The sequence below is a fragment of the Vibrio owensii genome (genome assembly GCF_002021755.1).
Taxonomy (GTDB): Bacteria; Pseudomonadota; Gammaproteobacteria; order Enterobacterales; family Vibrionaceae; genus Vibrio; species Vibrio owensii.
The window spans coordinates 576716-634386 of record NZ_CP019960.1; the positions used below are offsets into that span (position 1 = coordinate 576716).

A 57671-nucleotide genomic window follows, 5' to 3' on the forward strand; every position below is an offset into this window, starting at 1 on the left:
GCGTATTGCTTCGCAAGCTCAATCAGTTTTTCTTTCTCTACACCAGAGATTTCAGATGCTTTCTCTACTGTGTATGGTGCAACTGACTTCTTGTACTCTTCGAAAGAGATAGAAGTTAGCTTGCCAGAGTTCGGGTTCTTCGCTGCTTTTTGTAGCGGATCATCGTCACGTAGACCGTAACCGATGTCAGTATCTGCTTGAGTGAAGTTCGTGTGCTTGTTCACGAAGTCCCAGTTTACTGCATCGTTTTCGATGATGTAGTTTGCGATGAAGTTAGCAATCGCAAGGTCAGACTGAGGATTGAAAATGTAGCCGTGGTCTGCCAACTCAAATGAACGGTGGTAGTAAGTAGAAAGCACGTTCACTTTAACGTGAGGGTGGCTTAGGCGACGGTCGGTAATACGAGTCCAAAGAACTGGGTGCATTTCTGCCATGTTTGAACCCCAAAGAACGAAGGCATCTGCGTTCTCGAAGTCATCGTAACAACCCATTGGTTCATCGATACCAAATGCACGCATGAAGCCTACTACTGCAGACGCCATACAGTGACGTGCGTTCGGGTCGATGTTGTTAGAACGGAAACCCGCTTTCATCATTTTAGCGGCAGCGTAACCTTCCATTACGGTCCATTGACCAGAACCAAACATACCGATGCTTGTTGGGCCTTTCTTCTCTAGAGAAGCTTTCCATTTTTCAGCCATGATGTCGAAAGCCGCATCCCAAGATACAGGAGTGAAGTCGCCATCTTTGTTGTATTTGCCATCTTTCATTCGAAGAAGAGGCTGAGTCAGACGGTCTTGACCGTACATGATCTTAGAAAGGAAGTAACCTTTGATACAGTTTAGGCCTTTGTTTACTGGTGCTTCAGGGTCACCCTGAGTTGCTACCACTTTGCCGTTTTGTGTACCAACAAGAACAGAACAGCCTGTACCACAGAAACGACAAGGCGCTTTGTCCCATGTGATTTTAGTTTGATCAGAGCTTGCAATCAGATTGGTTGCAGAAGCCGGTAGTGTAATACCTGCGACAGCAGCAGCTGATGCAGCCGCGTTTGCTTTCACAAACGCACGTCTTGTCATTTTCATACTTCACCCTCGATTTGGGAATGTTGTGTTCCAGTGTCTTTTTCTTCCGTTTCTTCAAGCCCAGTTTCGATTTGGTGATAAACCAGTACTGTGCTCAAGACATTCGGTAAATTATTAATCGCATCGATAGTGTCGGTGATGAAACCTTGGTTCTCAGTTTCTAGCACCACCACGATTTTGCCTTCTGGGCTGTCACCGTAGATTTCCGCGTTTTCGTACGCTTCAATCTGGGTTTTGACCTCAGCCAGATGTTCAGGCAGAACATGGACTACCAGACTCGAAATGTGCACTTCGTTTAGTGACATACATCTCTCTCGTTTTATCGCCTTTCGCGCCGACCACTAACGGCTAGGCTGTTATATTGCTCACATTGATGGATGAAGTAGGGCACACTGAAACACAGGCGCCGCAGCCGTTACACTCATCAAGGTCTAAATTTGGTTGTGCTACTTTGCCAAGTTCTAACTTGAACTGGATTGCCATCGGGTCGCACATGTCCCCACAGCTTCGGCATTCGACATTTTGTTTTGCTAAACAGCTTTCGTTGATGCTTGCTTTTGCGTGCCACGGTTGTTCAGCTTCTGCTAAGAATAGCGGCTCTGGACAAGCTTCAGCGCACTGGTAACAAAACGTGCATTCATCAATCGAAAAATCGACCGCAGGAAATCCGCCGTCGCTTTTAGTTATAATCTTAGTTTCACAAGCCTCGATGCATTTACCGCAGCGAGTGCAATCGTCTGTGAATTGAGTCGGCTTAGCTAACCAAGGAAGACGTACCGAATTATCTGGCTGCGCTTTACGTGCAAAAAGTCTTCTTCTAGAAAGGTCTACCACTTAGTCACCTCGGAAATTGAAACCCAAACTAAGCATAGTCCACAATTTCATTAATAAACTGTCATTTAAGTACACGAAATTGTAGTTTTTGACATATATCTATAAATACCTCTTAGGGGGTAATTAGGACGCAATATTGTTTTGGATCAATAAATTCCGTCGCAGGTGATCACATATTGATAAAGTTGAAAGATAATACGTGTTGTATAAAGACAAACATGGTTATCAAATGAGCGGAGTTCAGAGTTGTTTAAAAATGTGAAAAAGTCAGTAACGCGCACGATTGCGTCTGCCATGATGTTGATTTTGCTTCTTTCTGTCGCGACCACTGGCTTTGCTATTTTCACTCTTGCGTCGAGCTTAAATGATGCAGAGGCCGTCAACGTTTCTGGCTCTATGCGAATGCAGAGCTATCGCTTAGCTCATGATATTCAAAGTGAATCTGTCGATTATTCTTCACATATTGATTTATTTGAGCAGTCCATTTATTCCCACTCGATGCTCGCACTGCAACATTGGTCGGTCCCAGAAGATATTACAAAAGATTACTATCGATTGATTCTTCGCTGGCACGAGCTGAAAACCGTATTAAAGAGCCAAGACAGAGATCAGTATTTGGTGTTAGTGGCTGGTTTTGTTCAACAAATTGACGGTTTCGTGTTTAAGCTACAGAACTATTCTGAACAAAAACTGATTAACTTAGCGTGGATTGGTGGATTAGGGCTCGGCGGGATCTTGTGCGTGAGCATGTTTGTTGTGCACTTTGTGAGGCTAGAAGTCGTAAGGCCATTACGCGCACTAGTGTTTGCCAGTGAGCAGATCCAGAACCGTTCTTTTGACGTTTCGCTGAATGTGTCGAGTGACAATGAAATGGGCATTTTAACTCGAACTTTCAATCGGATGGCGACTGATTTAGGGAAGCTATATCGAGGGCTGGAGCTGGCGGTGGATGAGAAAACTCGCAAGCTTCAACATGCAAACCAAACACTCCAAGTACTGTATGATTCATCAAAAGAGTTGACCGCTTCTCGTATTCATCAAGAAAATTTCCAAGCGATTTTACAACATATTGCAAGTTTGGAAGGAATTCGTGCTGTTAAGCTCGAAATTGATCAAATTGGGGAACCAAATTGGATTCTTACGGAAGGGGAAGAGTGTCGTCATGAGTGTGACAGTGAATGCCACAGTAAGCCGCTTACTTTAGATGGCGAGCATCTTGGCTTCTTGCATTGGAAAGTAGGGCTACCTTGCCCAAATGAGTCCCTTATTGATAACTTTGTTCAAATCTTATCTCGTGCGGTATATTACAACCGAGCGCAACGACAAGCCGAGCAATTATTGCTGATGGAAGAGCGTGCCACCATTGCTCGCGAGCTTCATGATTCATTGGCTCAAGCCTTGTCTTATCTGAAGATTCAAGTGTCGCTGTTAAAACGCAGTGTGAAGAACATCCCTGATGAGAAAGCGATCGCGCAAACTAATCAAGTGATTGCTGAATTAGATACCGGGCTTTCAGCGGCCTACACCCAGTTACGTGAATTGCTGACTACATTCCGTCTCACGATAAAAGAGGGCAGTTTTGGTCAGGCACTTCAAGAGATGGTTTCGACGCTAGACGATCAAACGGCGGCTGAAATCTCTCTCAATAACAAGCTCTCTTCAACAGAATTAGATGCGCACCAACAGGTACATCTACTACAGTTGATCAGAGAAGCGACAATTAATGCGATCAAGCACGCTCAAGCTAAAAATATTGATATTCAATGTCTTGATTCTGAAGGGACAGTCACAGTGACGGTCACCGATGATGGTATAGGCTTTGAGCAACAAGATGAAAAATTAAATCATTACGGTATGAGCATCATGCAAGAGCGTGCGGCAAGGTTGCACGCCGACCTCAGAATAGAGGCAGCGAAGAATAATGGCTGTATCGTAAGACTAGAATTCCAACATAGTAAGGAAGTAAACATTGACAGTGTGTAAAGTAATGCTGGTGGATGATCACCCACTCATGAGACGTGGTATTCATCAGCTTCTCAGTTTCGAGCCAGAGTTTGAAGTGGTTGCAGAGGCGAGCAGCGGCGCAGATGCGGTTGCTAAAGCTCACGAACTAGAACTGGATTTGGTACTTCTTGATCTGAACATGAAGGGTATGTCGGGCTTAGATACATTGAAAGCGCTGCGCGCAGACGGTTGTGAAGCTCGTATCGTTATCCTAACGGTATCGGATAGCCCTGCGGACATCGAAGCGATCGTGCGAAGTGGTGCAGATGGTTACTTGTTGAAAGATACCGAGCCAGATGAGTTGGTTGAGTTGCTAAAACAAGCACACGAGGGTGACAAGGCATACAGCCAAGCCGTGGCTAAGTACCTGAACGAACGTGAAGGGCAAGAAGACGTGTTTGACACGCTTACTGACCGAGAAACGCAGATCTTGCAAGAGGTCGCACGTGGCTTCCGTAATAAGCAAATTGCAGATCGTTTGTTTATCTCTGAGTCAACGGTGAAAGTACACATGAAAAGCTTGTTGAAAAAGCTCAAAGTGCCTTCTCGCACCGCCGCGACTGTGCTTTACCTAGAGCGTTTTGGCGAAATCAAATAACCGCCTAAAGCTAAACGCATCTTAAGCATAAAAAAACCGCCAATCACTGGCGGTTTTTTCATTTGTCTGGGCGAATCGAATACAAATCACTGTTATGCTTGCCGCACTCCAAGTAGTAATGATGTGCCGCGTTTTTATCTTCCGCGACGACTCTCATACTGTGCATTTTCCCCTGTTCAAAGTAACGAATCTCGTACTCTACACTCGTATCAAGTTGCTCAGCAGCAGCCATGCTACGCCTCCATAAACTATCCTGATGTTATTGATGCAAATTATATGCCATATAAGGAACGCCGTTTCGTTCAAGTTTTGGTCGATAATTGCGCACTAACTCACTTTTTTGCGGATAGTTGTGATAAAAAAGTTAATTTCAAACTCTATATACTACATGAGTGGCAATGTCACTTTGCCGTACTGACGAAAGTTTGCCGCAATAATAAGTGATTAAGATTGAGTATAGAACTTAATCAATGGAAAAGGGAATATGGATCGGTGATGAAATTAAAAAGTTTATCTAATAACGCGGTTCGATACGGATGTATTTTGATATCTATTCTGGTACTCGCTGGCTGCGCGAAAAAGTTCTTATACAGCAATATTGATTGGGTCGTGATTGAATATTTGGATGACTACGTCTCATTAGATGGTGAGCAAGAAGCTCTGTTGGAAGAACGTATCTTATTATTGGCGGATTGGCATAAAAAAGAGGAATTACCCTTATATATCGATCACTTAAAACAATTAGAGTCACTGAACAAAGACAGTGTGACACTTGAGTCATTGCAAGCTAACCGAGATCAAATGCGAGACCATTACCAACGTCTTGTCTCGAAAGCCGCACCAGACCTGTTCTCGTTGAGTATGCAGTTAGACAGTAAGCAAGAATCGGAGTTCGTCGATAGCGTAAAAGAGCGTTACAAAGAACGAGATGAAAAATATGCAGGGAAAACGGAACAAGAGCTGAGAGAAATTGTCTTAGAGAATACAGAAGAGTGGATGGAAGAATGGTTGGGTAAATTATCTAACAAGCAAAAAGCACGTGCCAAACAGCTTTCTCAAGATGTGATAATTAATAGTCCATTATGGCGTGATTATCGTTCCTCTATAATTCAGGAATTAGAGTATCTTTTCGAAAATAAAAACAATAGTGTGGTTTACCAGCAGGTATTCATGAAGCTCCTGTTTGAACCGGAAAGTTATTATAGTGATCAACTGACCAAGAATATTGATCATAATATCGCTCTAACGGATCAATTCACCCTAGATATTTCTCAAACAATGAGTGATAAACAGTGGCGACATTTCCACGGAAAAATCCGCGAATGGCGTGAACTTGCTGAAGACTTATTGAATTAATTCTCGATAAAACAATCCCTTAATGTGAGTGCTGATGTGGCGTGTCAGCACTTTCTGATGAAAAACTGATTCAAAGCAAATTCTTATTGTGGCATGAGCGTAACATGGCTTATCGAACCATGTTGGATAGGATCCTCGCACACCTTACATCCCTGTGCGTGGCATCCTTCGCTCAAAACAATGAGAATAATTATGAAGCATTTAGTTGAAAGATTTCTTCGCTACGTCACGTTCGATACTCAATCTAATCCCCACGAATCAGCTTGCCCAAGCAGCGGCGGGCAACTTGTATTTGCTCAGCAGCTTAAAAAAGAAATGATTGAACTTGGTTTAAGCAACGTGACCTTGAGTGACAATGGCTATCTAATGGCTAAGCTGCCATCTAACGTTGATTATGATGTGCCAGCAATTGGTTTTATCGCGCACATGGACACGGCTCCTGATGCTTCAGGTAAAAACGTAAAACCACAATTTATTGAAGATTACCAAGGTGGCGATATCGCACTTGGTCTAGGTGATGAAGTGCTTTCTCCAGTGCAGTATCCAGATTTGCATGAGCTTCATGGCCACAACCTGATTACCACAGATGGCACAACGCTTCTTGGCGCTGACAACAAAGCGGGCATTGCAGCGATTCTTTCTGCGGTCGCGATGTTGATTGAAAACCCAGAAATCCCACATGGTGACATCTGTATTGGTTTTACTCCCGACGAAGAAATTGGCCGTGGTGCTGATTTGTTTGATGTTGAGAAATTTGGTGCTGAGTGGGCTTACACCATCGACGGTGGCCCACAAGGTGAGTTGGAATACGAAAACTTCAACGCAACCAGTGCAGACGTTATCTTCCATGGCGTGAGCGTTCACCCAGGCACAGCAAAAGGTAAATTGGTTAATGCAATGAACTTGGCGGCTAAATTCCAAGTGCAGATGCCAGAAGATCAAACGCCAGAAACGACAGAGGGCTATGAAGGCTTCTTCCACCTAAAATCTGGTGAACTTGGTGTCGCTCGCAGTGAGCTAGGTTACATCATCCGTGACTTCGACCGTGAAGGTCTGGAAAAGCGTAAAGCCTTTATGCAGAAGCTCGTTGATGACATGAACGCAGGCTTGAAACACGGTTCGGTTGAGTTGAAGTTAACTGACAGCTATTACAACATGCGTGAAATGGTTGAACCATACCCTCACATTATCGACTTAGCGAAGCAAGCGATGGAAGCGTGCGATGTTGAACCTCTGATTAAGCCAATTCGCGGTGGTACAGATGGTGCGCGTTTGTCGTTCATGGGCTTGCCTTGTCCAAACATTTTCACGGGGGGTTATAACTTCCACGGTATCCATGAATTTATCTCTGTGGAGATGATGGAGAAGTCGGTACAAGTGATAGTCAAGATTGCAGAACTAACGGCGAAGAAACACGGTTAATCTTACAGCTGGTTAACCTCACCATTTAGATAAACAAAAGCCCAGACGCGTGTCTGGGCTTTTTCATTTGTCTTTCGAGCTATGGTTGCCTGAGTGCTCAAACAAAAGCTCAGTGATAACTTAGCGAACGCTTTTCTCTTCGATTTCGCTGATTGGTAGCCAGTTTACTTCCACACCTGCTTGGTCGAACATGTCTTGGCTCACTTGGATCTTGTCGCCCCAGCGAGATAAGAAATCTTCAGATTGTTCAGGGCAACTTACGCGTGCAATACCTGTTTGAATGATTTTCGCAGCGCAGTTCGGGCAAGGGAAGTGGGTAACCCAAATATCACAACCGTCTAAATCGCGTTTAGAGAACAAAATCGCGTTCTCTTCTGCGTGCAACGTTTTTAGATACTTCAGTTCACGTTCATCTGTATCCACACTGTCGGAAACACCGTGTGGGTAGCCGTTAAAGCCAACAGAGACAATGCGGTTGTTTTTAGTGATTACCGCGCCAACTTGCGTTGATGGATCTTTACTCCAAGACGCCACAAGCTCAGCCATTTGGTAAAAACGTTTCTCCCATTTAGAAATCATAGTAATCCTCTCGGTCGAAAGCTTTGAATTACTTGCATGATAACGCATTTTGTTTAAAAAAATAGTCAAATCATACGCTGCGCTTACGAAGTTTTCGTTTTACTAGGTTATCGGCCTATCATTGTGCAAATAATCTCCGTTCTCTAACCCACAACATTTACACGACTTTCATTGCGATTCGAGTACAGGATCGCAACAAATATAGCCTGCTAATTACGATGTTTGCGAGTCGTTTCATTGGCTTACACTTTGATACACTTTCCCCGGTTTCCTTTAAAGTTTTCGGACAAAGCACCCTGTAAGGTTAGGGTATTGTCAAACGAATCCTGTTCTATAAAGACGGTATATACATGCAAAAGAAACCACTCGTCGCATTAATGGCGGCAACAGCTATCCTCGCAGGATGCGGAGAAGCAAACAATGCCCAGAAGGGGGGCCAAGCTCCTCTTGTTGTGACTCAAGATGTCACAATTATCGACTACCAGCCGAGCAAATCTTACATCGGCCGCATTGAAGCAGTAGAAGATACAAATATCACGGCACAAGTCTCTGGCTATCTTGAAGCTCGCCATTTTGATGAAGGTCAAATGGTCGAGAAAGGACAACTGCTTTACTCCATCGAGCCTTCTTCTTTTGAAGCGCAAGTGGCGAGTGCAAAAGCGGCCTTAGCTCAAGCTAAAGCTGCCTTGAAGAAAGCGGAACTTGACCACGAACGAGGTAAGAATTTGTTGCCACGCGGCAGTATTTCTCAATCTGAATTTGATGCGTTAACGGCCACTCTTCTTGGCGCGCGTGCCGAGTTAGAAGCGGCAAACGCTCAGCTTAAGCTTGCAGAAGTAAACCTTTCTTACACGCAAATTCGTGCGCCATTTAGCGGTCGCATCAGCGACAGTAAAGTAAGTACGGGTGACCTGCTTTCACCATCTTCTGGCATTCTGACAACGCTTGTTAGCTTAGACCCAGTGCATACTTCATTCAGCGTTAGTGAACGTGAGCGTTTAACGCTTGGTATGGACCGCATCAAGGGTGACGGCAGTGATGAGTCGAGTGGTGTAGAAGTTCAACTTGAACTGGAAAACGGTGAGTACTTTGAGCACCTAGGTCAGTTAGACTTCTTGGGCAACCGTATCAATACCCAAACCGGTACGATTGCGATGCGTGCTTTGGTACCAAACCCAGAACAACAACTGCTTCCTGGTCAGCACATTAAAGTGAATCTCCGTGATAAAAACGCGAAAGACGTTATCGTGATTCCTCGTCGTGCGGTGCAAACTGACCTAGAGGGCGATTTCGCAATGGTGATGACTGAAGGCAATGTTGCAGAACGTCGCAACGTGAAGCTTGGTCCTCAAGTAGAGCAGGGCATCATCATCAATGAAGGTTTAGAACAAGACGACACTGTGATTACACAGGGTCTGCAACGTGTACGTAACGGTGTAGAAGTGCGCATTCAATCTCCTGCTGAAGATAAGCAGTAGGAGGCGCAATGTTAAGTCGTTTCTTTATTCAAAGACCAAAATTCGCACTGGTTATTTCGATCATATTGACGTTGGCAGGTGCCATCTCTTTAGCGATCTTGCCAGTTGCTGAATATCCAAAAATCAGTCCGCCATCGGTAAGCGTGACCGCATTCTACACGGGTGCAAGTGCAGAGGTTGTGGAACAAGCAATAGCTGACCCGATAGAAACCTCCGTAAACGGTGTAGAAGACATGATCTACATGTCGTCTAAGAGCGCGAACGATGGTTCTTACAGCCTAAACGTTACCTTCGATGTGGGCACTGACCCAGACATGGCGCAGGTTAACGTGCAAAACCGTGTATCACAGATTGAGTCCAAACTGCCTCAAGAAGTGCGCATGGTCGGCGTAACGGTGAAAAAGCGTTCTCCTGACTTGCTGATGGTTCTGAACTTCTACTCACCAGACGGTAAGTACGACGATAAGTTCCTTATCAACTACATCAACTTGAACGTAAAAGACCAGTTGGCGCGTGTTAAAGGCATCAGTGAAGTTAACGTTATCGGTGGTGGTGAATACGCGATGCGTGTTTGGTTAGATCCAGAAAAAATGGCTAACCTGAACCTCACGACAACCGACGTATACTCAGCATTGGCAGAACAGAACGTACAGGTAGCGGCAGGTCGTATTGGTGCTGCGCCGTACAACAACCCTCAAGAAGTTCAGTTTAACTTGGTGACCAAAGGTCGTCTTGAGAGCGTGAGTGAGTTTGAGGATGTAGTACTTCGCGCAAACCCAGATGGTTCTACGGTATACCTTAAAGACGTGGCTCGTGTTGAGCTTGGTAAGAAGTTCTACGATGGTAACGGTAAGTTCCGTGGTCAAGACGCATCGATCGTTGCTCTGTCACTACAGTCAGACGCAAACGCACTGGAAAGTGGTCAAGCAGTTATGGACCTGCTTGAGCGCTTAAGCACTAACTTCCCTGAAGGCATGGCTTACGAGACCAGTTACGATACGACTGTATTCGTTGCTGAGTCGATCAAGGGCGTAGTGAAAACGCTGATTGAAGCTATCTTGCTGGTAATCGCAGTAACTTATCTGTTCCTTGGTAGTGCGCGTGCAACCTTGATTCCGGTTGTAGCGATTCCTGTATCCCTTATCGGTACATTCGCCATCATGCAGGCGACGGGCTTTACCATCAACACGGTAACCCTATTCGGTTTGATCCTCGCCATCGGTATCGTGGTAGATGACGCGATTCTGGTTATCGAAAACGTGGATACCACCATGGCGAAAGACCCAACTATTTCACCGCGTAAAGCAACTTTGTTGGCGATGAAAGAAGTAACGGGTCCAATCATTACCTCGACCTTGGTTCTATTGGCGGTATTCCTACCAGTAGCCATGCTTCCGGGTATTACTGGCATCATGTATCGTCAGTTCGCATTGACGATCTGTATCTCAGTAGTGATCTCGTCTATTAACGCACTAACGCTGTCTCCAGCACTATGTTCATTGGTATTGAAGCAGGGGGGCGGCAACACAGCAAACTGGTTCCAAGCGTTCAACCGTGGTCTAGAGCGTGTAACAGCGCGTTACGGTCAAATTGCTGGCTTCTTGGTTAAGAAGTCTATGTTGCTGATTGCTTTCTTCTTCGTGGCGGTTGCGGCAGTAACGTTCTTCGCGAAAACAACGTCAACGGCGTTTGTTCCTCAAGAAGACAAAGGCATCTTGTTGGTGAACGTTCAGCTTCCGGATTCGGCATCGCTTTCTCGTACCGAGGAAGTAACCAATGAACTGATGAAGATGGTTGAACAAGAGCCGGGTGTAGATGGCGTAACCGTTGCGAATGGTTACTCATTCATGACGGGTGCAGCAGCATCAAACGGTGCGTCTCTGTTCATCAAATTGCATGATTGGGACACGCGAAACTCGCTTGACGGTGAACACGCTGCTAACGCAATTGCAAACCGCATCAACGGTCGTGCTGCGATGGAACTCCCTCAAGCCGTGGTATTCGCGATGGGGCCTCCTGCAGTACCGGGTATGGGCGCAGCGTCTGGCTTCGAGTTTGTGCTGGAAGACACCCTAGGTCGTAGCCGTACTGATTTGTCGATGGTAATGGGTGAGATGATTCAGGCGGCTAACCAAGCACCAGAAATCGCTTATACCTTTAGTACTTTTCGTGCAAACGTACCGCATTACTATGTGGATATTGACCGTGAAAAAGCACAGCAGTTGGGTATTCCACTGTCGTCAATTTTCCAAACACTGCAAGGTAACCTTGGTTCGTTGTACGTGAACGACTTCACCATGTTTGGTAAGAACTTCCGTGTAACCATGCAAGCAGACAGTGAGCACCGCAGCAGCATGGACGATCTGGAGCGTTTCCACGTTCGTTCTTCAAGTGGCGATATGGTGCCGCTGAGCACGTTAGTAAGCTATGAGCAAGTGTTTGAACCAGATGTGGCATGGCGTTACAACATGTACCGCAGTGCGATCATTCAAGGCCAGCCAGCTCCGGGTTATTCAAGTGGTGATGCGATCGCCGCGATGGAGCGTGTCGCAGCCGAAGTGCTGCCGCAGGGTTACACTTATGAATGGACGGGTATGGCTTACCAAGAAGTATTGGCAGGCAACCAAGCAATCTACGCGTTTGCGTTGGCATTGATCTTTATCTACTTGTTCATGGTGGCTCAGTACGAGAGTTGGAGTATTCCGCTAGCGATCATCCTTGTGGTACCAGTGGCAACATTAGGTTCGTTCCTTGCATTGAACTTAACCGGAACGCCACTCAACTTGTACGCTCAGATAGGTCTCGTCTTGCTCATAGCGCTCGCGGCGAAGAACGCAATCCTGATTGTGGAATTCGCCAAACAAGAGCGTGAAGAGAAAGATGTGGATATTGATAATGCGGCAGTAGAAGGTGGTAAGCTTCGTTTCCGTGCGGTGAACATGACTTCTTGGTCGTTCATCTTGGGTATCTTCCCGTTGATCTTTGCAGCAGGTGCGGGTCACGTGAGTCAGAACTCGTTGGGTATTTCCCTAATCGGTGGTCTGTTGTGTGTACTTCTAGCGGGTACCTTCCTGATCCCAGGCTTCTACGCTCTGGTACAGAGAAAGCGTGAGAAGATCCACGGTGGTAGCACCAAGCTTGTTCCTCTTGATGACGAATAAGCACTGAGTTTCCTCAGATAGAGAAAGCCCGAAGCATGAGAGTGCTTCGGGCTTTTTATTTGTTTAATCAATAATGACTATGAGGGAAAGGTGGTTACACGCTGCGTGTTTTGAATTCAGCGACAGCATCATCCATTTCATGGGCTTGAGCCGAAACAGAGTTCACCTCATGCAAACATTCTTGCGCTGATTGCATGTTGTTCTCTGAAATCACGTTTAGCTCAGTAATCGAATCGCTCACCTGATTCATCACGATGCCTTGCTCTTCAATGGCTGATGCAATGCGCTCGGAGTTGCCCTGAATTGCGTGCATGTCTGCGATGATTTGTTGAAGGCTTGAATCTAGCTTCTCCGATGCTTGTAGGGTTTGCTGACCCTGATCATTACACTGGTCGATATCAGATACCACCATCGACATCTGAGATTGAATATCAGACACCACGCGGGTGATTTCTTCTGTCGATTGATGAGTGCGACTTGCCAGTGCACGTACTTCATCGGCCACAACAGCAAAACCGCGACCTTGCTCGCCGGCACGTGCAGCTTCAATCGCTGCGTTAAGTGCGAGTAGGTTAGTTTGCTCAGCGATATCTTGGATGATATTTACTGCGCCGCCAATCTTCGCCACGTGCTCGTTGAGAGAACCAATGGACTGCTGACTGTTTGAAAGAATACCGGTCAACTGGCCGACATTCGAAACTGTCGTCTCGACAACGGTGCGGCCTTGTTCTGCATTGTTTGCTGCTTGGTGAACGCCTTCCACTGCCACAGAGGTGCTTTCAGAGATTTCACCAATGGTTGCGACCATTTGCTGAACGGCTGTTGCCATCGACGAAGTATGATCGGCTTGAGCATGGAATTGTTCCATTACGCCTTCTAGCTCACGGTGCATGTTGTCTGTACTTGCCGATAGCTGTGCTGACTTCTCTTGTGTCCCGTGGATAAGGTGCTCAAGTTTGTCTAATAGATCGTTTAAGTGATGGCTGATGTCCGCCAGTTCATCTTTCCCCGCAAGTTCAGAGCGTAGGCCCATGTTATTGCTTTCACTAATGTTTTTAATAGTGGTAAGCAAGCTGCTAACGCGAGTATTGATCGAACGTGAGATTTGGAAGATCAAGGCAAAGATGATGACGAGCACCACCGCTGTGATGACTTGTTTCACCAAGTTGTTTTGGCTATCACGAGCTTGTGCTGCGTCGCTCAGGGCAGATGAAAAGGTTTTAAACTGTTGCTCTACCGCATGTGATAAAGCACGAGTATCACCCAATAAACCCTTATTGTAAGCCACGCCGATAGTTTGCTTTTGTGCAGCAAGCTGACGCGCACTTTCAATCAAAGTAGGTACGTATAGACCTTGTAGAAGGCTTTCGTCCAGTTCACCGGCTTTAACAAGTTCTGAGAATTTAGTCAGAGCCATGATTTGTTGATGATCAGCATTTTGCTCTGCAGCAGAAAGCTCTCGCTCAAAACTTGCCCATAAACCGCTTTCCGCATCTAGCCCGTAACGTCCATAAGCAGAAACTAAAGTCTGGAAACCTTTTTGATAGGCCAATAAGTCTTGCTTGAATTGGTGGCTAGAAGGGAGGTCATAACGGTTAAGGATGCCAGCCAATTCTTGTTCAATCACCAAGAACTTATCGACGTTACCATCGAACTTATCAAGGTACTTGATGTTACTACGCAGCAAGAAGTCTTTTTCATTACGGCGTAAGTTAAGGAGACGAATCTCTAAATCACCAACGAGCTTAACAGCATGACCGAGCTCTTGGCTTTGGTTAGCGAAGTGTGACGAGGTACCCAGCAGGGTCATAATGCCCAGAATGGCGATCACTCCTAAGGAGTAGAGCTTGTGCCTAATAGTCATAAAGTTTGTCCTGAATAGTTGACTAAAGTAAGGAGCCCAAAAAGGTTCCCAATGGCTAGCTCTGACGTTTATTAGTACAGCACTCTTTGGCGTTGCTGTTTTTTTGTCGCTTGCTTGTTTTTGCTATCAAGTCTACGACGTTGTGAAGCGCGAGTTGGTTTGGTTTTAATACGCTTCTTTTCTTGTCGGCTTGCAGATTGTATCAACGCTTGTAATCGATTTAGTGCGTCTTCTTTGTTCTGCTCTTGTGTCCGAAACTGTTGTGCTTTGATGATGATTACGCCATCTTTGGATATCCGGCTGTCAGAAAGGACAAGTAATCGCTCTTTATAGAATTCCGGCAGCGTGGAATGACGTACGTCAAAGCGCAAATGTATCGCGGACGATACCTTATTAACGTTTTGCCCACCACTTCCTTGAGCCCTGATGGGAGATAATTGGATTTCCCAATCTTGAATTGTGACGGAGTTCGAAATTTTGAGCATGTTTACTAAATGCCAATAAGGAATGTTGTAATGGCTGATAAATTACCATCAGAGATGTACAAATAGAAGAATTGACATGAATACGATAGATTTAAGCCCCTATAAAGGGTTGATTTTCGATATGGACGGCACCTTAATCGACACTATGCCAGCGCATCTAGCAGCGTGGCAAGCGACGGCAGACCGTTTCGATTTCCCTTTCAACCAAGATTGGTTGCACAGTTTAGGTGGCATGCCAAGCTTCAAAATCGTTGGCGAAGTGAACCGTCAACACGGTTTGTCTCTCGACCCTAAAACCGTATCTCGTTTCAAAATGGACACGTTTGCAGAGATGGAACAACACGGGGAAATCATCTCGTGTACCAACATCGTATTGGATGAACATCTAGGTAATAAGAAAATCGCAGTTGGAACCGGTAGCCAACGAGACAGTGCACTGCGTCTATTAGCAAAAGCAGGCATCTTGAAGAAGCTTAATGCTGTGGTAACAGCGACGGACGTCGAGAACCACAAACCTTTCCCAGATACATTCCTTATGGCCGCAGAACAACTTGGTTTAAACGCACAAGACTGTGTGGTGTTTGAAGATACCGAGTTAGGCAAGAAAGCCGCTCACGCAGCAGGTATGGATTGTGTAATGGTGGAAGGGGATAAGTTAGTCTTTTATCCAAAAGCTTAATTCGCCTTTGCTCAGAAGAGCTCATTCAATAAAAAACGCCGCAATTGATACGGCGTTTTTTGTTCTAGCTGAGGATTATTGGATGTCCAATAGTTCCACATCAAAGATCAGTACGCTTGCTGGTGGGATAGGGCCCGTACCGTTTTTACCGTAACCAAGTGTGCTTGGTACGAACAGGCGGATTTTCTCACCCACAACCATGTATTGCAGACCTTCTTGCCAGCCTTTAATCACTTGGTTTAGGCCGAATGTGATTGGCTCGCCGCGCTCTACAGAGCTATCGAAAACCGTGCCGTCGATCAGTGTGCCGTGGTAGTGCACTTTCACTTTGCTAGTCGCTGTTGGGTGAACGTCACCAGTACCTTTTTCAAGTACTAGGTATTGCAGGCCACTCTCTGTGGTAATTACACCTTCTTTCTTGCTGTTCTCAAGCAGGAATTCTTGGCCTTTGGCAAAGTTCTCGTCAGCCACTTTGTGGTTGGTCCAAGTGCGGTAGATAAAAAATGCCGCTAGGACGAAAATAATAAGAGGAAACAGAAATTTAGACACAGTAGCTCCTTGTCTTATTTTGGTTGTTTTAGCAGATAGTTGATGGTGTCAGCCATAGCTTCAACGGTTTCGTGACCACCAGTGATCACTTGGTATTTACCGTTTACGATAAACGCTGGAACTGAGTTAATTTGACCACGAGTTGTGATCTCTTCTGCTTTAGTGATGTATTCAAACAGTTTTGCTTGTTGCGCGTCGTCTAGTTGGTATGGGCTTACTAGGTTGCGAGACTCAAAAGCTTTCTCAACAGCTGCTTGGCGCTCATCCGCTGTTGCATCTGCACCCATTTGAACTGCCGCAAACAGCTCTTCCATAAATGCTTTGTCTGGTGTGCCGTTAACTTGCATTGCTGCTGTGTAGAAGATGATCGCGCTGATCTGTGCACTCTCGTTAAAGGTAACGTGCATCTTCTCAACTTTTTGTTCTGTCAACGATTCGATCTGAGGAACAAACTGTTCCATCGTACGACAGTGGCCGCAAGTTAGAGAGAAAACTTCAGTAACTGGCGCTAGGTTGTATTCAGCAAGAGAAACAGGCAGCTCTTCGTACTGCTTGCCTTGTTGTGGCTGACTATTGCCGTTATCACAAGCTGTAAGGGCAAATACTGCCGCAAAAAGTGCAGCGCCTTTAGAAATAGTTTTAAACATGGGTCAGGCTCTAAATAGTAAAATTGTTGCTAGTTTATCGGTTAACGGTATCGACGAAAACCATTAATACGGCTTGTTACACTAAAGTGAGACAATCGGAGAAAGTTTAGACAAAACATGGCTATGACGAGTCAATTAAAGGTTTCAATGCTTGAAAAATCGAAGATTTCGACCGTTACAAAGATCGCTCTTGATAAGTGCAACATTGGTATTCTGCTCATCATCATTGATGAGGTTAGACAAATGAGAAGTGAAGTCAGAACTTTGGCACGATAGGTGCTTGGTAAATGGGATGAAATGGTAAAAAGCACTAAAGTTTGGACGATTTGAGCCGACACAGTGAACAGGAATTCATTCTACGTTGGTAACGGTATGAAGCATTGGTTTTTAGTTGCATGCGGCCTTTTAGCTGGATGTGGCAGCATTAATTCAGATATGGTTCCGGGCGGTAATATGTTGGATACCGCTCCTCGAACTAACTCAGAACTTAGACACCCTGAGTGGGGTTATGCGAAGTCTTACGCATCAACACCTCGCTATGTGGCTCAAGCACCGAGCACAATGGGAAAAAAGTCACAGGGCGTGACGTCACTGGAGATGTTTTTAAATAGGCATCAAATCGCCCACGAAACCATCAGTGGCGACCACCTTATGGTGCGTTTGAAAGAACAGGTACACTTCCAAACTGGATCTGCGAGATTATCATCACAGTCAGAAGATTGGCTACGTAATCTTGGGCATTACCTTGCCGGACGAACAGACGTTGATGTGGTCATTGATGGCCATGCTGACAGCACAGGTGCAGCAACCTTTAACGATTCTCTATCAGAAAAACGTGCTCGCGAAGTTGAAAAGCAATTGTTAGCCACAAGCTTACCGCGCCAACGAGTCTTCTCACGTGGTTTTGGTGAGTATGTACCCCAGTGCAGCAATGCAACGGCAAGTGGTAAGGCGTGTAACCGCCGCGTGGAATTGATGTTGATTGTCGATCAGTAAACTCCCCATCTATTGAATTGAAACAAAAGAAAAGAGGCACCGTATGGTGCCTCTTTTGCATCCGCCAATGTTCTTAGGGGGAACTAGGCAAATTCTTTTTCAATGTAAGCGACAATGTCTGAAGATTCGTAAAGCCATTGCGTTTCGCCATCTTTTTCAATGCGAAGACAAGGTACTTTCACACGACCGCCACCTTGCTCAAGTGCTTCACGATGTACTGGGTCGTTTTTCGCATCACGTAATTCAATGTTTACGGATTGACGCTTCATGGCACGGCGAACTTTTACGCAGAAAGGACAAGCTTCAAATTGGTATAGCGCGTAGTTCTTCGCTTTGTCATCAACGCTTTTTTGTGCCTCTGCTGAGCGTTTAACGCCGCGAGGAGAGAATACAGCGTTGAGAAGTAAGATGATTTTTCCCAAAATCCAACGGATAAACTTCATAATGATCCCTTGATGTTCAGTGGATGAGTGTCCTTGAATGTCATGCAACGAGCTATAAATTACAGGCCATATGTAACAGCCAAAGCAAGCCGTTGCATGAAAGGAGGTAGTCTATCAGGTGTTTGGTTTTGACAAAACCACGTTTTTTATGAGGAAAATAGGCGCTTTATCCAGCTAATTAGCCCACTGGCTTTTGCTGGGTTTGCTTCTTTACCGAGGTAAAAACTCTGCATTAAGTCGGTACGGAAAGCATCGAGATCCATACGCTTGATCACTAACTCGTGTTGCAGAATGTTTTGCGTTTGCTCAGCATGGTCGTGCGCAAGACTAAAATCCATGTTGAGATAGCCTTGAGTATACAACCACAAATGTGTCACCAGAACGAGGTCTTCAGCGGACTGATTAGTGAACTTCTCTGCGTGCTCTTCACCTAGCGTGTCACTCAAGACTTGCTGCATGTGATGAGTCGACGTGGCGTGCTGCTCATAGAGTGCACTGGCTTCGATGTGAGATTTGGTTAAAAGCCCAAGTAGATGCAGCGCAGGGGCTGTCTCAGGCTTATTTTCACATACTCTAATGAACAATGGAGCTTGTTCCTTTGTCCAACGTCGCCTTGCTGCTTTGTGCTCGTTAACGAAGGGAATGTTTGTGAACCCCATTTGTTGGATCAGTTCATTAAGAGGCGTCATTACTTTGCAATTCCTTCACCGTCACTTCGACGTGTTGTTCGTTAATATCAACGAAAATAGAGGTGCCGGTAATCATAACAGATAGACTAGTGCCGCGGTCAAGGTGCTGTGAAATCAAGTCGATAGCGTCGTAATCTAGACTTGCCACATCCACTGGAAGCATGCCAAATTTGCCTGCCATTTTATCCCACCAAACCGATGCTTTCGTATTGTACGTGTACACCTTCACATGCTTAGCAAGGCGTGATGCTTTCTTGATGCGGTCTGGTTCTGGCTCACCGATTTCAATCCAATGTGTTATGGATTGGTCATCTTCAACGCGCCACAGGTCCGGTTCCTCTGTCGTAGAAAGACCCTTAGTAAACTCAAGTTCTTTTTGGGCATTCAAACAGTAAGCCAAAATACGCGCTAACATGCGCTGTGGTTTTTCTGAAGGGTGTAGGGCAATGGTCAGGTTTTTTGAATCGTAGTAATCGTTGTTCATATCGGAGATCGCGATACGAAACTTGTATATCGTCGGTTTAAGAGCCATAAGAGTGATCAATAATTTGAGGGCAAAAAAATAGCCAGCTAAAAAGCTGGCTACCATATCAAAATCTTAAAAGGATTAAACTAGAGTGATTTTCTCAGCTTGTGGACCTTTTTGACCTTGAGTGATTTCGAATTCTACTTTCTGGCCTTCAACAAGAGTACGGAAGCCGTCACCTTGGATTGCAGAGAAGTGTGCGAAAACGTCAGGACCGTTTTCTTGTTGGATGAAGCCGAAGCCTTTAGTTTCGTTGAACCACTTAACTGTACCAGTAGCTTTGTTAGACATGTTTATTTCCTAAATATCTAATTTTATGTAAATCTTCGCCTAATCGGCGCTTATAGCGTGGAAAAATAAATTGCTATTGCGTACCACAGGACGGGGGAATTACGAGTAATCCAACGAAATGTGAAAACAAAGAACTTTCTTTCTAGCCGTGTTCGAGTCTAGGTTAATTACGGGTATAGTCAACATTTATTGCTCTATCAAAGGCAAATATTTGTATCTAGTCACTTTTTATACAGTGTTTTTTTGATGAAATTTCAAATAAATGACGTTGATGTGAAGTTTTTGAAGAATAAAATGAAAATAATTCTACAAATTTGACTATTTTATCTAATTATTGTCCAATCTGGTTCGACCATTACGGAGGATCTATGGGAAAGAAAAAACTTAATCCTCAGCCAAATGAATTGAATCAAGATACCGAGTTTGGCCGAGGGGAAATCAAAGACAACGCACTTAAAGCGGTCGTCACTAGTCAATTGTTTAGAACGCGAGTTGTGAAAGCCAAAAAAGGCAAAGGCAGCTTCAATCGGAAAGCGAAGCATAGAGGCAAAGAGCCCTATTCAAAGTTCTCACTAACGTGGATTTTGAATAGGGCTTTTTTCTTGTCTGAAGGTAATGGCGAAGGGGTGTTCTAGCGTTCTATTTTTGGCGAGTAAATCGAGTAGGCTGTAATTTGTCCTGCAACGATGGCAGAGAACATGAACAGCGCTGAGAGACCAATACTCGGAATCGGAAGGATCGATTGCTCAAATACCGACTGACTCGCACTGACCAAGACGCGACTGCCCGGAACCAGAATAATGATGCCCTGAACAATGTAGATAGAACCGGTCAGCTCCATCTTTTTCGCAATCCATGTGCCGTAAAGTGTAATTAGAACGGTCGTTACCCAAGTTCCAACCACCCAGCCACTTTCGAAGCCGAGATAAAATGGCCCCCACATCCCCAGCATCGCGACAGGTAGCCCAAGCAGTATATCGATAGGACGGGCGTTAAAAATCACACCAAGACATGCTGAAATTAAGAACAAGCCGCTAATGTGCATCCAGATCGGAATTTCATTGGTGTAAGCAATAGACTGAGCTTGTCCCCAAATCGCTTCGCCAATGTTCAGACCCATCGTGATACCAACAAACAGTTTGATCAGCGTAAGAGCGCATTGCCCCAATAAGCTAGTGCCCGAAACCAAATCATTAAACGCCAAACATTCGAGTGAGTTAGCGATGGAGAGGCCGGGGACGAATAAGACAATCGTCGCGATACATAGCGCCCAAACAGGGATCGGAAGTCCAGTGCTAGATAGATAAGCGACAATAATGCCGGTGAACAACGCTGCGATAAACTCAACCGCAATTGCGCGTCTCGCTCGGCAAACTTGCTGACATCCCCAGACCATAAAACCGAGAATAAAGGCAAAGCCGACCGCCTCTAAGGTGCTGCCAACCAACATCAAGTACGCGGGTGGAATGCCCATGTTTGCCAATGCGATAACCCAAGAAGGATAACCAGCAGGTTCTGGAACGGGTTCGCTACTCGGTTGGTTGATACGGATGATGGTATTCGCGAGCAAGCTGAGATTAATTGATGCCGGTTTGAGTCGCTTGAGCACAACAGCGTTGTTGTCATCAGGAAACTGATAGTTGATCGCGGTAGGTGTAGCTTGAATCATCACATCCACGCCATGTTTTTGCGCGTAGTGTTGAGTGTATTTCTCTACTTTGTAAGGCGCACAGCCACTACGATGCAGCGTATCGCCAATTTCGACGATTTTGTTAATTCTATATTGAGAAGGCATGGCGAAAGCGAAAATTTCGGGTCACAAAAAAATTGCGCGTAAGTTAACAAAGTGATTCTTATCGAGCGAATAATCATTACTTTTTTTATGTGATTTTGTGGGCTGTGTCAGGTGTTTTTACGCGCAATAATAAAACCTAAGAAAGCAGAATGTATTTATAGCACTTTTATCCATATAAATTTCATAATAATTCGCGATGGATTAATAAAATATTATGGTAATAAAGTACCGTTTTGCAGCACAAAGGTACTAATTTAGATTCATATCAATAAGAGTCACTTCCCATCATTAAAAGCTCTGCTATACCTTTAGTTCGAATTAAGTCTTAGATAATACTTTCGGATAGGTTGGCGAGAAGTAGGTATGGCTCTCATACGTTATAGTACTTATGGTTGGAAAAGCGCAACATTTGGCATCGCTCTGATGATCGTGAGTGTGTTTTACAGCGCCGCATCCCAAAGTCATGAGACCAAACAAGGTACCTTGATTGTTGCCAATTCCAAAGCTTGGAAACCATTCTCTTATCTTACCCCAGACGGCGAGCCACAAGGTATCTTGATTGATTTTTGGCGTGAGTACTCTGTTCGCAATGATGTGCACGTTAAATTCCTTTTGCTTGATTGGGAAGAGTCTTTACTCGCTGTGAAGGAAGGGCGTGCAGACGTTCATGCGGGGCTAATATATTCCGAAGCACGAAGCCAGTACTTGAATTTTGGTACGGTGATCATGCCCATTGATACCCAACTTTACGTGAATAAAGATGTGTTTGGTTTGGACATCAACTCAGTGCTCGAAGGCGAATCTGCGATGGAAATTGGCGTAGTTCGTGGTGGATTCGAAGAGCATTTTATTCGTAAACGTTACCCAAACGCGGCGGTAAAGCTCTATTCGAATAATGATGCAATGTTAGATGCGGTGGCAAAAAAGAAAGTTTTCCTCTTTGTTGCTGACACTCAAGTGTCGAACTTTTACATGGCCACGACACCCGAGCCTGTGGCTTTTTTACCTGCTGTTCACCTTTACAGCAAAAACTTACGAATTGCCTCGGGAGAGGGCAGTCCTAAATCGATTGATGAGATCTCCAGAAACTTCGAGAGAGTGATGGAAGCGGATAAAGATCGCATACTCAGCCGTTGGATTCATATAAAAACCGTTTATCCTGCCTATCTGGCACCCTTGGCCGTGTTCGCTTTGGTTATTGCGGCTATGTTCCATATCTTTTCACTTAAAAGAACGGTGGCGTTGCGAACTCGACAGTTAACTTTAGCCAATCAACAGTTGTTTGAGTTGACCCTGACAGACCCTCTTACCAAGCTTTATAACCGACGTCATTTGATTGAAAGGTTGGCGACATTAAGCACAGTAAAAAGAGACCTGACGGTTATGGTGTTTGATATTGATGACTTCAAATCCATCAATGATCAGTTTGGTCATTTGGCTGGAGATCAAGCAATCGTTGCTGTTGCGAATACCGCGAAATCGGTGACCGATGAAAAGGTAACATTAGCTCGAGTTGGCGGCGAGGAATTTGCTTTGGTGAGTGTGTCACTATCGGCAGAAGAGGCCCAAACGCTGGCGTGTGAAATCTGTACTCACGTTAATCAAATGCCAATCCCATTAGATGGACAGAACATTCATGTGAGCATCAGTCTTGGTTGTGCGTATTATCCTAGGTTTGATGAGACGCCTAGCCTGCAAGATGCTGATCAACTTATGTATCGTGGAAAAGCCAGCGGCAAGAATCGCGCGGTGTTCCAAATCATCAACAGAAACAAAGTGGAACCATTACTTCGTAAAGCTCAGTAAAACTTTGAGCGTGCTCTCGCTGACCTTCATCCTCTCCTTGCTATACTGATTTGAACTCCCTGTTTTTATTGTTATTTCTGACGTGAATAGTGTTGGATTTCAGTGTCGAGGACGGTTATGCGTACTGCTTGGTTATCTCTACTGTGTTGGTCCATTTCATTTACTGCTGTGGCTGAAAGTGCTTTTGATATCGTGCAAAAGTCAGATCAAGCAATGCGCGGTGATTCCAGTTATACCGAATCCACTATGGAGATCATTCGTCCTGATTGGACTCGGTCGATGACCATGAAGAGTTGGACCAAAGGGACGGATTTGTCTTTGGTGTTGGTCACGGCGCCAGCCAAGGATAAGGGCAGTGCTTCTCTAAAACGACAGAGAGAAATGTGGAATTGGGTGCCGAGTATTGAACGCGTCATCAAAATTGCGCCATCTATGTTGAGCCAATCGTGGATGGGCTCTGACTTCACCAACGATGATTTGATCAACCAGTCCTCTATCGTGGTCGATTATCAACATGAATTGAAAAGCGAGGATACGTTTGATGGCGACAAGGTTTGGGTGATAGATGCTGTTGCGAAGCCCGATGCTCCAGTGGTTTGGAGCAAAGTAACGTTGTGGATTTCCAGAACGACCTATCTGCAGCGCAAAGTAGAATTCTACGATGAGTTTGATGAACGAGTGAACGTTATGACGACTTATGACGTGAAAGAGCTCGGCGGGAGAAAGTTAGCGACCAGAATGGAAATGCAGCCGCTTGATAAGCCAGACAACAAAACCGTACTCATCACCCACCAAGCGCAGTTTGATTTCGATATCGATGACAGTTTTTTCTCTCAGCAACAGATGAAATCGCTGCGCGACTAAGTTTGGGTGAATGAACGGCTAAAAGAAGAAACGGATAATCAAATATCAACGGAAGGAAGCGAATCAATGCTTGTGAAACTGGCTTGGCGAAACCTCTGGCGACAAAAGCGCAGGACACTACTGACGGCGTCTGCGCTGGCATTGGTGTTGTTTCTTTCGCTTATTACGCGAGCGTTTCAAGAAGGCAGTTACACGTCCAATATCAAAAATGCCGCCAAGTTTTATACCGGGTTGATTCAACTGCAAAACCCCGAGTTTGGTGACTCTTCCAGTATTGATGATGTCTTGCCGCAAACCAACACCTTCATTTCAGCGGCGAAAAACAATCCCAATATTGATGTGGTATTACCTCGGGTAGAATCTTTTGCTCTAGCCGCAAAAGACGAACGCTCAAAAGGCGTGATGGTACTAGGCGTTGAGCCTGAAGCTGAAGATCAATACTCCAATATCAGCGACAAACTGATTGAGGGAAGCTACATCCAATCAGGGCAAAAAGCAGTGCTAGTCGGTGGTGGTTTAGCCAATTATTTGCGACTCAAGGTTGGCGATGAATTGGTGCTTTACGGTGTCGGTTATAGGGGACAGACCGCGGCAGGTTTGTATCAAATCTCGGGCATTCTTCATTTTCCTTTGCAGCAGCTTGATTCTCAGTTGGTGTACATGCCGCTCGATACCGCGCAAAGCCTGTATTCGTTGGATGACCAAGTCACCGCATGGGTTTTAAATACGGAGAGTCTAAGAGACTTACCTGATACCGTTGAACAGCTTAAAACCGAGTATGGCAAAAGTGTCGCCGTGAAGGATTGGAAAGAGTTGTCGCCAGAAATGGCACAGCAAATCGCCTTAGATAAAGCGGGCGGTATTTTCTTGATTTACATTCTCTACGGCATTGTTGGTTTTGGCTTGTTTGCGACTATCTTGATGACAACATTAGAACGCCAACGTGAGTTCGCAGTCATGCTGGCAACCGGAATGCTGCGCTCCAAGCTCGTCCTTCTGCTCACGGTAGAGTCTCTGTTTATGTCCATAATTGGCATCATTATTGGGCTTATTGTGAGTGCTCCCGTGTTGGGGTATTTCTATTTTAATCCAATCGAAATTACTGGCGATGCTGCCAAGCTCATGCGCGAAAGTGGTTTTGAACCTATTGTGCCTGTTTCGCTCGACCCACACTTACTGCTCAATCAAATCGCCGTCGTGCTGTTCATTCTTTTGTTGTGTTTGATTTACCCAATGGTTCGCATGTTTCGAATGCCCATTGCGGCAGGGTTAAAAGGAGGTGCTCATGCTGGTTAAGTTGGCTTGGCGTAACTTGTGGCGCAACAAGTTGAGAACCTCAATCATGCTCGGAGCTATGGTATTTGGCTTGATGGGCGTGGTTGCCATGATGGGATTCATGAATGGCTTGGTCGATAGCATGATTAAGAACGCCATCTCTTGGCAAACCAGTCATTTGCAGATCCAGCAAAAGTCCTACTTAGTCAATCCAGAGCTAAAAGATGTGATTCCCGATGCGGAAAAGATAAGCAAAGTGTTGGCGAGTAACCGAGAAGTGAAAGCCATTTCTGAGCGATTTCTAGCAGATGGCATGATAGCGTCGGCGCGCAGTACACGTGGTATTCGCATCAATGGCGTTAATATCGATCAAGAGCAAAACATCACGCCACTCTCGAAACATATTGTCGACGGAGAATGGCTGAGCGAAGAAGGCAGAAATCCGATTTTAGTATCGAGCAAGATAGCTGAGCGATTAAAGCTACGTGTCGGCTCCAAAGTGGTACTCACTCTGTCTGATGTGAATGGGGAGGTTGCAGGTGCGGCATTTCGTGTTCGAGGCATATTCAAAACACCATCAACAGGGTTTGATGACGGGAATGTTTACGTCCGAAAAGCGGATCTTGAAAAGGTAGCGGGGCTGAGTGGCACGCACGAAATTGCGATACTCCTTACTTCTAATAACGATGCTGAGCTCAAGCAGTTACTGGCTTTCACTCACTCTATTTTGCCGCCGGAAAGTAAAGGCTTGCTCAGTGTGAGACCTTGGCAGGAGATCCAGCCTTTGCTCTCCACCATGATGAGCACGATGGATGTTTCCAACCAAGTGATGCTCGTGGTGTTTGTGCTGGCGATGACCCTTGGCATCATCAATATCATGTTGATGTCAGTGTTTGAACGCACACGAGAGTTCGGTGTGTTAATGGCTGTCGGCATGCAAAAACACAAGATACGCTTGTTGATTGTTTTTGAAACCTTGTTCCTCGGATTAAGCGGTTGTGCGCTTGGGTTGCTCGGGAGTGCAATTATGCTCAAGGTGCTGAGTATTACCGGGTTGTCGCTGGCTGGTATGGCGGAAGGGCTAGGGGCTTATGGCGTGGATACCTTGCTTTATCCACGGGTATCAATAGCGGAATATCAAATGATCATTGTCGCGATTTTTGTTGCCAGCTTTATCGCAGCCCTGTATCCCGCACGACAAATTTTGAAGCATCGACCTGTGGATGCCATGGCGGAGAAAAGCTAATGACCATCAAACTAGAAAACCTAACTAAGATTTACAACGCTGATGGTGATTACCCTGTGCACGCAGTGCAGTCGGTAGACTTGGAGATTAAGCAGGGGGAATTTGTTGCGATCATGGGACCATCTGGTTCGGGAAAAACGACGTTGCTGAACATGATTGGCGGTATTGATGCTCCAAGCTCTGGCAAGGTGGAAATCGATGGTTGCATGATTTCATCGATGTCAGAAAAAGAACTGATTGCCTATCGTCGCGATAATATAGGCTTCATCTTCCAAGACTACAGTTTGTTACCTGTGCTAACCGCGCTTGAGAATGTGGAATTCGTCATGCAGTTGCAAGGTAAAAGCGAGCGAGAATGTCGTGAACGTGCGACGTCCTTACTTGAACAAGTGGGATTGGCGGAACAGATGAATAAGGTGCCAGGTAAGATGTCCGGCGGACAGCAGCAGCGTGTTGCGGTTGCTCGTGCTTTAGCGCCGAAGCCTCGTTTTGTCATGGCGGACGAACCGACTGCCAATCTAGACGCCAAAAGCACCGCGGAGCTGCTCGACATTATGGAGCAACTTAGCGAACAAGAGGGAACGACGTTTATCTTCTCGACCCACGATCCGCGGGTGATAAAACGTGCACACCGCATTATCGTATTTGAAGACGGTCGTTTGGCGCGTGATTTCAGTAATATTGATAATCGTGCAGAGAGGTCGCATGCATAGAGCTGCTTCCTATTTGTCTGCGACTTGCACCAAAGCTCTCCAATTCAATACCGGCTTGCTCAGAACAAAAGTAAATGCAGTGTTTATTAAGGCGTTAAGTCTTTCATTGCTATGTCTTCAGGCAGGTTCTGCCTTGTCTGCTGTCCCCGGATTAGAGCCTCAAAAGTCATGGGATTTGGATGGCTACATCAAATACATGGCAACCTACAGTGTTCCTGATGGCACTGATAATACGTTCGATAACCTGATACACAATCGACTTAACTTTGAATACCGTTTTTCCTCTAGCTGGCGTGTGAATGTTGGGCTTAGAAATCGAGCTCTTTGGGGCGATTCTACCGACTTTCCTGGCTATGCCGATTTGGTCGCGTTGGACTCTGGTTACATGGATTTAAGCAAAAACTGGCATGAAGATGATGTGGTCATTAACAGTCAGCTTGATCGTCTATATCTCACTTGGCAGCAAGATGACTGGGGAGCGCAACTAGGGCGCTTTCGTATCAATTGGTCGATGAATACGATATGGAATCCAAACGATATCTACAATGCGTATTCGATTTACGATTTTGACTATGAAGAGCGAGCAGGCACGGATGCGGTCATGCTGAGCAGAAAATTAGGTTTTGCTGATGGGGTTGATTTGGTGTTTTCACCAGCTCGTCAGTCAGGACAAGAGAGTGCCTCACTGCGTTATTTCGCCAATCAATCGGGATGGGATTATCAGTTTATTGCAGGACGAGCTCGGATGGATTACGTACTCGGCGCTGGTTTTGCAACGGATGTGTTTGATGCGGGTTTTCGTGGAGAGCTCACGTGGTTTGATCCCATTGATCCAGAATTTGAGGGTGAACCGACCAAAAAGACTACAGTTGCCAGTATTGAATCGGATTACAGCTTTGGCGGAAAACGCAGCTGGATGGGGCGTGCAGCGTGGTTATTTATCTCTGAACCGCAAGATGCATCAAGCGCATTGGCGTATTTGAATCTTCCTCTCGATGCAAAAACGTTGAGCTTTACACGAAATACATGGTATGCCGATGTGAGCTTTGACTTAACGCCTCTAAACCGCGTCACGCTCTCAACCAGTTACTACGACGATCATTCCTATTTCCTTGGGGTATCGAGTAACTACTCTCTCGCTAATGACTGGCAGTTGCTCACGGTAATCCAAAGCTTTAACGGTAGCAGTGGCAGCTTGTTTGGCGAAGTACCTGCGACGTTGTTGTTTGCTAATGTAAAGTACAGTTTTTAAATATATGTTTTAAAAGTGAATTTATTTAACTGTTAGTAAGTGAAACTCTTCTATCAACTCTGATGTAAATACGATACTGAATGTTGCTCCATAAATCCCAACCCGCTCACGTTTTGACAGTTGAGTGCAGGGTTGATATGAAATTAAATGCAATTTCTTGGTAAAGCTAAAAAGCCTTGTCTACACTCAACGTAAAACGAATGTTATTCGTTGGGTGGCATATTAATTGAGCCACGGAGAAAAGTAGCCAAAGAGCTACACCAGTAAAGTTGGCTGATAAGGACGGGGAAATGAACAACGAGTGTTTTGCTAGGTCCCGAGGTGTCACGGATGAGATGCCAATGAAAGAAACGTTTTCTGCAGGTAAAGATCCTTATGCACATTACCTAAAAGACATCGTGGGGATTGATTTACTCTCTCGAGAAGATGAACTGCATTATGCCAAACTCAATCGAGCGGGGGACAAAGAAGCGCGCGAGGTGATGATCGAATCTAATTTGCGTTTAGTGGTGAAGATTGCCAAAAGCTACTTAAAGCGTACTGGCAACAACTTCACGCTGCTTGATTTGATTGAAGAGGGCAACATTGGCTTGATCAAAGCCATCGACAAGTATGATCCTGAGCCGGGTTATCGTTTTTCAACTTACGCTGTGTGGTGGATTCGCGAAAACATTGAAGCGGCATTAATGAACAACGGTCGCACGGTGCGTTTACCTGCTCACGTTTGTAAAGAGATAAATAGCCTTGCGTCCAAAAAGCATGATGCGAGCAAAACCATGAGCAAAGACATCTCGATTTCTGAGTTGTCCCACTGTTCAGGCGTAAAGGTAGAGCGTGTTGATGAGTTAGTCGCGTTGAGCGGCTTTATCGATGTTTCAACGACTGTCGACCTTAATCATGCGCCATTTGTGCTCGAACAGTGCGAAAGCGAATACACAACAGATCCACAGCAAGATTGCGAAGACCATTGCTTTACTCAAGCACTGGAGCACGTCGTTAACACATTGCCTGTGAAGTTACAGCAAGTGCTGATTCATCGCTTCGGCTTATTTGAACACAACGTGAAAACATTAGCTGAAGTCGGGGACTTACTGAATGTCTCTAACGAACGCGTGAGACAAATGCAGAAAGAGGCAGTAGAGCGAATACAAAAACGTCTTCAGTTTGATGGTTGGGTGTAATACCAGTTCAATAGCTTCTAAAAAGCCAGCGTCGTTGCTGGCTTTTTTCTATATGTTTGTTGCTCAGTTGGTCTTTGCTTGCTCTTCGGCAAAAAGTAGTAACTCAAGTTGTGCTTTCGCGGAGGGTTCGAGTGTCCAGATGCTCAACATGCGGTTAAGGGCAGCTCGATACACTTTGCTCTTGAGTAAGAAAGCGAGGGTGCTCGTGTAGTTGTTCACCACTTGAGTTTGTGTTGCCACTAGCTCCGCTTTGTTTGCGATGTCGATTTGCTCGAGATTGAAATCAGGCAAAAATGCACACTCATACCACACCTCGACAATCTCGCGGATTTCGAGTTCTTCTTCAGGCACATCAAAGTCCTGTAATGCGTGGTTTTCCGGTATCGCTGATAAATAAACCACATCCAATTTGTCAGCAACAAATGTATACATCTGAATCCTAAATACCTCTAAACCTCGGTCGAATCATCTCTCTGGTTTATATCTTTGTCAATTGTATCTGTCTGATTAAAGAGTCAATTGTGAATAAGCGCCACAGTATTAACTCAAACTGTTTAAGTATTTGTCTGTTAAGCCAAAATATTTCAAGTTGCCGTCTGGCTCTAATACCAAACTCATGTTCGAAGTGGCGATCAACCCCGGATCATTGGTAGAGAACACCACGGTTTTGTTTAGCAATTTATCGGTGAACAAGCGGTTGAAGTACTGAGCATTTTCTTGCTCAGCGCCATTAAATGGTTCATCAATGATGATCAGTGATTGTTCACAGCTTCCAAGCCCCAGCGCGAGGCGCAATTTCTGTTGAATACCATTAGGTAAGTTCTTGCATTTATCTACGCTTAGCTGAGTGTTCAATCCTTCTGGCAACCATGCATCGAGTTCGAAAAAGCTCACCATCTCTTGCATCTTTTCTGTAGGGATGAGTCCATTATGCAAGATGAAGTTAGTCTCCAGAGAGCCTTCAAAAATATGCAAATTAAACGGGATGTAGTTAATCGAGGTTCGGTAGCGATAGCTGTTGAACTGTTTGATGTTGTAGCCGTCTACCGACACTGCGCCTTGGTATCTATCCTCTAAACCCGCAAGAATGGAGATTAGCGTGGTTTTGCCGCAACCAGTCGGTCCACAAATCACCACTTTCGCCCCTGGGGCAATTTTAAACCCGAGATTGGTTAAGCCTGTTGCCGCGCCAGTGTAGCGATGGCTTACACCGCTGCCGACAATGCTGCCTTGGAACAGGCGAATAGGGGGGCTTTTCTCTAACGTTAGCTTGTCGTCATTCATTGCCATAAGGTTGTTGATTTGCGCAGAGGACGCCTTAATGGATTGGAATTTGGATATGGAGTTGTAGATACCCATTATCGGACCTAACGCCTTCCAGACTAAAATCACGGTTGCAAGCATGGCACCGGCATCAGATGTGCCATCCATTACGCCGATAACCGCGGTCACGATACTTGCGGTACCAATCACCTGAATCAAACTGCCACCTGCGGCTTGAACCTTACTGTTGGTCACCGCAACGTTTTCAGCATCATTGGTGCTTTGCATGTGTGAAGCACTGAAGCGAGATTGAATAACGCGCAACAGTGGCAAGCCTTGGATGGTTTTGATGCCGCGAAGAATTTCATTCCATTGGTAAGAAACCATGGCGTTAGCGCGAGAGCTCTTTGACGTGGCTTGTGAATAGATGTATCGAGAATAAACACAGAACACCAACATCAGAATCAAACCCGCCATGACGACCAGTGCAGCGGTTCCTGACATGATGGCAATCGCGACAATGAACACGATAACAAACGGCATGTCGAAGTAGCTCAAAGTTGACTCTGCCGTTACCAATCGGCGGAATGTGTCGATGTCTTTCAAACGCGCCAACTGAGAAGACACGCCAGCGGTGGATGTCATCGCATACGGGAGCCATAGCAGCTTGGATATAACCGCTTGAGAAATGTGCACCGCCAAGTCCTTACCTGAAGTGGCAATGATGTTGACTCGCATCTTCTTAAAAAAGTATTCCGAAAATCCAACAATCACGGCAAACAACGTGAGCCAATAGAGCGTGGCTTGAGAGCTAGACGTCAAGGCGAAGTTGTACACACTCATGATAAAGAAGGGTTGGAGCGCGCCCAAGATACTGATGACAAAGCTAAGAATAATCAGGCTTTTGAGTTCATTGTTGTAGCGATAAAACGCGTATTTAATCCAGTTACTGCGGTCTTGAGATTCTGGTGGCGGCTCTCGGAACAAGCGCGAGTATTCGCTGATCGAGACTAACAAACATGGCTTTTTGCAGAGCGGGTATTCAATGGTGTTGTTATTGGTGTAATCAAACAGGATCAGTTTGCCGTCTTTAGTGCCCAAGAAAATCGCAGTGAGGTTTTCTATCTCGATAAAACAAGGATGAGGGTGCCCCTCGATGTGCTCCAACGTTTTTAATTTGGTGACGTCGCAACGGTAACCAAGGCGTTCAATCGTGGCGATAAAACTGTCGCTGTCTTTTGGTTTAGGGATAAAAGCGTCGCTGAGGATAGAAGGTGTGCCTTCCCATTCAAGCGCAATGAGGGTGTAAGCTAAACCACGAATCAAAGGTGACTGATTGTATCGCTCGTCATAACTTCGAGCCTCAAAGTCCAACAAGCGCTGAGGGACATTATTAAAATCAACCAAAATACTCATTGGTCACCTCCGGTAAGTTTGACGCGTTTGAGGCGATGATTGAGTTTGTCCATCTTGTTGCTGACGATGATGAGGATTTTGTCGTTGGCGCGATAGGCGGTACTGGTCAAAACCAATCGAGCAAAGTCGTCATCATAAACACAGTCGATGTCGTCGAAGATCAACACACGTTTGTTCGCAAGTAAGGCACGCACTAACAACAAGGCATAAGCGACTTGGCGCGAGAATGGGTTGCGTAAATGTCCTTTAAGCTCGGTATAAAAACCCGCGGGAAGGGCATCGATTTGTGCTTTGATGTTCATGGTTTCGCAAAGCGCAAATGCGGTGTTGTTTAGGCTCGGGCGGAAACAAGTCAGGTTGTCGATGATGGTCCCTTCGACGAACGAGCTGGTTTTGTCGACCATGAGCACGCTATTACGCCAGACGTTGTAGTTAACGTCATCGAGTGGTGTCTCGTTGATTTGGATATCGAGCTTGCTGTCGGTGTTTTGCCGCGTAATGCAATTCGCGAGGTGGGTTTTGCCTGCGCCACTTTTACCCGTCAGCAAGTAAGCCTGACCGCGTTCAAACTCGATGCGTTGTTTTTCCGAATACTTCACCGAGATGCGCTCGACTTCTGTCGTGTCATTTTGTTGTTCTACAGACGCAGCAAGCTCAAGCAGCTCAGCGATACGTTGAATATGAAGCTTGTTCAACTCCCAGCGGCTCACCGTGCGCATCACTTGCTGGTATGGGGCGAAGTAACGGTTGGTAAGCATGATGATGGCTGCCATGATGCCTTGGCTAGATTGCATGTTGATAACGGCCGTGGCCAAAACCACCACCACACAAGCAATGGAGAGCTGTTGTATGAGTGACAAGATAAGGCTGAAGTTCGATTCAATTTGCTCGTATTTGATGTTCTCGACTTCACGTTCTTCCACCATTTGTGTCATCAAGCTCTCAACGCGATATTCCATATTGCGCGCTTTGATATCGAGAGGGCTAGAGATGATCTCGATGATTTTCGACGTGGTTAAGCCTTCGATGTCGGATTTGTTTTCTAGGCTGTTGATCTTTTGCTTGGAAAGGCTCAGTGCGAACACTGCTAAAACGATGGAGGCGAGCAAGATGGTCACCCCTGCCCAGATGTTGATCAGACCGATAATCAGAATGGTCAGTATGCTGACGGCAAGGTTGATCAATGCCCGTACAGATTCTCCACCAAAGAAGGATTTAATCTCAGGAATGGTCGCAATACGCTCTAGGTATTCACCGGGTTCTAGGCGACGAAATTTCGAAATCTCAGCCAAACAGATGGATTGAAACACCTTGTTGGTTAAGTTGGTTTCGAATTGCTTCATGATCACCGACGAAATCTTCTCTTCCTGATTCTTTAAGTGATAGTCGAGGAAGATAGTGATCAAGATAATGGCAAACAGAAGAAACAGTGTGTCTTTAGCTTGGTTAGGTAAAACTCGGTCAAAGATAATCAGAATCGAAAAGGGCAGCACTAAACCAAACAGCGTTGAGATGACCGTGGAGAAAGTTAGGTAACATTTGTCAGCAAAGTTAATCTTCTGGGAAAAATGCTCAGTTTGCATTGCGACCTCCTTTCTTAATCGATGGTTTGGAGAGAAGGTGTTTTGGAACTAAGTCTTGATTGCTTCTGCCTTCGATATCACTCATCAACTGCATGATGCTTTCGATGGATTGCACCGACAACATGCCCTTGATTTGCTCAAGATTGATCGATTCAATGATGTAGTCATAACGCGCGCTCTCGTAATCACGTAGCGCGCTAAACAGTTTACTTTCCGCTGCCAGTAAGTCGGTAATGGTTCGCGTACCAAGCTGGTAAGCGCGTTGAATGCCTTTGTAGGAAGCGTAGTTGGCTCGGATGATGTTCTCGTAACTGCTAATTGCGCGGGAGAAGTCATTAATGTTGAGTACCGAGGTGTTAACGCTATTGCGCGTCGTGAACAACGAATCTTGGTACAGTAGTTCCGTTCGCTCGATAGCAGTCGACGATTTTTGATAACCGTAGTAATCCGAACCACCGGAGAAAATCGGCACATTCAAGTTCAAACCGACGCTGGTGGAATTACTGTCCCCTGTTGCGGTGGGGTCGGTTCGGTCATAGTTGTTCGCATCGTCGTAACGGTAACTGGCAGAGAGCGATACGGTCGGCACAAAGTTTGAACCGCTTTCTTTCAAGCCTCTTCGGCTGCGCTCTACCGTCTTCTTCGCAACCAATAAGTCGTTATTTAGCTTCAAAGCTTGCTCAAGAATCGCGCGTTGTTCGGATTCGCTGATTTCCGCCAAGGGCACGCTTTCGTAGATGTCCTGCGATGGGGTGACTGGGTATTGAACTTGAATCTCTAAACCGTTCAAAATCACACGTCGGTCTTTCTCTAGGGTTCTTAAGCGATTGGCAATGCCTTCTTTCTGAGCAATCACCTCATACAACTCGCTCGCCGCAGTGTTGCCAAGCTCCACGTTACGACGCATTTGGCGCTCACGTGTTTCAGACGATTTAAGCTCGACTTTGGTGGCTTTGATTTGCGCGTTGTTTTTCAGGTACTCGAAATATTGCGTCGCGATTTCAGAAATGGTGCTCTGGATTTTGTTCTCGTGCTTGATTTCTTCAATGTTGAAATCAAGCTTCGCGGTGCCGTATTTGAAGATGTCGCCAAGGTTAAACACCGATTGGGATAAAGACACGCTGTAGCTGTTCGAGTTGTAGCTTGAACGTGTATCCGGTGTTCCCGTTAATATGGTTTCGTTTTCATTCCATGTGGTATCAGCAGCACCGTTTAAAGAGGGTAGAAACTTAGAACGGCTAATGTCGATGTTGTATTCGTTTTCTTCCACGCCTTTATCACTAGCGCGCAGAGATAAATTGTTTTCCAAGCCGAGTTTGACCGCCTCAAGCAAGGTGGTCGCCATTGCCGAAGGAGTATTGCTCAATGTAAGCGCTGCCAATACGCAGCTAGTTAAGTTTCTGTACCGCCACATACTTGTTGATCACCTTGATGATTTCGTCGTTTTTATAAGGTTTGCTGATCACGTAATCCATTCCAGCTTCGATACAAGCTTGGTGTTCATTACTGCTGGTCAATGCTGTCGCACCTATGATGGTGCAGGGGTTTTGCCCGCTCTCTTGTTCGTATTGTCGAATGCGTTTGGTTGCTTCAATACCGCCCATGCCAGGCATGATGCAGTCCATAAAAATGATATCCGAGCGCTGATTCATGAAGTGCTGAACGGCGTCTGCGCCATCGCCAACGGTATCGGCTTCGTATTCTTGCTTACTCAAAATACGTTTGAGTAGAATCTGTTGAACACGGTCATCCTCAACAATCAGGAATGAGCTGTTCTCCATCTGGTCTTCTGAGGCTTCCGCTTCCATGATTGCTAAAAGATTGGGGATGAACTCATACGGAATCGCAGGAGAGTTCAGAATCTTGTCGACAAAGGTATGGCTCTCTTGTGCTTGCTGAGTGCTAGTAACTGAAAGCAACAACTTGGTGTTCGGGTGATTGCGCAGTTGCGACTTCACCGTTTTGCTCAGTGAGGGCAGCTTGTTTGGCTCGAACGTGTCGGTCAGCATAATGGCATCGTATTCGCCAAAGGTTTTTGCAGCAGAGAAGAGCTCGTTCGGGGTGCGAATTGGTGTGATCTCTAATCCTAAGTTGACCAACATTTTGTTCATCACATCAATGCGCAGCTGAGAGTTGGCACACAGCAACAAACGTTTATTGTCGAAGCGAGTTTTCTCGGTGTGGAAGCTTTTGGCTTTCAAATCGAGCTGAATTTGAAAACGTTCCTGATTGCCCGATTGATACCAATGGCTCTCGTAATAGCCATAATCTTTCAACACGCTTTTCGCCAAATCGTCTTTGGTTGCTGTGTGCTGTTTATGGTCGCTCCAGTGTAGGGTATTGAGCTTGGCAAACGGCACATCCAGCGTGGTTAAGAAGTTTAGATTGATGGTTAAGCGGGTGTTCTCAATGTCTGACGCCGCGCCTGACTCAATGGTGACAAACAGTTTCTTATCGGCTTTGAGTTGGATGGCGTTCGATAGCTGTAGGAACAACACCCAGAATAAGCTGGTGGATTGCCCTTCAACACGGTTTGGTAAGTTATCCGAGATAAAGCAGTCTAGCTCACCTTCATTACGCTGCACTTTTGAACTGATGTGAATCATCAATTCAGACAACACATTAAGCAGTGAAAACTCTTTCGATTTGCTCTCGGTTCCTTGTGAAATGAGTCGGTTGTAGTTCTCTGCCAACTCAGACAGGGTATTGGCAGCCGAGGTTATATCTTGCGCCATCAACACGCCGCTCTCATCGGTCTCTTGTACGAGGTATTGCACGCCGCCGTTAATGGTGTTGGTGATGCCTCGAATCTCGTAACCAATCAGAGCATAGAGCTGCTTGTAGAGATCGTTATTACGTTTTTGCTCTTCGAGTTTGCTGAAAATCAGTTTGAGGTGAGAATAGATTTGACGCTGCTTCGGATTGATGCTCACTTCATTCAGCAACTCTTCCAACCTTTGTAAATCCAGTTGTTTGAGTTCTTGATAAAGCCCATCGAATTCTTGGTCAATGTCGCGCTCATTCGAACTGGATTTTTTCAGTTTTAGAATTGCCACTAAATTCGATAGGACGGCGATACCAACCAGCACGATAACGACCATAAACAACCAAATGAAGAACTCGTTTTTCTCCATCATTAGGTCGCTCGCATGGTTGTTAAACATGGTGCGATAGTTGTCGTCCATTTGTAGGTAGTTATTGGTGAGCGAGAGATACAGTGCCAACACATCGTCACGCGTTTTTGAGCTGTCCGAGAAGCGATTAATCGCCAGTTCAAGCTGCGTATATTCGGTCGCGCCTACCAAGCTAAACTCGGTTTTGTTGAGTGACGCGAGAGACTTAAACTGGTCAATTTCATTTTTCAGAACCTCAAAATCGAGCTCTGTTGTACTACAATAACGCGCGGCTAAACAGCGCTGAAGCGTTTGGATATCAAGTTCGATGGTTTGATTGAGTTGTTGAGCTTGAACCAAGAGAGGCGCGTTTTGCACTTGCTCCACTGAATCCACTTTTTCCCAAGAGACATACAAATAAAAGGCGAGGGCAGCCAGCACCAAGCTGAAAGCAATGCTAAGGCGCATAACAGGAACGGAAATATTGTAGGAAGGTTTGTTACTCATCCACTACCTCTCATCGAACGCGTCTTCGATAGCCGACATAACCGGCTTCGCAGCGTATTCGATAACCCGACGCGACCCTGTTTTCACGTCTGCGGTAAACTCCATGTAAGGGGATAGTTTGTATTGTGTGCCTCCACGCTCTAGATAGTTTTGGCTGATTTGGATTTCAGCGAGGTAGAATTCAGCGTCCTCTTCTTCATAGGACGAACGGCTGATCGACGCGATTCGACCTTCCAAAAATCCGTATTTGGCAAAGTTGTAGGTGTCCATCTTCACTTTGACTGCCTGTCCGATTTCAACAAAGCCCATGTCTTTACGTGGAATCTTCGCTTCGCCATGAAGGGAGTTATTAATCGGCGCAATGTCCGCGATACTTTCCCCCGGCGGTATCACGGCAGAGCGGAAGTTGAAGTGCACTTTATCCACCACACCATCAATAGGGGCGTAGACCACGAGGCGATCCACTTTGTCTGAGTGTTGAGGACGAAGAATGCGTTTCAGCTTAAGATCTTTCTTCGCTTGAATGATTTGTGCTTGGTATTCGGAGTTGCGGTTTTCCACCAAATCTCGGTATTGCTTCTCTAGCTTGTCGAGTTGGAAGCGTTCATTCATGACTGACTCATCGAGGTTTTCAATCTCACGCACCATGTTTGACTCTTGAACCTGCATATTCAGAACATCGACATAAGATGCCATTTCTTCTTTATAGAGGGTGTTCTTGATATTGAGCTGCTTACGAATCAAAGAAAGCTGGTTCTCGGAGCTTTTGCGGCGCTTAAGCATAGAATCAATCAACGAGTTCTTGTGATTGATGTCGTGGGTGATCAACTCTTCATTAGAGCGGTTTTTAGAAAACTCTTGCTGCCAGGTATTCATATTTACCTGAACCAATTCTGGGTATTTTTCGATGTAGGCAGAGAAATCGGGCTCTACCATATCGCGCAGGCTTTCATAACGGAGTTTGTCTAACTCGAGCTGAATGATTTCTGTGTTCACCGTATCGAGTTGAGTGTTTCTATCCAAAGAACGAATGCGCGCAATGGGTTGACCTTCGTAAACCACTTCACCTTTGCGCACTAACATTTCTTCGAGAATACCGCCTTCAAGGTGTTGCACTTTTTCTACGTCAGATTCCAGCAATAGCTCACCGCGCACCGATACCACAATGTCGATACGAGCTTGAGACGCCACGGCGATCGCCACCATTGAAAGCAAAAAGATAACCAGCAATGTTTTGTGTACGCTGGTCATCGCACTGGCTAGCACGATCGTATCGTCTGCGGTCACCTTCGAAGACTCGTTGTTGGAAACGAGTGCTTTTCTGAGGTGGTGCTCGATCTGCTTGTTACTCATGCTCCACCTCTGTTATTCATCATCAGTGTTGTTATCGATAGAGTTTTCGATATCTAACAGCTGGCTTATTTGTTTGTTCACGTTATTGAGCTCAGTTTTGATGTCCTCAATCAATTCATTAGGTGCGGGAAAGTGGTGCTTACTTAAATGCTCTAGCTTTGCCATCTTGGGTGGTAAATCATCATCACAAAGCAAGACCAGAATGGTTTTCAGCTTTTTTGAGTAGCCGCTCAGCTCTTCAAAACGGTTTTGTTTATGCAGCATTTCGATGTTGATCGCCGCGCTGCTGAAATCCTTGTAAAAATCTCCCAATAGCAATTGCAGCCCTTTGTGGCTGTTGTCGACTGAGCGCAACAGATTCGTCATGTTTATCATTGTTCCACCGCCCTAATTGCTTTAATGACAATAACTAAGGATCTTTAAATTGCGTTTTCAAATTTTTTTTACCTCTTTCTGGTTAAACAACATGAGTATGAAAAAAGTTGGATAAAAAAGTTGGTTTTCCAGAATGGTGTCCTTTACTGCCTCTAAACACGATCAGTTAGCTAATGGCAACGGAGGCTGTAATGGCAGGTGACAACAACCAAAATAACCAAAACAAAGACCTAAATGACGCGGTAGAACAAACGGAAACCAATGACGCGGGTACGCCCTCCCAGCAGCAGAATCAGCAAAATCAACAGAATACGATTGCTTCGACCGTAGCGACGGGTGCTGAAAATACCGATGCAGCAGACGAAGCCAATCAGGCGATGGAAGACAACCCAAGTGGTGCCGGAGCAGAGGAAGAAGCCTCGGCGTCCGGTGGTGCGGTACAAGAAGACACGCCAGAGAGTAGCGGTGGGTCGGATGCCGCTCAATCGAACGTGGTAGACAGTGTGGCATCAGACGGTGGGTCTGGTGAAGAAGCGGCGGGCAGCGGCGGTGCGGCTTCAGGTGCGGGTGCACAAGCTGTTGGTGGCGGTGATGCCTCTGGCTCTGAAGGTGGTTCGGACGCAGAAGGCAATGAAGCACAAGGACAAGCTGTACAAACTTCGGCTGCGCCAAGTGCCTCTTCATCTGATTCTGAAGGTTCACAAGGTGGTGATAACCTAGATTCAGAAACCACAGAAGAAACCTTTGCGGTGGACGTTCAAGACACCAGTGAAGAGACCACGACGCAAGTAGAAGATGATTTCGACTCTGAAACCACGAGCGAAACGTTCCAAATCAAAGTCGAAGGTGAAAACGATGCGCCAGAGGTAGAACAAGATCTGGCTTACATCATGGATGAAGACGGCACCATTACCTTCACGCAAGAACAATTACTCGAATACGCAAGTGATGTTGATGGCGACGACCTTGTTGCGTCTAACGTCCAAGTAGGTGAGAATGCATCGGTTCAAGACAATGGTGACGGCACGTTCACCGTGGTTCCGGACGCTGATTTCAATGGTGAACTCGACTTAACGTTTGATATCAGTGATGGTCAAGAAACCGTTTCAAGCTCTATCGATTTAACTGTTCGCCCAATCAATGACGCACCAGTTCCTGAAGATAAAACCTTTGAGGTGGAAGAGGACGGCACGCTGATCTTCACCGATGCTGACCTGCTTGCTGGCGCAACGGATATTGAAGGCGATAACCTAACCGTTGAAGGTGTGAGCTACGATGGTGGCGACGGCATCCTGACCGACAACGGCAATGGGACTTACACTTTTGCGCCAAATGAAAACTTCAATGGTGATGTGAACTTCAGCTTTGATGTTTCCGACGGCACGGATACGGTTTCAGCCAACATTGATGTAAGCGTCACACCTGTCGATGATGCGCCAGTATCTGGCAATCTTGCTTACTCGGTGGACGAAGATGGCTCGATTCGTTTGAGCCAAGAGCAGTTGTTGTCGCAAGCTTCTGACGTGGAAGGCGATTCACTGACGGCATCTAATCTTTCGGTAGATGGCAACGCGACGGTGACTCAAAACGACGATGGTAGCTTCACTATCACGCCGGACGCAGATTTCAACGGTGACATCGACATCAGCTTTGATATCTCAGATGGCACGAACACCGTTCAAGCAACCGCTGATCTAACCGTTAACCCAATCAACGATTTGCCTGTTCCTCAAGACCAGCAGTTCAGCGTGGAGGAAGACGGCACTCTGATCTTCACCGATGCAGACCTGCTTACTGGCGCAACGGATATTGAAGGCGATAACCTAACAGTTGAAGGTGTGAGCTACGACGGTGGCGACGGCATCCTGACCGACAACGGCAATGGGACTTACACTTTTGCGCCAAATGAAAATTTCAATGGTGATGTGAACTTCAGCTTTGATGTGTCCGACGGCACAGATACGGTTTCTGCCAACATTGATGTAAGCGTTACGCCTGTCGATGATGCGCCAGTATCAGGCAATCTTGCTTACTCGGTGGACGAAGATGGCTCGATTCGTTTGAGCCAAGAGCAGTTGTTGTCGCAAGCTTCCGATGTGGAAGGCGATGCACTGACGGCGTCTAACCTTTCGGTAGATGGCAACGCGACGGTGACTCAAAATGACGATGGTAGCTTCACCATCACGCCGGACGCAGATTTTAATGGTGATATCGACATCAGCTTCGATATCTCAGATGGCACGAATACCATTCAAGCAACCGCTGACCTAACCGTTAATCCAATCAACGATCTGCCTGTTCCTCAAGACCAACAATTCAGTGTGGAAGAGGACGGCACGCTGCAATTTACTGATGCGGATCTGCTTGCTGGTGCGACCGACATTGAAGGCGATGACCTTTCTGTAACGGGAATCAGCTATGAAGGCACCGACGGCGTTCTAACTGACAATGGTGATGGCACATATAGCTTTGCGCCAAATGAGAACTTCAACGGTGATGTGAACTTCAGCTTCGACGTATCTGATGGCACGGATACGGTTTCAGCGAATGTAGATGTGAGCGTCACGCCGGTGAATGATCCTCCGGTGGCTGGTTCAACGTCTTACACAGTTCACGAAGACAACTCTATTACCATTTCTGACGCGCAGCTGTTGGCAAACTCTTCGGATTTAGAAGGGGATGTCTCGATTGATAGCGTGAGCTACTCTGGCAGCGATGGTGTGTTGCAAATCAATGGTGACGGTACGTACACCTTCTCTCCAAATGAAAACTTTAATGGTGAAGTGACGCTTGATGTTGTCGTCGCTGATGAAGAAGGCGCAACGGATGTCACCACTGCTGGCATTACGGTGCTGGAAGTGAACGATCCACCAGTCGCAGGACCAACTTCTTACACTATTGATGAAGATTCAGTTCTGACCTTCAGTGAGTCGCAAGTGCTGTTGAATGCCTCTGATGTGGAAGGCGATGTAGAGCTTGTTGGCATTAGTTACGATGGTCCGGATGGCATTTTCACCGTTAACGATGATGGCACGTGCAGCTTCGCGCCAAACGAGAACTTTAACGGACAAGTTCAACTTGATGTGACCATTCGAGATGAGGATGGGGCAGAAGTTGATACCGTCATCAATGTGAATGTATTGCCAATCAATGATGCGCCAGTATCGGGTGATTTGGCTTACAGCGTTGATGAAGACGGTGCGATTACACTCAGCCAAGAGCAGCTTCTTTCTCAAGCGTCTGATATTGAGGGCGACGACCTGACTGCTAGTGATTTGACTGTTGATGGAAACGCAACCGTTACAGCGAACGATGATGGCAGCTTCACGATTACACCAGATGCGGACTTTAATGGTGACATTGATATCCAATTCAACATTACGGACGGTACAGACACTATCCAAGCAACGGCGGATCTAACGGTTAATCCGGTTAACGATCTTCCTGTTCCTCAAGACCAGCAGTTCAGTGTTGAAGAAGATGGCACGCTTCAGTTTACCGATGCAGACTTGCTTGCTGGCGCGACCGATATCGATGGCGACAACTTAACGGTTGATGGCATTAGCTACACAGGCAGCGATGGTGTGCTGACTGACCACGGTGATGGTACTTACACCTTTGCACCAAATGAAAACTTCAACGGTGATGTCAGCTTTAGCTTTGGTGTTTCTGACGGCACTGAAACCGTACCTGCCAATGTGGACGTGAGCGTCACTCCAGTCAACGATCCTCCGGTTGCGGGTTCAACGTCTTACACGGTTGATGAAGATAATGCGATTACGATTTCTGACGAGCAGCTTCTGGCTAACTCTTCGGATGTGGAAGGCGCAGTGTCCATCGATAGCGTGACCTATGCAGGCACCGATGGCGTATTCCAAGACAACGGTGACGGCACTTATACCTTCATGCCGAATGAGAACTTCAGCGGTGATATCAGCCTTGATGTGATTGTGGCGGATGAGCAAGGTGCGATTGACGAAACGACCGCAGGCATTACGGTCATTGAAGTGAATGACCCTCCAGTTGCCGGTACAACGTCTTACACGATTGATGAAGATTCAGTACTGACATTCAGTGAGTCACAAATTCTTGCCAACGCGTCTGATATCGAGGGCGATGTAGAGCTTGTTGGCATCAGCTATGAAGGCTCGGATGGTATCTTTACCGTCAATGGCGATGGTACTTGTAGCTTTGCGCCAAACGAGAACTTCAATGGTCAAGTTCAGTTGGATGTGACCATTCAAGATGAGAATGGGGCAACCGTTGATACGCACATCAATGTCGACGTATTGCCAATCAACGATCCACCAGTATCGGGTGATTTGGCTTACACCATCAACGAAGACAGCTCAATAACGCTAAGCCAAGAGCAGTTGCTTGCCAAAGCGGGCGATATTGATAGCGAGAACCTTGAAGCCATCAATCTATCGACAGATGACAACGCGACGATTCAATACAACGATGATGGCAGTTACACCATCACACCGGATGAAAACTACAACGGCGACCTAGATCTGACCTTCGATATCATTGATAACGATGGTGGTTCGGTACAAGTTGGTCTGGATATTACGGTTAATCCTGTGAATGACTTGCCACAAGCGCAAGATCAACAGTTCACGGTAGAAGAAGATGGCTCCTTGCTGTTCACGGATGCAGACCTATTGGAAGGCGCATCGGATATTGATGGCGATGATCTGTCTATCGAAAACGTTCTCTACACCGGTGCGGATGGTGTGCTTAACGATAATGGCGATGGCACTTACAGCTTCGCGCCGAATGAGAACTTCAACGGTGATGTTCAGTTCACATTCGATGTGTCTGACGGCACAGGTTCAACACCAGCATTCATTGATGTCAGCGTGACTCCAGTGAACGATCCTCCGGTGGCAGGTGCTACGTCTTACACGGTTCAAGAAGACGGTCAAATCACCATTAGTGACGAGCAGTTGTTAGCTAACTCTTCTGATGTGGAAGGCGATGTAGCCTTGGCGAATGTTAGCTACTCTGGTAACGACGGTAGCTTCGTGGACAATGGCGACGGCACATATACCTTCACGCCAAATGAGAACTTTGACGGTAACATTTCGCTCGACGTTACGGTTATCGACCAAGATGGTGCAACGGATACAACAACCGCAGGCATCGATGTTATCGCGGTGAACGACGCACCAGAAACGTCAGGTATTCAAGCTGAGGTAGATGAAGATAACGCCATCACCATCACCCAAGAACAATTGCTTGCGAATGCGACAGACATTGAAGGTGATGACCTTGTTGCCAGCAATCTACAAACCAATGACCCAGATGCGACGATCGTAGCCAACGATGATGGTTCTTTCACCATTACGCATACGGAAAACTTTAACGGTGAGTTGGACTTCACTTACAACATCAGCGATGGCGAAAATGATGTTCTGACCACGTTGGATCTGACCGTTAATCCTGTCAACGATGCGCCAGAAGCGGGCGACGAGATCTTTATTCAAGCAGAAGAAGACCAAACAGTGGGTGTTTCTCTGCGTGAAGAGCCTGCGTTACGTCTCGACCAAGCCCCTGAAAACGGCATCATTGAAGCAAATCTAAATGACGAATGGGTACAGCTAGAAGTCGGGCAGGAGGTGCCTGCAGACACGGAAGTGCGCTTCATTCCAAATGATGATGCATTGGCGAACGGTACGCATACGAGTCAAATTGGTACCTTTGACGACAACGCCAGCCTTGATGATTGGGGTACTGCTGTTGACCCTTACACACGTGAGTTTGTCGATGGCGATTTGAAAGTTACCGTTCAAAGTAATGATGACCCACTCGGTGCGTGGAATGGTAAAACACACATCGGTCACGGTATTGGCGATACTGACCGCCAAGGCTTGAGTGGTGATGAAAAACTGACTGTGACCGTTGAAGGTCAAGACATCAACGAAATCAGCTTCCACCTAGATGGTCTAGGCGGCTGGTTTATGGAAGAGTCTCGCCACTTTACCGAAGTCGAAATTCGCGCCTTCAACTCTGATGGTGACTTGATCGACTCGATGACTTACCACAAAGAAGATCGTGGTAGCTATGAGACGGATTACACCTTAACGGTGAACGAGCCTGTGTCTTACTTTGAGTTAGGAACGATTCAAGGTAACGGTACTTACGTGGTTCAAAACATGACGGTTTCGCAAACTTGTCATGATGAAGCGGTGTTCACATCTATTAGCGTGGACGGCACGGAAATCACTGAAACGGTAGAACTGAATATCCGTGAAGGTGACAGTGAAATCGAACTGACCGCTGACCTGCCAAATGTGACCATCGATACCGAAGGTTCTACACAGTTTGCCTCTGTGGTAATCACAGAAGAACAGCTTTTAGCACAAGCGAGTGATATAGATAGCGATGTTCTTGATATTCAAAACCTAGAGCTGGTGGGGGATAACGCGGAGCACGCTACGTTAACCGATAACGGCGATGGTACATGGACAGTCACACCAGATGAGAACTTCTACGGTGAGATTGAGCTTGGTTACCAAGTTACAGATGGTGAACTCACTGACGACAACATCATCAACATCAACTTCGAAGCAGTAAACGATGCGCCAATCGTTTCTGGTCCGATTGTGTTGTCGACTGATGAGGATGTGGGCATTACGTTTAGCGCGGACGACCTGCTTGCGAATGCAAGTGATGTAGAAGGCGATGCGCTGTCTATCTCTGATATCTCTTACAGCGGTGATAACGGTGAGCTTGTCGACAATGGCGACGGCACTTACACCTTTATGCCGAATGAAAACTTCAATGGTGAAGTCGACATCGATTACAAAGTCTTCGATGGCACCGATGAAGTCGATACCCATCTAGATCTGACCGTTATTCCAGTCAACGATGTGCCAGTTCCTGGTGCGCCGCTGCATACTCAAATGCTAGAAAACGGCACCATCATCATCGAAGCAAAAGACCTGTTATCAGGTGCGACCGATGTGGATGGCGACATTCTGCATATCGAGAATCTGCTGCTTGTTGACCAGTCACAAGGTACGTTGACAGACAACGGCGACAACACCTTTACCTTCGAGCCAACTTCGAACTTCTATGGTGAAGTGAACCTGACCTTCGACATCAGCGATGGTCAAGCAAGTGCCCCAAGCACTGCGAAGATCGATGTTGAGATCGTCAACGAAGGTCCAGAGGTCAGCGGCCCGGTTGATGCGGTCGTCGATGAAGATGGCTCAATTACCATTACTCAAGAAGACTTGTTAGCGAACGCGACGGACGTGGATGGTGACAACCTTGAAGCGGTGAACCTGTCGACCAACGATCCTAATGCAACCATCGTTGAGAACGCTGATGGTAGCTTCACGATTACGCCGAGCGAAAACTTCTTTGGTGAAATCGAATTTACTTATGACGTAACTGACGCGATTGAAACCGTCGCTGCGGATCTAAACCTCACCGTTAACCCAGTGAACGACCTGCCAGATGTGCCTGATTTGTCCTTCACCACAGAAGACGGCGAAGCTATCACGATTACTGAAGCAGAGCTGCTGGCTCAAGCGACGGACGTCGAAGGCGATGATTTATCTGTTGTGAACGTGACGAGTTTAAGCGATACGGTTCAAGTAACAGACAATGGCGATGGCACTTACACGTTAACGCCAGAGCAGGGCTTCTTTGGTAATGTTGACCTCACGTTTGATGTGAGTGATGGCACCGATGTGGTGGCGGCAAACATCGACTTGAATGTTGAGTTCGTCAACGATGCACCAGAAGCAGCGCCAATCGTGGCAGACGTGGACGAGGATGGTTCTATTCTCGTGACACAAGAAATGCTGCTTGAAAATGCCAGCGATCAAGATGGTGATGACCTATACGCAACGGCACTAGAAACCAATGATCCGAATGCCTCTATCGTGGACAACGGCGACGGCACGTTTACCGTTATGCCTTCACAGCACTTCAATGGAGACATCGAGTTTACTTATGAAGTGAGCGACGGTGAATTGAGTGTTGCCAATGAAATGACATTGACGGTGAACCCAGTCAATGACATTCCAATTGTTGCGCCTGGCATGTACCACATTGAAGAGGATGGCAGCATCCTGTTCACGCAAGGAGATCTTCTGAGCGGTGCGATTGATATTGATGGTGATGACCTCACTGTTACCAGCATTAACTACTCGGGGGATGAAGGTACTGTAACGGACAACGGTGACGGTACGTTTAGCTTCGTACCAGAAGAGCACTTCAGTGGTGACTTGCAATTCAGCTTTACGGTTTCTGACGGCACTGATGAAGTTGAGCAAGACATTAATGTTCACATCGAAGCCGTAGCAGATGCGCCAGACCTAGTCATCACTGATGGCGACGGTCGAAACGTGGATGATCAAGCAATCTTGGTCGAGCCAGGCGGTATTGTTGAAGTGAACATCGCCGCAGCATTGGTTGACCAAGACTTGTCAGAAACGCTGACTGTGACCGTTGATGGTGTTCCTGAAGGTTCGGTGATCAGCTACGACAACGAAGGGGTGCTTAACGATCAAGACAACGGTATCACCAGTTTCAACGATACTGAAATCACGGTTACGTTTGAAGGTGAAACCGCGGGTTACCAAAACACAGCGGGTTACTACAAAGTCGATGAAGATGGCAACATCACGGGCGTTGAAGTGGTGTACGAAAACGCCTCTCAAGTTGGCGGCGGCGGTGACCTCGTTCCGGGACAAGATCAGTTCAGCTTCCAAATCTCGGAAGGGGAAAGCTTCAACCTATTCTTGATTCCTAACGGTCATAACTTCAATGACTTTGCGTCCATGCAAGATGGTCAGTACGAGTTCCGTGCAGCAGATGGCTCTCCTGCGAACATGGATACAGTTGACCCACAACTCGTGTTTGTTGGCGCTGATGGTTCTGAAACCGTGATTCAAAGTCAATTCGGTGATGCAGTCTTCCACGGTGGTTCAAGCTCAGAGCTCAACCAAGATGGTATTGAACATACCCGAACTACCGTGAACGAAGACGGTGAACTGGTTTACGGCTTTGAAGATCTCTACGGTGGCGGCGATGCCGATTACACCGACTTCAACTTCACCATTGATGTAGGTGAAGTGAACAGCCAGATCTACAGCGGTGAAGTAACAGTAGGACCAGATGGTTCTGTAACGCTTCCAACCACAGCAATTGAACAAGAGCTACAGATTCAATTGCCAGAAGACTTTAACCAACAGCTAGAAATCAATGTAACGGCAACGGCAACAGAGCTGTCAAATAATGATTCTGAAACCGTTTCTCAAACCATCTACGTAAATGCAACAGGTGCTCACATTGAACATGCACCTGAAGCATTGCCTGTTTCAGCGATGGTTGAAGAAGATGGTTCAATCCTAATTACGCAAGAAGATTTGCTTGCTAATGCGCGTGACTTGGATGGAGACCAACTGACAGCGCTGAATCTGGCAACGGATGATGAAAACATCACCATCACAGACAATGGCGACGGTACTTACACCTTAACGCCAGATGCGGACTTTAATGGTGATATCACCTTTACGTTCGATGTGTCTGATGGCGATGATGTTGTCTCTACCAACCTTGAGTTATTGGTGTCACCAGTTAACGATGCGCCTGAACCACAAGATCAAGCGTTCACTGTTGGTGAAGATGGTGTGCTGACCTTTACTGATGCGGATCTGCTAACAGGCGCTACCGACATTGAAGGGGATGACCTCTCTGTTGAGGGCGTCACTTACACAGGCACGGACGGTGTTCTTACTGACAATGGTGATGGCACATATAGCTTCGCACCAAACGAGAACTTCAATGGCGACGTGAACTTCACTTTCGATGTTTCCGATGGCACGGATACCGTGACGGCAAATATCGATGTAACAGTTACGCCAGAGAACGATCCACCGGTTGCAGGCAGCACGGCTTACACCGTTCATGAAGACAATTCGATTACCATTAGTGACGAACAGCTAATAGCGAACTCATCGGATATTGAAGGCGATGTGTTGATTGATAGCGTGAGCTACAGCGGTAACGATGGTGTGTTAGAAATCAACGGTGATGGTACTTACACCTTCTCACCAAACGAGAACTTCAGCGGCGAGGTGAGCCTAGATGTTGTCGTTGTCGATGAAGATGGTGCAACGGACTCTACCACTGCTGGCATTACTGTGATTGAGGTAAATGACCCACCAATCGCAGGTCCTACTGCATACACTATCGATGAAGACCAAGTTCTAACCTTTAGTGAGTCGCAAGTGCTACTGAATGCTTCGGATGTTGAAGGGGATGTTGAGCTAGTAGGCATCAGCTACGACGGTCCAGATGGCATCTTCTCAGTAAATGGCGATGGTACTTGTAGCTTTGCACCGAATGAAAACTTCAACGGTCAAGTGCAGTTGGATGTAACCATTCGCGATGAAGACGGCGCAGAGGTCGATACTTACATCACGGTCGATGTCTTACCAATCAATGATGCACCAGTATCGGGCAACTTGGCTTACAGCGTCGACGAAGACAACTCAATCACGTTGAGTCAAGGGCAGCTTCTTGCTCAAGCATCGGATGTAGAAGGTGATGCGCTGAGTGCGTCTAACTTAGTGGTCGACGGTGATGCAACAGTTACGGCAAACGACGATGGTAGCTTCACTATCACGCCAGATGCGAACTTCAATGGCGACATTGATATCACGTTCGATATCAATGACGGCAGCGACACTATTGTTGCAACGGCGGACTTAACCGTTAACCCAGTTAATGATTTGCCGCAGCCAGAAGATCAAGCGTTCACCATTGGTGAAGATGGTGTGTTGACCTTCACTGACCAAGATCTGCTTGATGGCGCAACGGACATCGATGGTGATGACCTATCGGTAGAAGGTGTGAGCTACACTGGCGCAGATGGTGTCCTAACCGACAACGGTGACGGCACATACAGCTTCGCTCCAAACGAAAACTTCAATGGCGACGTGAACTTCACCTTCGATGTTTCTGATGGCACGGATACCGTGACCGCGAATATCGATGTGACAGTCACTCCTGAGAACGATCCACCGGTGGCCGGTAGCACGTCTTACACCGTACACGAAGACAACTCGATCACCATCAGTGACGAGCAGTTACTGGCGAATTCATTAGACGTCGAAGGAGATGTCGCGGTTGATAGCGTTAGCTACAGCGGCACAGATGGTGTGTTCCAAGACAATGGTGACGGTACGTACACCTTCTCGCCAAACGAGAACTTCAATGGCGAAGTGAGCCTAGATGTTGTCGTGGTCGATGAAGACGGTGCGACGGATTCAACTACCGCAGGTATTACAGTACTTGAGGTGAACGATCCACCAATTGCAGGCGCGACCAGCTACTCAGTGAACGAAGACGAAGTCATCACCATTAGCTCTGAGCAGTTATTGGCGAACGCTTCTGACATTGAAGGTGAAGTTGCGATTGATAGCGTAAGCTACAGCGGCTCTGACGGTATCTTTACTGATAACGGTGACGGCACATTCAGCTTCGCACCAAACGCCAACTTTGATGGCGATGTTAGCCTAGATGTTGTGGTTGTTGATGAAGACGGTGCAACTGCGGCAACTAACGCAAACATCGATGTATTGCCAATCAACGATGCGCCAGTATCGGGCAACTTGGCTTACAGTGTCGATGAAGACAATTCAATTACGCTAAGCCAAGAGCAGCTTCTTGCTCAAGCATCGGATGTAGAAGGCGACGCGCTAACCGCATCTAACCTAGTGGTTGACGGTGATGCAACGGTCACGGCAAACGATGATGGCAGCTTCACCATCACGCCAGATGCAAACTTCAATGGTGACATTGATATCACGTTCGACATCAACGACGGCACCGACACTATTGTTGCAACGGCTGACCTAACGGTTAATCCAGTTAACGACCTACCACAACCAGAAGATCAAGCGTTCACCATTGGCGAAGACGGCGTCTTGTTGTTCACTGATGAAGATCTGCTTGATGGCGCAACGGATATCGATGGCGATGACCTATCGGTAGAAAGTGTGTCTTACACTGGCGCAGATGGTGTTCTAACCGACAATGGTGATGGCACTTACAGCTTCGCGCCAAACGAAAACTTCAATGGCGACGTGAACTTTACCTTCGATGTTTCTGACGGCACGGATACCGTGACCGCAAACATCGATGTAAGCGTGACGCCAGAGAACGATCCACCGGTAGCAGGCAGCACGTCTTACACGGTGCATGAAGACAATTCGATCACCATCAGTAACGAGCAGTTATTGGCTAACTCATCTGACGTCGAAGGCGAAGTCGCAATTGACAGCGTCAGCTACAGCGGCGCAGATGGAGTGTTCCAAGACAATGGTGATGGTACGTATACCTTCTCTCCAAACGAGAACTTCAATGGTGAAGTCAGCCTAGATGTTGTTGTGGTAGACGAAGACGGAGCTACGGATTCAACCACCGCAGGTATCACGGTACTTGAGGTGAACGATCCACCAATCGCCGGCGCGACCAGCTACTCAGTGAACGAAGACGAAGTCATCACCATCAGCTCTGAGCAGCTATTGGCGAATGCTTCTGACGTTGAGGGTGACGTCGCGATTGATAGCGTTAGCTACAGCGGCTCTGACGGTATCTTTACTGACAACGGCGATGGCACATTCAGCTTCGCGCCAAACGAAAACTTCAACGGTGATGTCAGCCTAGATGTTGTCGTGACCGATGAAGATGGCGCAACGGTAGCAACCAATGCAAACATTGATGTATTGCCAGTCAACGATGCGCCAGTATCAGGTGATTTGGCTTACAGCGTGGATGAAGACGGTTCTATCACTCTCAGCCAAGAGCAGCTTCTTGCGCAAGCAGGCGACGTAGATGGCGATGACCTAACCGCAGCGAACCTGACTGTTGACGGCAATGCGACCGTTGTTGCGAACGATGACGGCAGCTTCACTATCACACCAGATGCGGACTTCAATGGCGACATTGATCTGAGCTTCAACATTACGGACGGCGATGCCACCATTCAAGCCACTGCCGATCTGACTGTGAACCCAGTGAATGACTTGCCAACGGTTGGTCAGCCACAGTTTGTTACGCAAGAAGACACAAGCTTCACCTTTACCGAAGAGCAATTGCTGCAAAATGCAGGTGATATCGATGGTGATAACCTAACGGTTGAAAACGTTGCTTCTGACAGTGGTACGTTAGTCGATAACGGTGACGGCACGTACACCTTCGCTCCGAATGAAAACTTCGATGGCAACGTGAACGTAACGTTTGATGTCAACGATGGAACCGCTACCGTGCCAGCAGAAGCGAACATTGATGTTCAATCTGTGGTTGATATGCCAGAGCTGTCGATTGCTTCGGACTTGGTGATTGCCTCTGATAACTTCGAGTCTGGCTCGAACGGTTGGAACGCGAACACTGAGAGCTCACAAGGCTTCGAAACGGGCGACATGCTGGGTCGTATTGGTGGTACTGGCGGTGATGAAGCGGTCAGCAAAACTTACGAGATCCCAAGTGACGTCAACGAAGTGAATATCTCGTTTAGCTTCTACGAAATTGATTCTTGGGATGGCGAGTCGTTCCAAATCTTTGTCGGCGGCGAACAACTAACCACCTTGGAGAACTCAGCGTTCCGTACTCAAGATGGTACGACAACGCTTTACGACTCTAACGGCAACGAAGTGGGTGAAGTTGTCCACGGATCTTCACAAGGCGAAGGCTTTAGCTTCTGGAATGATCAGGCACACCAAGTGAACTTAACTGTTCCGGTGGAAGACGGTCAGCTTCAATTAGGCTTTGGTTCTACGCTAAACCAAAGTATTCCTGACGAATCATTCGGCATCGACAACATCGAAATCACGGTAGCGGACGCGGATTACCAAATCATTGGTACCGAAGATACACCAGTGCCGCTTGATATCGATGCAGCGTTAACCGATACCGATGGCTCAGAAAACCTCTCTATCTTGATTGAAGATGTGCCAGAAGGCAGCGCACTATCAGCGGGTGTCGATAATGGTGACGGCACTTGGTCACTACAACCGGGCGAGCTAGAAGGGCTAGAGTTTATTCCTTCTGCGGACTTCAATGGCGATGTGACGCTAACCGTAAATGCAACCTCTACGGATGTGGATACAGGTACAACAGCGACAGCAACGCAAGATGTGACGATTCATATCTCGCCAACCAATGATGCACCAGAAGTAACGGGTGACATCAGCGCAGTCACTGCCGAAGACAACAGCATCACGCTAACTCAAGAGCAGTTACTGGAGCACGCTGTTGATATCGATGGTGACGACCTAAGCGCAATCAACCTGAGCACCAATGATGAAAATGCAACGGTTGAAATGAATGAGGATGGCAGTTTCACCATTACTCCAAGCGAGAACTTCTACGGTGATATCGAGTTCACCTACGACGTGACAGACGGGGAGGAAGTGGTCGCGGCAGGTCTTGACCTAACCGTTACACCAGTCAATGACGCTCCAGAGCCACAAGATCAAGCGTTCACCGTGGGTGAGGATGGTCTTCTTACCTTCACCGATGCTGACTTGTTAACAGGCGCGACGGATGTAGAAGGTGACAACCTAACAGTTGAAGGAGTGACTTACACAGGTGCAGACGGTGTTCTCACCGATAATGGCGATGGCACTTACAGCTTCGCACCGAACGAGAACTTCAACGGTGACGTGAACTTCACGTTTGATGTATCAGACGGTACGGATACCACCTCTGCCAACATTGATGTGAGTGTGACGCCAGAGAACGATCCTCCGGTGGCGGGCAGCACGTCTTACACAGTACATGAAGACAACTCGATCACCATCAGTGACGAGCAACTACTGGCTAATTCGTCTGATATCGAGGGTGATGTTGCGATCAGCAGCGTGAGCTACAGCGGTAACGACGGTGTGCTAGAAATTAATGGCGATGGTACTTACACCTTCTCACCAAACGAAAACTTTACAGGCGATGTTAGCCTAGATGTTGTCGTGGTTGACGAGGACGGCGCGGTTGATACAACAACAGCGGGAATTACCGTTCTTGAGGTGAACGATCCACCAATCGCAGGCGTAACCAGTTACACCCTTGATGAAGATGAAGTCATCACCATCAGTGCAGAACAGTTGTTGGCAAACTCTTCCGATATTGAAGGTGAGGTAGCACTAGATAGCGTGAGCTACAGTGGCAGTGAAGGTATCTTTACCGACAATGGTGATGGTACGTTCAGCTTTGCACCAAACCAAAACTTCAATGGTGAAGTGAATCTTGATGTTGTAGTCGTGGACGAAGATGGTGCGACCGCTTCGACGGCGGCAAACATTGATGTTCTGCCAATCAATGATGCTCCAGTATCGGGTGACTTGGCTTACAGTGTCGACGAAGACAACTCAATCACGCTAAGCCAAGAACAATTGTTGGCACAAGCAACGGATGTAGAAGGTGATGCACTAACTGCTTCTAACCTAGTGGTTGACGGTGATGCGACGGTTACGGCTAATGACGATGGTAGCTTTACCATTACGCCTGACGCGAACTTCAATGGCGACATTGATATCACGTTCGATATCAACGATGGCAGCGATACTATCGTTGCAACGGCGGACCTAACGGTTAACCCAGTTAATGACTTGCCGCAGCCGGAAGATCAAGCGTTCACTATTGGTGAAGATGGTGTGTTGACCTTCACTGACCAAGATCTGCTTGATGGCGCAACGGATATCGATGGCGATGACCTATCGGTAGAAGGTGTCACTTACACAGGTGCGGACGGTGTCCTAACTGACAATGGCGATGGCACATACAGCTTCGCTCCAAACGAAAACTTCAATGGCGACGTAAACTTTACATTCGATGTTTCTGATGGCACGGACACCGTGACCGCGAATATCGATGTGAGTGTGACGCCAGAGAACGATCCACCGGTGGCAGGCAGTACGTCTTACACAGTGCATGAAGATAACTCGATCACCATCAGTGATGAACAGCTACTAGCGAACTCATCGGATATTGAAGGTGATGTATCGATTGATAGCGTGAGCTACAGCGGTAACGATGGTGTGCTAGAAATCAACGGAGATGGCACGTACACCTTCTCGCCAAACGAGAACTTCAATGGCGAAGTGAGCCTAGATGTTGTTGTAATCGACGAAGATGGCGCGACGGATTCAACTACCGCAGGTATCACGGTACTTGAGGTGAACGATCCGCCAATCGCAGGTCCAACTGCGTACACCATCGATGAAGACCAAGTTCTAACGTTCAGTGAATCACAAGTGCTTCTGAATGCTTTGGATGTCGAAGGGGATGTTGAGCTTGTAAGCATCAGCTACGACGGTCCAGATGGCATCTTCTCAGTAAATGGCGATGGCACTTGTAGCTTTGCACCGAATGAGAACTTCAATGGTCAAGTATCGCTAGACGTGACTATTCGTGATGAAGATGGCGCAGAAGTCGACACCTATATCACAGTGGATGTATTGCCAATCAACGATGCGCCAGTATCGGGCAACTTGGCTTACAACGTAGATGAAGATAACACGATTACATTGAGCCAAGAGCAATTGTTGTCTCAAGCGAGCGATGTGGACGGCGATGACCTTGTTGCTGAAAACTTGCTTGTAGATGGTAATGCGACAGTAACTGCTAACGACGATGGCAGCTTCACCATCACACCAGATGCGAACTTCAATGGTGACATTGATATCACGTTTGATATTAGTGATGGTTCTGACACCTTGGTCGCGACGGCAGACCTAACGGTTAATCCAGTTAACGACCTTCCACAGCCAGAAGATCAAGCGTTCACCATTGGCGAAGATGGCGTCTTGTTGTTCACTGATGAAGATCTGCTTGATGGTGCAACGGATATCGATGGCGATGACCTATCGGTAGAAGGTGTGACCTACACAGGTGCTGATGGTGTCCTAACCGACAATGGTGATGGCACTTACAGCTTCGCGCCAAACGAAAACTTCAATGGCGACGTGAACTTTACCTTCGATGTTTCTGATGGCACGGATACCGTGACCGCAAACATCGATGTAAGCGTGACGCCAGAGAACGATCCTCCGGTGGCAGGTAGCACGTCTTACACGGTGCATGAAGACAACTCGATCACCATCAGCGATGAGCAATTACTAGCGAATTCGTCAGATATTGAAGGCGATGTTTCGGTTGATAGCGTGAGCTACAGTGGCGCAGATGGCGTGTTCCAAGACAATGGTGACGGTACTTACACCTTCTCGCCAAACGAGAACTTCAATGGCGAGGTCAGCCTAGACGTTGTAGTTGTCGATGAAGACGGTGCAACGGATTCAACCACCGCGGGTATTACAGTACTTGAGGTAAACGATCCACCAATTGCCGGTGCGACCAGCTACTCCGTTAACGAAGATGAAGTCATCACCATTAGCTCTGAGCAGCTATTGGCGAATGCTTCTGATGTTGAGGGTGACGTCGCGATTGATAGCGTCAGCTACAGCGGCTCCGACGGTATCTTTACCGATAACGGTGACGGTACATTCAGCTTCGCACCAAACGAAAACTTCAACGGTGACGTCAGTCTTGATGTTGTTGTGACTGATGAAGATGGTGCAACGGTAGCAACCAATGCAAACATCGATGTTCTTCCAGTCAACGATGCGCCAGTATCAGGTGATTTGGCTTACAGCGTGGATGAAGATGGTTCTATCACTCTCAGCCAAGAGCAGCTTCTTGCTCAAGCCGGCGACGTGGATGGCGATGACCTAACTGCATCCAACCTGACTGTTGACGGCAATGCGACCGTTGTTGCGAATGACGATGGTAGCTTCACTATCACGCCGGATGCAGACTTCAATGGCGACATTGATCTGAGCTTCGACATTACGGACGGCGATGCCACCATTCAAGCGACTGCCGATCTGACTGTGAACCCAGTGAACGACTTACCAACGGTTGGTCAGCCACAGTTTGTTACGCAAGAAGACACCAGCTTCACCTTCACCGAAGAGCAACTGCTGCAAAATGCAGGTGATATCGATGGTGATAACCTAACGGTTGAAAACGTTGCTTCTGACAGCGGTACTTTGGTTGATAACGGTGACGGCACGTACACCTTCGCTCCGAATGAAAACTTCGATGGCAACGTGAACGTAACGTTTGACGTCAACGATGGCACCGCAACCGTGCCAGCAGAAGCGAACATTGATGTTCAATCTGTGGTCGATATGCCAGAGCTGTCGATTGCTTCAGACTTGG

Annotated in this window: 38 protein-coding genes (2 of these 38 running past the window's edge); 17 read left to right on the forward strand and 21 right to left on the reverse strand. The window is 46.7% G+C overall.

The window, feature by feature from the left end; genetic code table 11:
• The 3 genes in view from napA to napF are tightly spaced (at most 43 nt apart) and all read right to left on the reverse strand, a layout consistent with a single transcriptional unit that may run on beyond the window.
• On the reverse strand, nt 1-1085 hold the 5' portion of the coding sequence (gene napA / locus A9237_RS19200; RefSeq protein WP_009704751.1) for a periplasmic nitrate reductase subunit alpha. 1405 nt of this gene lie to the left of the window's left edge; only the first 1085 of its 2490 coding nucleotides appear in the window; it begins with the start codon at nt 1083-1085; its stop codon lies beyond the left edge, outside the window.
• Nucleotides 1082-1390: a chaperone NapD gene (locus A9237_RS19205; protein WP_005433349.1), complete on the reverse strand. Its 309-nt coding sequence runs from the start codon at nt 1388-1390 to the stop codon at nt 1082-1084. Before A9237_RS19205 ends, napA begins: the two co-directional genes overlap by 4 nt.
• Nucleotides 1391-1433: 43 nt before the next feature.
• Nucleotides 1434-1919: a ferredoxin-type protein NapF gene (gene napF / locus A9237_RS19210; protein WP_009704750.1), complete on the reverse strand. Its 486-nt coding sequence runs from the start codon at nt 1917-1919 to the stop codon at nt 1434-1436.
• A gap of 246 nt (nt 1920-2165) precedes the next feature.
• On the opposite strand from napF, the gene narQ reads away from it, so the two are divergent.
• Nucleotides 2166-3902, forward strand: a complete 1737-nt coding sequence (gene narQ / locus A9237_RS19215; protein ID WP_078609147.1) for a nitrate/nitrite two-component system sensor histidine kinase NarQ — start codon at nt 2166-2168, stop codon at nt 3900-3902.
• Nucleotides 3889-4521: a response regulator gene (locus A9237_RS19220; protein ID WP_009704748.1), complete on the forward strand. Its 633-nt coding sequence runs from the start codon at nt 3889-3891 to the stop codon at nt 4519-4521. Before narQ ends, A9237_RS19220 begins: the two co-directional genes overlap by 14 nt.
• A 58-nt stretch (nt 4522-4579) precedes the next feature.
• Here the strand turns inward: A9237_RS19220 and A9237_RS19225 are convergent, their stop codons facing one another.
• Nucleotides 4580-4753, reverse strand: coding sequence for a hypothetical protein (locus A9237_RS19225; protein ID WP_009704747.1), 174 nt, complete (start codon nt 4751-4753; stop codon nt 4580-4582).
• A gap of 263 nt (nt 4754-5016) precedes the next feature.
• Here A9237_RS19225 and A9237_RS19230 point away from each other — a divergent pair, with 263 nt between their 5' ends.
• Complete coding sequence (locus tag A9237_RS19230; protein WP_078609149.1) at nt 5017-5877, forward strand: DUF6279 family lipoprotein; 861 nt, start codon at nt 5017-5019, stop codon at nt 5875-5877.
• A 192-nt stretch (nt 5878-6069) separates the two neighbouring features.
• Nucleotides 6070-7299 carry a peptidase T gene (gene pepT / locus A9237_RS19235; RefSeq protein WP_078609151.1) on the forward strand — a complete coding sequence of 410 codons (1230 nt, stop codon included), beginning with the start codon at nt 6070-6072 and terminating at the stop codon, nt 7297-7299.
• A gap of 120 nt (nt 7300-7419) precedes the next feature.
• Here the strand turns inward: pepT and A9237_RS19240 are convergent, their stop codons facing one another.
• On the reverse strand, nt 7420-7878 hold the full coding sequence (locus tag A9237_RS19240; RefSeq protein ID WP_005435882.1) for a dCMP deaminase family protein: 459 nt from the start codon (nt 7876-7878) through the stop codon (nt 7420-7422).
• A 350-nt stretch (nt 7879-8228) separates the two neighbouring features.
• Here A9237_RS19240 and vmeY point away from each other — a divergent pair, with 350 nt between their 5' ends.
• Both vmeY and vmeZ read left to right on the forward strand, forming a co-directional pair.
• Nucleotides 8229-9356, forward strand: a complete 1128-nt coding sequence (gene vmeY, locus A9237_RS19245) for a multidrug efflux RND transporter periplasmic adaptor subunit VmeY (protein WP_005435881.1) — start codon at nt 8229-8231, stop codon at nt 9354-9356.
• Nucleotides 9357-9364: 8 nt separating this feature from the next.
• Nucleotides 9365-12517: a multidrug efflux RND transporter permease subunit VmeZ gene (gene vmeZ / locus A9237_RS19250; protein ID WP_009704744.1), complete on the forward strand. Its 3153-nt coding sequence runs from the start codon at nt 9365-9367 to the stop codon at nt 12515-12517.
• Nucleotides 12518-12611: 94 nt separating this feature from the next.
• Here vmeZ and A9237_RS19255 read toward each other — a convergent pair whose 3' ends face one another.
• Nucleotides 12612-14381 carry a methyl-accepting chemotaxis protein gene (locus tag A9237_RS19255; RefSeq protein WP_078609153.1) on the reverse strand — a complete coding sequence of 590 codons (1770 nt, stop codon included), beginning with the start codon at nt 14379-14381 and terminating at the stop codon, nt 12612-12614.
• A 71-nt stretch (nt 14382-14452) separates the two neighbouring features.
• The gene (gene arfB / locus A9237_RS19260) at nt 14453-14866 is read right to left on the reverse strand and encodes an alternative ribosome rescue aminoacyl-tRNA hydrolase ArfB (RefSeq protein ID WP_078609155.1); all 414 of its coding nucleotides are present in this window, start codon (nt 14864-14866) and stop codon (nt 14453-14455) included.
• 76 nt (nt 14867-14942) lie between these two features.
• On the opposite strand from arfB, the gene A9237_RS19265 reads away from it, so the two are divergent.
• Nucleotides 14943-15545 carry a beta-phosphoglucomutase family hydrolase gene (locus A9237_RS19265; RefSeq protein ID WP_032802100.1) on the forward strand — a complete coding sequence of 201 codons (603 nt, stop codon included), beginning with the start codon at nt 14943-14945 and terminating at the stop codon, nt 15543-15545.
• A 75-nt stretch (nt 15546-15620) separates the two neighbouring features.
• Here the strand turns inward: A9237_RS19265 and A9237_RS19270 are convergent, their stop codons facing one another.
• The gene (locus tag A9237_RS19270) at nt 15621-16094 is read right to left on the reverse strand and encodes an FKBP-type peptidyl-prolyl cis-trans isomerase (protein WP_020194145.1); all 474 of its coding nucleotides are present in this window, start codon (nt 16092-16094) and stop codon (nt 15621-15623) included.
• A 14-nt stretch (nt 16095-16108) separates the two neighbouring features.
• Nucleotides 16109-16741: a thiol:disulfide interchange protein DsbA/DsbL gene (locus A9237_RS19275; protein WP_009704740.1), complete on the reverse strand. Its 633-nt coding sequence runs from the start codon at nt 16739-16741 to the stop codon at nt 16109-16111.
• A gap of 372 nt (nt 16742-17113) precedes the next feature.
• On the opposite strand from A9237_RS19275, the gene A9237_RS19280 reads away from it, so the two are divergent.
• On the forward strand, nt 17114-17737 hold the full coding sequence (locus A9237_RS19280) for an OmpA family protein (RefSeq protein ID WP_032802098.1): 624 nt from the start codon (nt 17114-17116) through the stop codon (nt 17735-17737).
• An 83-nt stretch (nt 17738-17820) separates the two neighbouring features.
• Here A9237_RS19280 and A9237_RS19285 read toward each other — a convergent pair whose 3' ends face one another.
• The 4 genes from A9237_RS19285 to A9237_RS19300 form a co-directional block, all read right to left on the reverse strand.
• The gene (locus A9237_RS19285) at nt 17821-18180 is read right to left on the reverse strand and encodes a glutaredoxin family protein (RefSeq protein WP_017819296.1); all 360 of its coding nucleotides are present in this window, start codon (nt 18178-18180) and stop codon (nt 17821-17823) included.
• Between the two features lie 146 nt (nt 18181-18326).
• Complete coding sequence (locus A9237_RS19290; RefSeq protein WP_045416944.1) at nt 18327-18869, reverse strand: hypothetical protein; 543 nt, start codon at nt 18867-18869, stop codon at nt 18327-18329.
• Nucleotides 18856-19401: a YaeQ family protein gene (locus A9237_RS19295; RefSeq protein WP_009704736.1), complete on the reverse strand. Its 546-nt coding sequence runs from the start codon at nt 19399-19401 to the stop codon at nt 18856-18858. Before A9237_RS19295 ends, A9237_RS19290 begins: the two co-directional genes overlap by 14 nt.
• Nucleotides 19402-19476: 75 nt before the next feature.
• Nucleotides 19477-19686 (reverse strand): cold-shock protein, encoded by a 210-nt coding sequence (locus tag A9237_RS19300; protein ID WP_005433440.1) that lies wholly within the window; start codon nt 19684-19686, stop codon nt 19477-19479.
• A gap of 368 nt (nt 19687-20054) precedes the next feature.
• On the opposite strand from A9237_RS19300, the gene A9237_RS19305 reads away from it, so the two are divergent.
• Nucleotides 20055-20321, forward strand: coding sequence for an alternative ribosome-rescue factor A (locus A9237_RS19305; protein WP_038893611.1), 267 nt, complete (start codon nt 20055-20057; stop codon nt 20319-20321).
• On the opposite strand, the gene A9237_RS19310 is transcribed toward A9237_RS19305, so the two are convergent.
• Complete coding sequence (locus A9237_RS19310; RefSeq protein WP_009704734.1) at nt 20318-21481, reverse strand: threonine/serine exporter family protein; 1164 nt, start codon at nt 21479-21481, stop codon at nt 20318-20320. The genes A9237_RS19305 and A9237_RS19310 overlap by 4 nt on opposite strands.
• A 363-nt stretch (nt 21482-21844) precedes the next feature.
• Here A9237_RS19310 and A9237_RS19315 point away from each other — a divergent pair, with 363 nt between their 5' ends.
• The 7 genes from A9237_RS19315 (at nt 21845) to A9237_RS19345 (ending at nt 29818) form a co-directional block, all read left to right on the forward strand.
• The gene (locus A9237_RS19315) at nt 21845-23287 is read left to right on the forward strand and encodes a transporter substrate-binding domain-containing diguanylate cyclase (protein ID WP_078609157.1); all 1443 of its coding nucleotides are present in this window, start codon (nt 21845-21847) and stop codon (nt 23285-23287) included.
• 117 nt (nt 23288-23404) lie between these two features.
• Entirely contained in the window at nt 23405-24151 is a 747-nt protein-coding gene (locus A9237_RS19320; RefSeq protein WP_078609159.1) for an outer membrane lipoprotein-sorting protein, read from the forward strand.
• Between the two features lie 66 nt (nt 24152-24217).
• On the forward strand, nt 24218-25447 hold the full coding sequence (locus tag A9237_RS19325; protein ID WP_078609161.1) for an ABC transporter permease: 1230 nt from the start codon (nt 24218-24220) through the stop codon (nt 25445-25447).
• On the forward strand, nt 25437-26672 hold the full coding sequence (locus A9237_RS19330) for an ABC transporter permease (protein ID WP_078609163.1): 1236 nt from the start codon (nt 25437-25439) through the stop codon (nt 26670-26672). The genes A9237_RS19325 and A9237_RS19330 overlap by 11 nt, the downstream gene beginning before the upstream one ends.
• Nucleotides 26672-27385 (forward strand): ABC transporter ATP-binding protein, encoded by a 714-nt coding sequence (locus A9237_RS19335; RefSeq protein WP_009696201.1) that lies wholly within the window; start codon nt 26672-26674, stop codon nt 27383-27385. Before A9237_RS19330 ends, A9237_RS19335 begins: the two co-directional genes overlap by 1 nt.
• On the forward strand, nt 27378-28637 hold the full coding sequence (locus A9237_RS19340; protein ID WP_078609165.1) for a hypothetical protein: 1260 nt from the start codon (nt 27378-27380) through the stop codon (nt 28635-28637). Before A9237_RS19335 ends, A9237_RS19340 begins: the two co-directional genes overlap by 8 nt.
• A 290-nt stretch (nt 28638-28927) precedes the next feature.
• Nucleotides 28928-29818, forward strand: a complete 891-nt coding sequence (locus A9237_RS19345) for a sigma-70 family RNA polymerase sigma factor (protein WP_032802095.1) — start codon at nt 28928-28930, stop codon at nt 29816-29818.
• A gap of 63 nt (nt 29819-29881) precedes the next feature.
• On the opposite strand, the gene A9237_RS19350 is transcribed toward A9237_RS19345, so the two are convergent.
• The 7 genes from A9237_RS19350 to A9237_RS19380 form a co-directional block, all read right to left on the reverse strand.
• On the reverse strand, nt 29882-30250 hold the full coding sequence (locus A9237_RS19350) for a hypothetical protein (protein ID WP_039839724.1): 369 nt from the start codon (nt 30248-30250) through the stop codon (nt 29882-29884).
• A 108-nt stretch (nt 30251-30358) separates the two neighbouring features.
• Nucleotides 30359-32497, reverse strand: a complete 2139-nt coding sequence (locus A9237_RS19355; protein WP_005442632.1) for an ATP-binding cassette domain-containing protein — start codon at nt 32495-32497, stop codon at nt 30359-30361.
• Nucleotides 32494-34080: an ATP-binding cassette domain-containing protein gene (locus tag A9237_RS19360; RefSeq protein WP_041053448.1), complete on the reverse strand. Its 1587-nt coding sequence runs from the start codon at nt 34078-34080 to the stop codon at nt 32494-32496. The genes A9237_RS19355 and A9237_RS19360 overlap by 4 nt, the downstream gene beginning before the upstream one ends.
• Nucleotides 34070-35494 (reverse strand): TolC family protein, encoded by a 1425-nt coding sequence (locus A9237_RS19365; RefSeq protein WP_045416921.1) that lies wholly within the window; start codon nt 35492-35494, stop codon nt 34070-34072. The genes A9237_RS19360 and A9237_RS19365 overlap by 11 nt, the downstream gene beginning before the upstream one ends.
• Complete coding sequence (locus A9237_RS19370) at nt 35469-37700, reverse strand: ATP-binding response regulator (protein WP_078609167.1); 2232 nt, start codon at nt 37698-37700, stop codon at nt 35469-35471. Before A9237_RS19370 ends, A9237_RS19365 begins: the two co-directional genes overlap by 26 nt.
• A 3-nt stretch (nt 37701-37703) precedes the next feature.
• A complete protein-coding gene (locus A9237_RS19375; RefSeq protein WP_009704725.1) occupies nt 37704-39053 on the reverse strand; it encodes an HlyD family type I secretion periplasmic adaptor subunit in 1350 nt (449 codons plus the stop codon).
• 12 nt (nt 39054-39065) lie between these two features.
• Nucleotides 39066-39419, reverse strand: coding sequence for a hypothetical protein (locus A9237_RS19380; protein WP_078609168.1), 354 nt, complete (start codon nt 39417-39419; stop codon nt 39066-39068).
• Between the two features lie 200 nt (nt 39420-39619).
• On the opposite strand from A9237_RS19380, the gene A9237_RS19385 reads away from it, so the two are divergent.
• On the forward strand, nt 39620-57671 hold the 5' portion of the coding sequence (locus A9237_RS19385; RefSeq protein ID WP_078609170.1) for a tandem-95 repeat protein. 4946 nt of this gene lie beyond the right edge of the window; the window shows 18052 of its 22998 coding nt (coding positions 1-18052); it begins with the start codon at nt 39620-39622; the stop codon falls past the right edge of the window.

Coding starts and splice junctions, on each gene's coding strand:
- A9237_RS19255 (WP_078609153.1), bottom strand. CDS start 14,381: ATGACTATTAGGCACAAGCTCTACTCCTTAGGAGTGATCGCCATTCTG.
- arfB (WP_078609155.1), bottom strand. CDS start 14,866: ATGCTCAAAATTTCGAACTCCGTCACAATTCAAGATTGGGAAATCCAA.
- A9237_RS19370 (WP_078609167.1), bottom strand. CDS start 37,700: ATGAGTAACAAACCTTCCTACAATATTTCCGTTCCTGTTATGCGCCTT.
- A9237_RS19330 (WP_078609163.1), top strand. CDS start 25,437: ATGCTGGTTAAGTTGGCTTGGCGTAACTTGTGGCGCAACAAGTTGAGA.
- A9237_RS19290 (WP_045416944.1), bottom strand. CDS start 18,869: ATGACGCCTCTTAATGAACTGATCCAACAAATGGGGTTCACAAACATT.
- A9237_RS19320 (WP_078609159.1), top strand. CDS start 23,405: ATGCGTACTGCTTGGTTATCTCTACTGTGTTGGTCCATTTCATTTACT.
- A9237_RS19275 (WP_009704740.1), bottom strand. CDS start 16,741: ATGTTTAAAACTATTTCTAAAGGCGCTGCACTTTTTGCGGCAGTATTT.
- A9237_RS19335 (WP_009696201.1), top strand. CDS start 26,672: ATGACCATCAAACTAGAAAACCTAACTAAGATTTACAACGCTGATGGT.
- A9237_RS19365 (WP_045416921.1), bottom strand. CDS start 35,494: ATGTGGCGGTACAGAAACTTAACTAGCTGCGTATTGGCAGCGCTTACA.
- A9237_RS19300 (WP_005433440.1), bottom strand. CDS start 19,686: ATGTCTAACAAAGCTACTGGTACAGTTAAGTGGTTCAACGAAACTAAA.
- A9237_RS19285 (WP_017819296.1), bottom strand. CDS start 18,180: ATGAAGTTTATCCGTTGGATTTTGGGAAAAATCATCTTACTTCTCAAC.
- vmeZ (WP_009704744.1), top strand. CDS start 9,365: ATGTTAAGTCGTTTCTTTATTCAAAGACCAAAATTCGCACTGGTTATT.
- A9237_RS19375 (WP_009704725.1), bottom strand. CDS start 39,053: ATGAGTAACAAGCAGATCGAGCACCACCTCAGAAAAGCACTCGTTTCC.
- A9237_RS19280 (WP_032802098.1), top strand. CDS start 17,114: ATGAAGCATTGGTTTTTAGTTGCATGCGGCCTTTTAGCTGGATGTGGC.
- A9237_RS19240 (WP_005435882.1), bottom strand. CDS start 7,878: ATGATTTCTAAATGGGAGAAACGTTTTTACCAAATGGCTGAGCTTGTG.
- A9237_RS19305 (WP_038893611.1), top strand. CDS start 20,055: ATGGGAAAGAAAAAACTTAATCCTCAGCCAAATGAATTGAATCAAGAT.
- A9237_RS19325 (WP_078609161.1), top strand. CDS start 24,218: ATGCTTGTGAAACTGGCTTGGCGAAACCTCTGGCGACAAAAGCGCAGG.
- A9237_RS19230 (WP_078609149.1), top strand. CDS start 5,017: ATGAAATTAAAAAGTTTATCTAATAACGCGGTTCGATACGGATGTATT.
- A9237_RS19315 (WP_078609157.1), top strand. CDS start 21,845: ATGGCTCTCATACGTTATAGTACTTATGGTTGGAAAAGCGCAACATTT.
- A9237_RS19380 (WP_078609168.1), bottom strand. CDS start 39,419: ATGACGAATCTGTTGCGCTCAGTCGACAACAGCCACAAAGGGCTGCAA.
- A9237_RS19205 (WP_005433349.1), bottom strand. CDS start 1,390: ATGTCACTAAACGAAGTGCACATTTCGAGTCTGGTAGTCCATGTTCTG.
- vmeY (WP_005435881.1), top strand. CDS start 8,229: ATGCAAAAGAAACCACTCGTCGCATTAATGGCGGCAACAGCTATCCTC.
- A9237_RS19225 (WP_009704747.1), bottom strand. CDS start 4,753: ATGGCTGCTGCTGAGCAACTTGATACGAGTGTAGAGTACGAGATTCGT.
- A9237_RS19355 (WP_005442632.1), bottom strand. CDS start 32,497: ATGAGTATTTTGGTTGATTTTAATAATGTCCCTCAGCGCTTGTTGGAC.
- A9237_RS19340 (WP_078609165.1), top strand. CDS start 27,378: ATGCATAGAGCTGCTTCCTATTTGTCTGCGACTTGCACCAAAGCTCTC.
- A9237_RS19350 (WP_039839724.1), bottom strand. CDS start 30,250: ATGTATACATTTGTTGCTGACAAATTGGATGTGGTTTATTTATCAGCG.
- A9237_RS19265 (WP_032802100.1), top strand. CDS start 14,943: ATGAATACGATAGATTTAAGCCCCTATAAAGGGTTGATTTTCGATATG.
- A9237_RS19295 (WP_009704736.1), bottom strand. CDS start 19,401: ATGGCTCTTAAACCGACGATATACAAGTTTCGTATCGCGATCTCCGAT.
- A9237_RS19310 (WP_009704734.1), bottom strand. CDS start 21,481: ATGCCTTCTCAATATAGAATTAACAAAATCGTCGAAATTGGCGATACG.
- A9237_RS19345 (WP_032802095.1), top strand. CDS start 28,928: ATGAACAACGAGTGTTTTGCTAGGTCCCGAGGTGTCACGGATGAGATG.
- A9237_RS19360 (WP_041053448.1), bottom strand. CDS start 34,080: ATGCAAACTGAGCATTTTTCCCAGAAGATTAACTTTGCTGACAAATGT.
- pepT (WP_078609151.1), top strand. CDS start 6,070: ATGAAGCATTTAGTTGAAAGATTTCTTCGCTACGTCACGTTCGATACT.